The sequence below is a fragment of the Streptomyces sp. NPDC006516 genome, from assembly GCF_040611875.1.
Classification (GTDB): Bacteria; Actinomycetota; Actinomycetes; order Streptomycetales; family Streptomycetaceae; genus Streptomyces.
In genome coordinates this window covers 108,764-165,120 of sequence record NZ_JBEXPD010000011.1, presented here as the reverse complement: position 1 = coordinate 165,120, position 56,357 = coordinate 108,764, and the positions used below count along the sequence as shown (strand labels likewise).

Here is a 56,357-nt window from a genome sequence, read left to right as displayed (position 1 = left end):
TCCCCGGGTCCGGGGAGGGGGAATCCGGGCAGCGGGAGCCTGGGCACTTCGTCCGGGCGCACGATCCTGGGCGGCCGGCGCGTGACGTCCTGCGGCGGCTCTGAGGTGATCACGAGAGGTACTCCGAACACGAAGGAACAGCAACTTAGGGTCACCTTACCTCCCGAGCCCTGAACGAGATGCCCGACATCGCTGAGGTTAGGCTAACCTAAGCAAGCTCGGAGGGCCCAGACCGGCTGATTCACAAGGCCGTTGTCCCGCATGCCCTCCCTCTCACTCTCTTCTCCGTCCGCCAGGAGCAGCACATCATGAACCCTGCCAGACCCTCCCGCACACCCGCGTCCGCCTTCTCCCGGCCCCGGCTGGGACGCATGGCCGCCCTCGCCGCAGGCGCGACGCTCGGCATCGGCGCGCTGGCCGGGGCGCCGGTCGCCGCAGGCTCCGCTGACGCGGACGCGACGGGCACGGTCGCCCTGGTCGCCGACACCGTCTCCCCCACGGTCACCCTGGGCGCCACCGCCGTGAATCCGGGCGGCGATGTGCCGTTCGAGGCCACCGGCTTCCCCGCCGGAGCCACCCTGAGCGTCAAGTTCGACGACAAGACCCTGCTCAAGCAGTTCGCGATCGGTGACGACGGCAGCGTCTCGGGTTCCGTGACCGTCCCGGCCGACGCCACCCCGGGCGGCGAACACTGGCTGCGCTTCCTGGCCCCGCAGACGAGCGTCCGCAGCGAGAACCTGACGGTGACCGGCAGCACCCCGGCTCCCACACCCACCCCCACGCCGACCCCCACCCCCACACCGCCGCCGACGAGCGAGCCGCCGGCGACCGCCGAGCCGGCGGTACGGCTGACGGACTCCGAGGTCGCTGCCGGCGGCAAGGTCACCTTCACGCTGTCCGGCTTCGCGAAGGGCCAGAGCGTCACGGTCAAGCTGGACGACGCCGACATCATCGGGCAGTGGCCCTCGGCCGTGAAGGCCGACGGCACTCTCACAGCGACGGTCACCGTCCCCAAGTCGACCTCGGCCGGGGCCCACTGGCTCCGCTTCCTGGCGCCGAACCCCTCGACGAGCCTGCGGGCGGACATCTCCGTGACGTCGTCGGGCACGGGCGGTTCGGGGACCGGCGGTTCGGGCTCAGGCGGCTCCGGCACCGGCGGCGGCTCGGACCCCTCCGGCACCGGCGGCGGCTCCGGCACCTCCGGCGGGTCTGCGGGCTCCGGCTCCGCCTCCGGCAGCACCTCCGCCACGATCACCGCGGGCTCACAGGTCGCGGCGGGCGGCAAGGTGTCCTTCCGGGTGACGGGCTTCCCCGCGGGGCAGCAGCTCACGGTCAAGCTCGACGACTCCGAGATCATCGGCCAGTGGGCGAACGGCATCGGCGCGGACGGCTCGATGTCCGGCAGCGTCACCGTCCCGGCGGACGCCACGAAGGGCGCCCACTGGCTGCGCTTCCTCGCACCGAACCCGTCGACGAGCCTCCGGGCCGACTTCACCGTCACCTCCGGAGCCTCGGCCGGACAGGCCGCGGGTGGCTCCTCCTCCGACTCCACGGGCACGACCGCCGGCACCGGCGAGGTGCCCGCGGCCACGGGTGCGCCGGCCAGCGCGTCGAACTCCCGGGGGGCGAAGGCCACCATCTCGGCCAGCGAGGTGCAGCCGGGCGGCAAGATCCCCTTCGAGGTCACGAAGTTCCCGGCCGGACAGACCGTCACCATCAAGCTGGACGACGAGGAGATCCTCGGCCAGTGGAAGGCCGACGCCTCGGGCTCGTACAAGGGCGAGGTCACCATCCCCGCCGAAACACCCACGGGAGCCCATTGGCTGCGCTTCCTGGCCCCGAACCCCTCCACCACCCTGAAGGTCGACTTCACGGTCACCGCACCCGGCACGACGGCCGTCGCGGCCGACTCGGCGGCCACCACGTCGGCGACCGCACCGAACACCGTCACAGCGGCTTCGTCGGAGAGCTCCGTCTCGTACCCGACGATCGCCTGGTCGGCCGCGGCGGCAGCCGTCGGCGGCGCCGCGGGCGCGGCGGCCACGACCCTGTTCGTCGTACGCCGCCGTCCGGGTGGAACGGCCGGACCTGCTGGCACCGCCGGACCCGTCGCGCAGGGCTGACGCCGGGCGCGTGACCCAACATGACGCCCTCACAGCGAAGTTGTTGCATGCGTCACACGCCTGAAGGCGCGTTACTTAGGTAAGCCTAAGCTAAGTTGTTCTTGTTCCTACTGAGACCCCAGTCAGGGAGTTGACCCCCGCATGACCACGTCCAACCACAGAAGCCGTCGCACCGCCATCCGCGCCGCCGTCGCCGTCGTGATCGCCGCCGGTACTACCGCCGCGCTGACGAGCACCGCCTCCGCGCACGCCGCGAGCGACGCCGTCACGGTCGCGCCGCTCGTGAAGGGCCTGTACCAGTCCTCGTACTCCGAGCGGAACGACGTCCTGTGGACGACCGTCGCCGTGGGCCGCCCGCCGGTCGTGAGCTCCAGCCTGCTGAAGGTCGACCCGGACACCCTCGAGGTGAAGCAGACCATCACCCCGCCCGTCACCGACGCGGCCACGGGCGCCCTGGAGGCCGTCTACGGCGTAGCCGTGGACGACGAGCACAACACCGTCTGGACGACCAACACCCGTAACAACACGGTCGCCGTCTACAGCCAGCGCACCGGCAAGCACCTCGCCACCCTCCCGAACGTGAACCACGCACGGGAGATCGTGGTCGACGAGCGTCACAACACCGTGTGGGCGAGCGCCTTCACGGACGGAACCATCGTCGCCTTCGACTCGAAGACCTTCGAGGAGAAGCAGCGGATCACCGTCGAGGGGACCGGTCCGACCGGACTCGTCGTGAACGAGCGGACCGGCACCGCCTACGCCGCAGACCTCAACAACGACCAGGTCATCGAGGTCACCACGAGGTCCGCGACCCCGCGGCTCATTCCCGCCGGTGACGGTGCGATCTCGATCGCTCTGTCCAAGAACGGCAAGACCGCCTACACCGCCAACCAGACCAGCGGTGACGTCTCGGTGATCGACCTCAAGAAGGGTCTCGTCACCAAGTCCGTCGCCACCGGAGCGGGCGCCCTCTCGGTCGCCAACGACGACCGCACGGGCAACATCGTGGTCGTCAACCGGACCGCCGCCACCGCGACGGTCGTCGACCCGAAGGCCGGCAAGGTCGTCAGGACCGTCACCACGGGAACCAACCCGAACCACGTCGAGATCACCCGCGGCACCGCGTACGTGGTCGACAAGTCCGGAGCCGGCCTGAACGGCGCCGACCAGATCCACAGCTTCCGCGTCACCCGCTGACCGCCTCTCCACCGCCCCCACGCCTCACGGCCGGTGGCCGCTCCACCGCCCCCACATACTTCACAGCCGGGTGTCCGGCCCACCGCGAGAAGCGGTGGGCCGGACACCCGGCTCGTTGCCGTGGCCCGGAGCGGACGCCCTCACGGCACCCGGAGCCCCCGGGTGCCGCCGCCGGCCGGCTGTGCCGGCCGGTCAGAGCGTGGCGGGAAAGCGCTCCCAGACCCGGTGCCCGCCCAGGAGCTGCCCGATCTGCTCCAGCACCTCGGTGCCGGAGTCGCCGCTCACCACGCCCGGCGCCTCCTGCGGCACGCCCGCCGACGCGAGGACCGCGTCGCCGCCGGCCCAGGCGCCGATCGCCTTGGCGTGCCGGTACGCCTCGTCGAGCAGGAGGAGCAGCCGCGGGTCGGTGGCCCTGCCGCCGGACCCGGCCTTCGCGTCCCGGGCGCCGATGGCGTCGGCGCCCGCCGCGGGGGCGCCTGCGAGGAGGACGGCGTCGAACTCGACCGAGCGGGCGGTGGCGAAGGTGCGCTGGACGGTGATGGGGTCACCCCCCGCGTCGAGGACACCTCCGGCGGGGGCGATGACCAGGGGCACCATGCCTGCTTCCTGCACGGCGTCGCGTACCGCGCGGACACCGTCCAGGTCGGCGTCCTTGTCCGCGACGATGCCGATGATCCGGCCGTCGACCGGCCAGATGCCGCCGACCTGCGACAGAGCGGGGCTCGGGTCCGGGTCGGCGAGGGCCCCCTCCGCCTGCGGGGCGGGCAGTCCCAGGCCGGTGGCGACCTGCTCGCACAGCTGGGTGTCGATCCGCGCCAGCACCTTCAGGGCGCGTTCCTTGATCGCCTGCTCGTAGCACTTGCCGAGCTCGAAGGTGTAGGCGGCGACGATGTGTTCGCGCTCCACGGGCGTCATGCTGAGCCAGAAGAGCCGGGGCTGGCTGAAGTGGTCGTCGAAGGATTCGGGGGCCTCACGCACCTTCCGGCTCGCGGCCACCTCCGCGGGCACCTCGACGAAGGCACCGGTGTCCGCGCCTGCCACGAACGGGCAGCCGCCGTCGAGGGAGTTGGGCCGGTACGGTGCGACGCCACGGTGGACGGCCGTCTGGTGCATGCCGTCCCGCAGCATGTCGTTGACCGGAGCATGGGTCCGGTTGATGGGCAGCTGCGGGAAGTTGGGGCCGCCGAGCCGGGTCAGCTGGGTGTCGACGTAGCTGAACAGCCGCCCCTGGAGCAGCGGGTCGTTCGTGACGTCGATGCCCGGCACCATGTTGCCGACGTGGAAGGCCACCTGCTCCGTCTCGGCGAAGAAGTTCGACGGGTTGGCGTTGAGCGTCATCAGGCCGATCGGCTGCACGGGGGCGAGCTCTTCGGGGACGATCTTCGTCGGGTCCAGCAGATCGATGCCCTGGAACATCTGCTCGGGGGTGTCCGGGAAGGTCTGCACGCCCAGCTCCCACTGGGGGAAGGCACCGGCCTCGATGGCGTCCGCGAGATCGCGGCGGTGGAAGTCCGGGTCGACGCCTCCCGCGATCTGGGCCTCCTCCCAGACCTGGGAGTGGACGCCCAGCTTGGGCTTCCAGTGGAACTTGACCAGGGTGGAGGCGCCTTCGGCGTCGACGAGCCGGAAGGTGTGGACGCCGAAGCCCTCCATCATCCGGTACGAACGCGGGATACCCCGGTCGGACATGTTCCACAGCGTGTGGTGCGTCGCCTCGGAGTGCAGCGTCACGAAGTCCCAGAACGTGTCGTGGGCGCTCTGTGCCTGCGGGATCTCGCGGTCGGGGTGGGGCTTCCCGGCGTGGATGATGTCGGGGAACTTGATGGCGTCCTGGATGAAGAAGACCGGGATGTTGTTCCCGACCAGGTCGAAGACGCCTTCCTCGGTGTAGAACTTCGTCGCGAAGCCGCGCGTGTCGCGTACCGTGTCGGCCGAGCCTCGCGAGCCGAGCACGGTGGAGAACCGTACAAAGACCGGAGTCTCCACGTCCTTGGCCAGGAAGGCGGCCTTGGAGACCTTCGCCGCCGTCCCGTATCCACGGAACACGCCGTGAGCGGCGGCACCGCGCGCGTGGACCACGCGCTCGGGGATGCGCTCGTGGTCGAAGTGGGTGATCTTCTCCCGCAGATGGTGGTCCTGGAGAAGGACGGGCCCGCGCGGCCCCGCCTTCAGGGAGTGATCGGTGTCGTGGAGCCGCGCGCCCTGCGCGGTGGTGAGGTAGGCGCCGCTCTGTGCGGTGCGTGCGGGGTCCGCTCCGGTGGGCTGGCCCGTGGGGCTGACCGTCTCGGGGCCGCTCTGGTCGGGCTTGGGCGGCAGCGGCTCGCGCGGTTCCGTCGGCTCCTCCGCCGACGGGGGAAGGCTTGCGGGTGCGCCCGGGATGGGCTGTTTCCCTTGCTTGTCCGTCACTTCTCGTCCTCCTGGATGTGGAGCCCGTCACCGGACCGGCGTACGGATTCGTCCGAGGCGCCGCTCCGCACGGGCACGGGTAATACCTGCCGCGCCCCGGCTGCCTGCCACGGCGAGTCCCTGGCCGTCACTCGCACGGCGGAATCCGTCGGGGTGCGTGCGCCCGAGGCGGGGCGGGGCGGTCAGACGTTCTCCCGCGGAATGCGTTCGTTCCACGTCCGGGAGAAGACCCGCCGGCCGTCCTCGTATCCGTCGAGCGTCGCGTCCACCTGGAAGGTGTCCTTGTCGGAGCTGAGCACGGTGCGTGTCTCGACCCGGACGTCCCAGTCGGTGCGGCTGAAGCGCATCTCCCAGGCCGACTCGCCGCGTACGGAACCGAAGTCCTCACCGGTCCAGCTGTACGTCTCATGGGCGCGCAGCCCGGTCTCGATCCCCGTGTCCTCGTGCCGCTGCCGGCCCCTGTCCTTCACGATGTCGAGCACCGACCGGTAGTCGACCAGGTCCCTGGCCACGGTCCACGCCTGCTCCGGCTCACTCAGCCGGGTGACCGCGGGCGGCGCACACCCCTCGGGCTCGCCGAAGGGGCGCAGGGCCTTGTCCTCCGGTACGTCGGCGGGCCGTACCGGCAGGGTCAGCGTGCTGCCCTTCTCGTACACGCTGAGCAGGACCGGTTCCGGAGCGGGCCACACGAGCGGCCAGTACGAGGTCGACAGCGAAAGCCGGATCCGGTGTCCGGGCGGGAACGCCTGCGCCACGCTGTGGAGCGGTACGCGCACCCGGTACCGCCGGCCCGGTTCCAGAGCCTGCGGGGACTCCTCGCTGTCGCGGTGCGTGAGGTTGAGCACCCCGTAGGTCACGCGCGTGGAGCGCCCGTCCGGTGCGACGTCGGACAGCCTGGCGTTCACCTGGGCGACCGGCGCGTCCGCGGCCACCTCCACCTCGACGACGGGGGCGCCGAGGATCTCGACGCGCTCGGCCAGGGGCTCGGTCTGGAAGACGAGGGAACCGCCGTCCTCCTCACGCTGGTCGTAGGGCAGGTCCGGCGGGGCGTTGTAGGAGGCCCATTTACCGGCGAACTGCCCGACGGACAGAGGTGACTGCACCGTGTGGACCCGGTCCTCCCGCTCTTCCGCCGGCTCCCCCGGACTCCCCAGGGCCCCCGCGCGCAGCGGGAAGACGGTCTCGGCGATGTCCGGCGAAGGCCAGGACGGCGCGCCGATCCAGCGGCCGGGCCGTTCCTCGTAGGAGGTGGAGGGCGGGACGCTCTCCTGCATCCAGGCACGGAGCATGGGGCCGTCCATGACGCCGTTGTCGACGCCCTTGAGCCAGTGGTCCCACCAGCGCACCACTTCCTGGAGGTATCCGATGGCGGGTCCCGGCTCGCCGAGGTGCGGCAGTTTGTGCGACCAGGGCCCGATGAGGCCCTTGCGCGGCACGTCGACCCGGCTGAGCAGCCTGGCCACGGCGTTGGAGTAGCCGTCCGCCCAGCCGCTGGAGGCGAGCACGGGGCAGCGCAGGGCCGAGTAGTCCTCGCTGAGGCTCGCGTGGCGCCAGTAGTCGTCACGCTGCTGGTGACGCAGCCACTCCAGGACCCACGGGCGTGCCGCCTCCATGCGTTCCCGCCACATCTCACGCCAGCGTTCCCCGACCACCGCCGGGTCGGGCGGACAGGTGGCGTAGGCGAACATGGTCCCCGCCTCGGCCAGGTTGTCGGACAGCATCGCGCCGCCGAGGTAGTGCATGTCGTCCGCGTACCTGTCGTCCGTGAACGAGGCGATGCAGATGGCGCGCAGACTCGGTGGCCTGCGGGCGGCCGTCTGGAGAGCGGCGAAGGCTCCCCAGGAGATGCCCATCATCCCGGTGTTCCCGTCGCACCAGGGCTGTTCGGCGATCCACGCGAGCACCGACTCGGCGTCCGCCTGCTCCTGTTCGAGGTACTCGTCGAGCAGCACGCCCTCCGACTCCCCGGTCCCCCGCAGGTCGACGCGGACGCAGGCGTAGCCGTGCCCGGCCATGTACGGGTGGTGGATGGCGTCGCGGGTGGAGGTGAGGTCGTTCTTGCGGTACGGGATGTACTCCAGAACGGCCGGCACGGGTTCCGCGTCCGACGCGGTGGGACGCCAGATCCGGGCGGAGAGTTTGATCCCGTCCGCCATGGGGATGGTGACGTGCTTCTCTTCCTGGATCGCGCAGGGCAGCTGATCGACGTAGCGCATGCCTGGGCGACCTCCTTTCGTGGTGCTGTGCCGGTTCACCGGGTCTTCGTGCCGCGGCCTCCCGGTTCCGTCTCGTCGAAGGTGAGCCCGAGGGCGGCCACGCACCGGTCGAACTTGCGGCGGAGGTCCTCCTCGTCGTCCCCTCCGGTGAAGATGTGCGCCACCTCGTAGCTGTAGCTGTCCTGCTGGGAGACCGTGGAGAGCTTCTGGCCCTCTTCCGGTACGACGTCGATGCGCACGCCGGGTATCTCGCGTTCGATGGCGGCGATCCGCTCCGGGGTGGGTACCTGGTGGACCTTCCCGTCGCCGAACCAGCGGTAGTACCACTTGGCGGCCATCGCGTAACGGCCCAGGCCGCCGGGCAGCGCGGGGTCGCGTCCCAGGGCGAGGCTGATCATCCGGTGGTGGTTGGGCGCTCCGTCGACGTAGTCGAAGAGCTCTGCGTGGGACTGGGAATGCCGGGGGTTGATCTCCAGCAGGCTGATGTCACCGGTCTTCGGGTCGTAGAAGTACTCGATGCTGAAGGTGGCCGACTCCATGCCGATCTGCCGCATGGTGCGTTCGCTGACCTCGTGCAGCTTGCGGATCACCGGTGCGGGGAGGGTACTCGGGTACTGGTGGCGCAGGAAGCAGGGCGACGCGGGGTAGTTGATCGAGTCCAGCACGCCGTACACATGGGCCTTGCCCTGGTAGACGTAGCCTTCGACGGCCACCTGGATGCCGGTCATCGCCTCCTCGGCGAGACAGACCTGGCCTCCCACGCCCTGCATCTCCGGCGGGAGTTCGAGCAGGTCGAGTATGGAGTCGAAGGGCCTGCCGACCCGGCCGATACCCGCCTTGATCTGGTCGACGGCAGCACGGAACTCGGTCATGTCCGATACCCCGAAGGCCAGTTCGGACGAGTAGGCGAGGGCCGGCTTGAGCCACATGGGGAAGTTCACGCCCTCGGGGGGCTTCGGGTCGTCCGCGTCGAGGTCCACCCTGCCGAAGCGGGGATAGGCATCGATGACCTTGCGCTGTTCGAGCCGGCTCCAGTACTTGTGCTCGCACTTGACGACGGATTCGAGGCTGGTCGTACGGACGCCGTACTCCTTGCCGAGCATCGGGACCAGGGTGCTCACGGGGAAGTCCCAGTAGCCGACGATCGCGTCGATGCCGCCGTCGTGCGCGTCGAGCACGGCCCTGGCGCGGTCCATCAGGGCGGGCACGGACACCTCGCCCTCCTGCAGTTCCTCGACGGTCAGCAGCCGGTGGAACTCGTACGAGCCGGCGTCGGGGACCGCTTCCAGTGTCCGCAGGTTGGCCTCGTCGAGGCCGACGACGAAGATGTTCTTGCGCTGCCCTTGGGGCATGGGGATGTCCCTCCGGTAGGAAGTGTTGCTTGCCACCACACCGCCTGCCCGGAGCCGCTTCCGGCATGCGGGGCCCCGCCGCAAAACGGGGCCCGGACCGGAGAAATCCCTGTTCAGCGCACTCCTCGGGGGCGGAACTGCACGCTGATCCGCGCTCCCCGGGCGTGCGCGGACTTGGGGACTGCGTGCTGCCACGTGCGCTGGCAGGACCCGCCCATGACGATGAGGTCCCCATGGCCGAGCGGCGTGCGCACCGTCTCGCCGCCCCGGCACGGGCGCAGGAGCAGGTCGCGCGGGGCTCCGAGGGAGAGGATCGCCACCATCGTGTCCTCGTAGGAGCTGCGGCCGTGCAGGTCGCCGTGCCAGGCGACGCTGTCGCGGCCGTCCCGGTAGTAGCAGAGCCCTGCCGTGACGAAGGGCTCGCCGAGCTCGTCGCCGTAGTGGGCGGAGAGCGCCTCGCGGGCCTCACGCAGCACGGGGCTGGGCAGGGGGTCCCCTTCGCTGTAGAAGGCGAGCAGCCGGGGCACGTCGACCGTCCGGTCGTACATCTGGCGGCGTTCCGCCCTCCAGGGGACGTCCGCCGCGAGTTCCGCGAAGAGCTCGTCGCCGCCGCCGAGCCAGCCGGGCAGCAGGTCCGTCCACGCGCCGTCGCCGAGGACCGTCCGCCGCAGCCCGGTCAGGGGGCCGAGGCGCGGGCCGTCGGCCTGGTCGAAGAGCGAACCCTGGAGATGAACAGACATGGTGACAAGTCTACCCGGCAATTAGAACAAACGTTCCTTTCGCCGGCAGGAGGGGTCTCCCGGTGTCCCGCACCCGTCCGCACCCCCGGGACGGGACCCCGCGCGCGCCGTCAGCCGGCGTCAGGGTCCTCCGGGTCGTCGTCGCCGCTCAGTTCCGGTTCCAGACCCTCGGCCACCTCGCTGCGGCCCAGTCCCGCGTCCGCGCGCCACGCCTCGAAGGACCAGCCCGTCAGGGCGACCACGGCCAGCCCGAGGGTCCAGCCGCCGACCACGTCGCTGAACCAGTGCACGCCCAGCGCGATGCGGGTGAATCCGACACCCAGCACCGAGATGACGGCGACCGCCCAGAACAGGGGACGCAGCCTGCGGTGCACCATCGGCAACAGGACGAGCAGCAGGATCGCGAACGAGGTCGTGGCAGTCATCGCGTGACCGGAGGGGAACGAGAAGCCGGGAGCGTGCGCCACCGGTTCCGGCAGGGCGGGCCTCGCCCGCTCGACGACGACCTTCACCAGCAGCCCGGTCAGGCCTCCGGCCACGGCGGTGACGGCCGACCATGCGGCGAGCCGCCAGGCGCGGCGGTGCAGCAGCCACAGGGTGAGCACCGCGACCGCGGCGCGCAGGGTCACGGGGTCCCAGACCACGTCCGAGAGGAAGCGCAGGGTGCCGGTCCACGCCGGGTGGTCCAGGGCGGTCCGGTTCAGCCACCGCGCGGCGCCCGCGTCCAGGCGCCGCAGCGGGTGCCATCCGCTCTCCACCAGGACGAGCAGGAGGCCGAAGAGGACGGCGGCCACAGCGGCGACGGCGGCGGAACCGAACAGCCGGATCCCGAATCGCCGGTCGGCGTCACGGCGCCTCGGTCGCAGGGCGGGGGCAGGGGGTCGTGCGGGCATTCAGGCTCCAGGGTCGGGTTGTACGGGTCCGGGCCGCTTGGCCCGCACCGCCTCCAGCTGGGCCGCGAAGGAGAGGGCCAGGAAGAGGGCGATGGAGGTGAGATAGGCCCAGAGCAGCAGGGACATGAAGGCCGTGAGGGGCCCGTAGACGGTGTCGAAGGACCCGCTGACCTGGAGGTAGAGGCTGAGCAGCCAGGTCAGCGCGGTCCAGAGCACGAGGTATACGGCGGCGCCGAAGGCGAGCCAGGTGTAGCCCGGCTGGCGCCGTCGTGGCGAGCGGCGGAATATCGCACTCGCGGAGAGGAGCACGAGGGCGATGCCCACGGGCCAGCGCAGCAGGTCCCAGGCGGAACGGGCATCGGCACCGAGGTCGTACACGTCGACCACCGCCGCCACCAGGTCGCGTCCGGCCACCATGGCGACGAAACCGAGGCCGAGCGGGATGCCGGCGGTCAGCGACATCACCAGCCCTCGCAGGTACTTCAGGTGGAAGACCCGGTCGCGCTCGACCCCGTAAATCCGGTTGGCTCCGCGCTCTATCTGGCACATGGCCGTCGTCGTGTTGGCCAGCGAGAAGACGAGCCCGAACCAGAGCGCCACCTGGGCCCCGTCGTCGGCATTCCGGCGGCTGCGGTCCAGCGCGTCGTCGACCACTTCGGCGCTCGGCCCGGCCGTGATCCGCTGGATCGTCAGTTCCGCGACCCGCCCCAGATTCTCGGTGTGCAGGGCCGTCGACAGCCCGACGAAGGCGATGACGAGCGGCACCACGGCCAGCACGGTCTGCAGGGCGAGGGCGCGGGAGTGGCTGAAGCCGTCGGCGTAGCGGAAGCGCACGAAGGAGTCCCGCAGCAGCGGCCAGCGGCCGTAACGCCTCAGCGTGGCCAGCGCCTCGTCACCGGAGAGCTCGCTGCCGATCATGTCCCGTGTCTGCGGAACGCGAGTAGCGGTTCCCATGTCACTCCCCCCGCACGGGCAGCAGGACCGTCAGCGCGCCGGGGACGACCCGGGCGGTGAACTGCCGACCGGGTGCCACCGGGTCCCCGTCCAGCTCGCGCGGCTGGGGCGCGTCGAAGCGGATGTCCGCGCGGCGGAACGTGAAGTACTCCACGGAACGGGAATCCTCGGCGCCCTTCCTGGCCGTGTCGCGGCGCAGCAGCGAGACGACCGCGCTGAGCCAGCCCGCCGGGCCGCGCGGATCGAGGATGAGCAGGTCCAGCAGGCCGTCGTCAGGCCGGGCCGCCGGTACGAGCGCCGCCCCGCCCTGCACCTTGCCGGTGTTGGCGATGAGCACCATCCGCGCGCTGCGGCGCATGGGCCGCCCACCGTCCAGACTCACTGTCAGGCGCATCCGGGGGGCACGCAGCTCGCGCAGGCCGCCGACCACGTACGCGGGCCAGCCGAGCACGGCCTTGGCGCGGTCGCTGGTGCTCTCCAGCATCGCGGCGTCCAGCCCGGCCCCCGACATCACGGTGAAGTGCGCCGGGGCCATGCCGTCGCCCTCGATCAGGCCGAGGTCGATCCGGCGCGGAGCACCGCCCAGCGCGGCGGCCAGCGCCTCGACGGGCTTGACCGGCAGGCCCAGGTTGCGGGCGAGGAGGTTGCCCGTGCCGCAGGGCACCACCACGAGCGGTACGCCGGTGCCGGCCAGCGCCTCGGAGACCGCCCGGACCGTCCCGTCGCCGCCACAGACGACGACCAGTGAGGCGCCCCCGCGCACCGCGCCGGCCGCCTGGCCCGCGCCCGGGTCGTCGGCCGTGGTCGGGAGGAAGTCCGCGGCCCGGTGACCGTACCGCTCTAGGACCTCGCGCAGGGCGGCGCGGTCGCTCTCGTCGGTGACGGTGGGGTTGAAGACCACCGCGGTGCGGCCGGGCGTCTCGCCCTGCGGCGCTTCGGCTGCGGACCCCGTGAGCGGCGCCTCACCGGACGGAGCGGGCGCGGGCACGTGCGGGCCGGCCAGGAGGGCCCGGCCGACGATCAGCAGGGACAGTCCGCCGTTGACCAGGCCCCCCGCGATGTCCGTCGGGTGGTGCATCCCCCGGTAGGCCCTGGCGATCCCCACCAGGATCGGCACGAGCAGCAGCAGCACGGCCACGGGCCGGCGCCACGGCCCCTTGGCCCGGCGCAGGACCAGGACGGCGAGACCGGCGTAGAGCGCCGTCGCCGCGCCGGTGTGCCCGGAGGTGTAGCTGGAGGTGGGGGGCGAGGCGTCGAGACGCTCGACTTCGGGCCGGGTACGGTCCACGGCCTCGGTGATGAGCAGGAAGACCAGGGACTGGAGCGACACGGCGACGGCGAGGAAGACCGCTTCCCTCCACCGGGGCAACCGCGGCACCACGAGGAGCACGAGACAGCTGAGGAGGGTGCCGGCGACGACGGTGGCCGTGTTGCCCGCCTCGGACACGACGAGGGAGATCGTGTCGAGGGTGCCGGTGCGGGCTCGCTCCAAAGTCCGGGCCACCGCGTCCTCGGCCGTCATGGGCCACATATCGGCGCCGGGGCCGGTGATGAGGAGGCCGAGGCCCACCATCAACGCCGCCTGGCACGTCGCCATCGAGGCGATGATTCCGGCAGCTCGCCCCATGCCCCCGGCTGTCTCGGGGGCGGGGCGGGAGGCTTCAGCTGCGGGACGGGAGGCTTCGGCCTCGTGCGGCTCGGCGGAGCCGCGCGGCAGCACCACGGCGGGTGCGCCGGGGAGGGCTGTGTGTCTTTCCGGTGTGTCGGTGGGCATGGCGTTCCCGTCGGTTCCTGGGCTCTCGGCCGCGAGTAGGACCGGGGCGGCCCGCCCCGGCGTTCGCCGTCTGCCCCCTCTGCGCGCGGGCAGACCTCCCGCTGCGCACTGCCTCCGCGCCCGCTCACCGCGGCGGGCGTCGTCGCCCGGTCGCACCGGCCGGATATCGGTCATAAGCTGCCGAGGCCGACCGGTGGCGGCCCGTACTGGGCTGACCAGGCCATCTGCCCGGCTCCCCACCCGCGGACGACGGAGTGCGCGCGCCGGGCGAGCGGAACGGCCACCGGCGAAATCCGGCCGGTTCGCATCAATGACCCGGGCTCGGGTGGGCAGGAGAGCGGCGACGCCGGACGACCCGGGAGTACGGGCGACGGCGGATGCGGCATACCTCAACGGAAGGAGCAGCCGGTGTCGGACGCAGGACGCGGTGACGACGTCTACCAGCCGGAAGGATCGGACGCGGACAACCGGCCGACGGACGAGCTCGATCCGGAGAACGTGATCGACGAGCCCGATCTCGACGACATGCTGGACACGGGGTACTCCCCGCCGGAGAAGCCCCTGGGCGTGTCCAAGTACGGCACGACCGCCGAGGAGCAGAGGGAGGGCGAGTCCCTCGACCAGCGCATCGCGCAGGAGCAGCCCGAGGAGGATCCCTTCCTCGCGGCGAACCGGACCGAGGACGAGACCGAGGAAGAGCCCGAGGACAACGGCCCGGAGGAGGGCGACGCGGGGGCCGAACGCGCCGGACGCGTAGCGGTGGCCGAGGACTCTCTCGCCGCGCGCAACAACAGGGTCCTGGGCCGTGACGTGGGCATCGACGGGGGCGCGGCCTCCGCCGAGGAGGCCGCGGTGCACATCCAGGAGGACGGGACCGGGACCTGAGCCCGGGCCCGGCCCGGCGGCGAGCTCCGAGAGCCCCCTGACCTGCGCGTCCGGTGCGCCGGATGCATACACCCGCTGATCAGGGGAACGTCACGGACGCGGGCCACGACCCGGTGGCCCCCGGAGGAAAGGTGACAGGCGATGACCGACAACGACGTGAAGAACCGGAAGGTGCTGGCCGTGGTCACCAACTACGGCGTGGAGCAGGACGAGCTGGTGGTGCCTGTCGAACACCTCCGCGGGGCGGGAGCCCAGGTGGACGTGGCGGCGGTGTCGATGGACGACATCGTCACGCTGGTCGGTGACAAGGATCCCGGCAAGACGGTCCGCCCCGACCTCACCCTGACCGACGCCGTCCCCGGCGACTACGACCTGCTGCTCGTCCCGGGCGGCACCCTGAACGCCGACACCCTGCGTCTCCAGGACGGTACGAGCGGGATCATCCGTTCCTTCACGGAGTCCGGACGCCCGGTGGCGGCCATCTGCCACGGTCCCTGGGCCCTGGTCGAAGCGGGTGTCGTCTCGGGCAAGCGGCTGACCTCGTACGCCTCGCTGCGGACCGACATCCGCAACGCGGGAGGCGAATGGACCGACGCGCCCGTGGTGACAGACGACTCCGACGGCTGGACGCTGATCACCTCGCGCAACCCCGGTGATCTGGAACCCTTCCTGGGAGAGATCGACAAGGCCCTCGCGGCGTGCGCCTGACTGAGTACGGCAGGCCCCGGCTCCGGCCCGCCGACCGTCCGCACGGGACGGTCGGCGGGCCGGTTCGCGGCCGGCCCTCCACTGCACTCGCCGGGGTGCGTACGGCGGGCAATCGACTGACAACGGCGCCCGGCCGTTTCCTGCCGCGCCAGATGGATACCCGCCCTCTATGAACGAAATGTCTGAAGCAGACCACCGCGCCTCCCCCGCCGGTCCGGCCCTGCGCGCGGTGAAGAACCTGATGCCGTCGCCGCTGGGCCCCGGACGGGTCCTGAAGGCCATGGACCGCCTCGAACACACCACCGTGCTCGACGGCGCCATCGACGTCGTGCAGAAGAGCGTCCAGGCGCTCCCCCTGGGGCCGTGGCGCGACGCGTTGCACGGCCGCTGGCTGGGCCATCCCGTTCACCCCCTGCTGGTGCAGGTCCCGATCGGCACCTGGCTCTCCGCGGCCGTGCTCGACCTCCTTCCCGGGCAGCGCCGCGCGGCGTGCGCCCTGGTCGGCGTGGGACTGAGCACCGCGGGCCCGGCAGCCGTGGCGGGCTGGGTCGACTGGGCGGAGCTGCAGTACCGCCAGCGTCGCGTCGGTTTCGTGCACGCGGCGGCGAACATCACCGGCGTGGCTCTGTACGCCGGCTCGTTCACTGCCCGCCTGCGGGGGCGCGCCCGGCTCGGGAAGGTCCTGGGCTTCGCCGGTCTGTCCGTCGTGGGAGTCGGCGGGGCCATCGGCGGTCATCTGGCGTACCGGCAGGCGTCGGGGGCCAACCATGCCGAAGCGGTGCCCGATCTGGTGAAGCCCGGGTGGCACGAGATCGGAGCCGTCGTGGACTTCCCCGTCGGAGAGCCCGTCCGCCGGCACATCGACGAGGTGCCCGTCGTGGTGGTGCGTGAGAGCGGTGGCCAGGTGCACGTGCTGGCTGACGCGTGCAGCCATCTGGGCGGCCCGCTCTCCGAGGGAGAGGTCACCGACGGGTGTGTTCGCTGCCCATGGCACGGCAGCGTCTTCCGGCTGTCCGACGGCTGGAACGTCCAGGGCCCGGCGACCGCGGCGCAGCCCGCCTTCGACACCCGGGTCACCGACGGCCGTGTGGAGGCGCGGCTGCGTGAGCGAGGACTCTCCGCGAACGCCTCTCACGGCGCGGCGTGACGTGACGGCGGCGTGCGCCCTGATGTGAGCGCAGGACGGAGCGCCGCCCGCTTCGTCGCCTCCTGCCCCCCCGGGCCGCGCGTCCCGTATCCCGCGGCGGCCGTGCCTGCCGGCCTCTGTACCCCAGCGCGTACGGGGGTACAGAGGCTTCCGGCCCGCCGGACACCCCAGGCGCTGGGCGCACCCCGTCCGGCGGTGACAGCATGGGAGGCAGGGAGGGACGAACGGCACGAGGAGCAGCCATGCGTACCCACACGTCCGGCGCCGGACCGAGGACGGTCGTGGGCGTGGACGGTTCGGAGCACGCCAGGGCCGCCGCACTGTGGGGTGCGGACGAGGCCACCCTCCATGGCCAGGGCCTGTGGCTCGTACACGCCGCGAACCTGGACCGCCTCGACCGGTTCGCCTCGTTCGAGACGTCCGAGCACGCCCGGACCAACGGCAACGCGGTACTGGCGGCAGCGGAGGAGGAGGTACGGGGACGATTTCCCGAGCTCGACCTCACGGTGAAGCTCAGCAGGAGGAACCCGGTCACCGCGCTCCACTCGGCTGTCGGGCCGCGCGGCACGATCGTCGTCGGCAGCAGGGGCAGCGGCGGATTCGGTCCCCTCCTGCTCGGTTCGGTCGGTCTCGAAGCGGTGGTGGGCAGCCCCGCGCCCGTCGTCGTCGTGCGTGGGGAGACCGGGCGGGGGGACGGCGCGCCGGTCACAGCGGCGGTGCGGGACGAGCACGACGCGGTGTGGCTGGACCGGGCCGCGCGGGAGGCGGAGGTACGGAAGTGTCCCCTGCGACTCCTGAACATCCGGAGCATGTTCGTCCGGCGCGACGACCGTCAGGCCGCGCCCGAGGTCACGGAACAGCGGGAAAGCCCTCGCGAGCGGCTGCTGACGGACCTCGCCGCCCGGGTCCGCGAGGCGCGGCCCGGTCTCACGGTGCAGGCGGAGACGGGCACGGCACGGTCTGCGGCGTCCGCCCTGGTCGAGGCGAGCCGTAAGGCGGGGCTCCTGGTCGTCGGGAGCCATGAGCGGCGCAGCGTCTCGGCTTTGGGGCTCGGCCATGTCGTCCACGCTCTGCTGCACCACGCGCACTGTCCTGTGCAGATCGTGCCCTACACCCGTGACGACAGGGGAGTCGCCGAGGAGACGCTCGGGGACGACTTCGTCTGACGTGCGGGCCGCCCGTGGCCCGTGCTCCCGGCAGCCGCCGTCCCTGGCGCGCCGAAACGCGAACGTGTCCGGCCCGGCAGTGGACGGAGCCTGACGCCGGACGGTCCGGTGGCCGTCGGCACCGAGGGCAGGTTCACTCCGTCCGTGAACACCGAACGCACGGTCCGCCCGTACGTAGACTGCGGGCATGGCATGCCGCATCAGTGAACTGGTCCTCGACGCCGCAGACCCGGACCGGCTCGCCGCGTTCTGGAGCGAGGTCCTCGGTTACGTCGAACTCGGCCGCGAGGCGGACGGAAGCATCGAGATCGGGCCGCCCGACGCCGGCTTCGGCGGCCCGCAGCCCACCCTCGTCCTCAGCCCGAGCAGCGACGCACGGCCCGGGAAGCTCCCGCTGCACATCGACGTCAACGCCACCGACCGCGACCAGGACGACGAGCTGGAGCGGCTGCTCGCCCTCGGCGCGCGGCCCGCCGACGTCGGCCAGACCGGAACCGAGGGCTGGCACGTCCTTGCCGATCCCGAAGGCAACGAGTTCTGTCTTCTGCGCACGCGGCTCCAGCCGCTCTGACCACACCACGCGCCGTCGTTCTCCTCGCAGCGCTCCCGTACGGCTTCGAGAAGCGCGTCCTTGGCCCTGAAGTGGTGCAGGAGCCGGCCGTGCGCGTGCCGATGGCCTCTGCGCCGGGCGCCCTCCCCCGGTCAGCGGCACCCGCCGCCACGCGGGTGCCACCACCACGCTCGTGGCACCCGCTCCGTCCGGCTCAGCGGGCGATCCCCACGGCCGGGTCCCCCGAGGCGGACGACGTCTGCGCCGGGGCCGGCTCCCGTTTCCGCCACAGTGTGCTGTGCAGGTCGGAACCGCGGACGAGCTGGATTCGCCACGGAACGATCCGCAGCACGTGGTAGCCGGGGTCGCCGGGACCGCCACGCCAGTAGCGGGCCGGGTCGTAGCCGAGGCCCGACGGCCCGCCCCGCTCGTACAGGTCCCACGCATGCACCTTGGACTCCTCGTCGTCGGCCCAGGTGGAGACGCTGTCCACGAAGACCGCGTTCTGACGGGGGCTCCAGTACGCGTACGTCGTATGGGGGTTGTCCGCGAGGTGCGCGCTCTTGACAGGTGTCCGGTAGGCGGCGAGCCAGCCGGCCGGCTCGCCGTCGACGACCTCCCACACGGGCATCAGCACCCGGGCACGCGGCCGGTGCCGGCGGTCGACCGTGACCATGGTGGCGTACTTGATGTCGCGGACGTAGGCGAGGAAGGTCTCCTGGATCTCGGAGAACCCGTTGACGGTGTCGGTCACGAGCCTGTCCTTTCGGGGATTCAGCGGGAGGCGGGGAGGTCGGCCCGCTCGGAGGTGTCCGGCACGTCCTCCAGCGGGGCGGGCGGTACCGCGCCTCGCCGGGAACGAAGGCCGAGGGCGCTGATCGCGGCGGCGGCCACCGCCGCCGTGAACGGCACGAGCAGGCCGGCCCGGTAACCCTCCAGCAGGGCGCCGGGGGTCTGCGCGTGCGTGGCGGCCACACTGACGGAGGTGACGGCGGAGAGCCCGAGGGCTGCACCGAACTGGAAAGCCGTGTAGAGGAGACCGCCCGCGAGCCCTTGCTCCTCCTCGGCGATTCCTTCCGTGGCCACGATGGTGAGCGGGCCGTAGGCCAGGGAGAAGGCGAGGCCGAGGATGATCAGACCGGGGAACATCGCCGCGTAGCTCCAGTCCGCTCCCAGCGGGAGGAAGAGGCCGTAGGAGAGCACCGCCAGCAGGAGTCCCCCGAAGATCACCCTGGCGTTGCCGAAGCGCTCGACCAGCCGTGGGGTGAGGGTCGGAGAGAGGATCGCGTCGATCCCGATGACCAGCATCGCGAAGCTCGTCTCCAGCGTCGACCAGCCCCGCAGCTCCTGGAGATACAGCACCACCAGGAACTGGAAGCCGAAGAACCCGGCGGCGAACAGCATCGCCGAGAGGTTCGCCCGCACCAGGGAACCACTGCGGAGGATGCCCAGGCGTACGAGGGGATCGGCGGAGCGCCGTTCGATGACGAGGAAGGCGAAGAGGAAGGCCAGCCCGGCGAGGAGGGTGGCGGCGCTCGCCGCGATCCCGGCGTGGGCCGCACGCTCGACGCCCAGCACGACCAGCACGAGGGCGGTGGTGATCGTGAACGCACCGGCGGCGTCGACCGGCTTGCCGGATCTGTCCGGGCGTTCCGACGCGGGCACGAAGGCGAGGGCGGCGATCAGGATGAGGAAGGAGAGCGCGACCGGCGCGAAGAAGACCCAGCGCCAGCTGATGGCGGTGAGCAGCCCACCTGCGACCAGTCCGACCGTGAAGCCTCCCGCGGCGGTGCCCGAGTAGAGAAGCAACGCCTTGTTCCGCTCCGGGCCCTCGGCGAAGCCCGTCGTGATGATGGACAGTCCGGCCGGGGTCATGAAGGCCGCGGCCACGCCCGTGACGAAGCGCGCGACGATCAGCATCCATCCCTCGGTGGCGAATCCGCCGAGCCCGGAGAACAGCAGGAAGACGGTGAGCCAGAGGACGAACATCTGGCGGCGCCCGAACAGGTCGGCCGCCCTCCCGCCGAGAAGCATGAAGCCGCCGTAGCCGAGTACGTAGGCGCTCATGACCCACTGCAGGTCACCGGTGGAGAGTCCGAGATCGGCGCGGATCGACGGCAGCGCCACATTGAGCATCGCGACATCGATGCCTTCGAGGAAGATCGCGCCGCACAGCACGAGCAGCACGCCCCACTTGCGCGAGTCCAGGCCGTCGGACCTGCTCAAGGTACTCATGACAAGGAACCCCTTCCGGGATTGCGGGTGTTGGTGATGCCTCAAGCCTTCTCCACAGCCCGGAGGGGAACAACAGCGATGATCGCAACGTTCGTACAGCCAGGCTTACCGATCCGTGCCTCACGCGATCCCGGAGACGTACATGGACCAGAACGAACTCGAGTGTTTTCTCGTGCTCTCCGAGGAACTGCACTTCGGCCGGACCGCCGACCGCCTGCGCCTTTCGCGCGCCCGGGTGAGTCAGCTCATCCAGAAACTCGAACGCCGTGTGGGTGCGCCCCTGTTCACGCGCACGAGCCGCAGTGTGACTCCGACCGTTCTGGGCAGCCGCCTCCGTGACGACCTCGAACCTCACTACCGCGGCATCGAGAGCGCCCTGGCGCGTGCGGTCGCCGCGGCGCGCGGCATCGAGGGGGTGCTGCACGTGGGCTTCTCGACGCCTCTGGCCGGTGAGATGGTGATGAAGGCGACCGAGAGGCTGCGCGCCACGCATCCCGAACTCGCCGTCGAGGTGTGCGAAGTGCCGCTCGCCGATCCGTACGGAATGCTACGGAGGGGCGATTTCGACCTCCAGCTGACGGATTTCCCGGTGCACGAGGCCGACTTGACCAGCGGACCGACGCTCCTGGCGGAGGACAGGGTGCTGGCGGTCGCCACCGGACACACCCTTGCGAGCCGGGACGCGGTGACGCTGGAGGACCTGGCGGGTGTGGCGCTGCTGACGATCGCGGGAGACATTCCGGCGTACTGGCTGGAGCACCGACTGCCGACGCGCACGCCCAGCGGCAGGCCGATCGAGCAGGGCCCGTCCGTGACCAATTTCCAGGAGGCACTGACGCTCGTCGCCGGGGGCGACGGGGCCCTGCTGGCAGGCGCGCACGTCGCCCTGTACCACGGCCGGCCCGGTATCTCCTACGTCCCCGTGGTCGGGGACAAGCCTCTCGGCTACGGCCTGATGTGGCGGTCCGGCGGCAGCAACCGCGCGATAGAGCTCTTCGGGCGCACGGCCCACGAGATCGCCCGGGACATGGCACCGGCCGACCCGAGGAGAGCGGTGCCCGGCTGAGCCCGGTGAGGCGTCCGCCCGGAACGCTGCTGGTGCCCCCTCGCTCGGTGGCGAAGGGGCGCCAACACGTCCTCGCCGGGAGTCGGGACGCCCGGCGGGGGGAACCGCGCGGTCACCCGGCCGCGTTGCCCGCCGGCTGCAGGTAGCGGCTCAGGAGGGCGTCCAGGCTCACGATGCCCGTGAGTCGGCCGTCGCCGTCGCGGACCACGGCGAGCGAGGAGCGACGCCGGCGCAGCAGGTCCAGTGCGGCAGCGACCGTCGTGTCCTCGGTGACCTCCGGAACCGGCCGGGCCAGGGCCCGGGCATCGGCGGCCCGGTCCCGGGCGCGGCCCACCAGGACGTCGCGGGCGTACACCGCCGCCCCTGGCGGAACAAGACGCTCTTTGGCTCTCACTACCCTCGACACCAAACCGAGAGATCGCACCTTGATTCCTCACGCCTCGTCAAAGGCCTCGAGCAGGCGCTCGTACGCCGGCTTCGGCCGCAGGGCCGCGTCCCACGGCAGGGAATCGGCCGTGCGCGGAGGATAGATCTTGGTGTCGGCGGTGGAACCGTACCGGTCGGTGAATCCCCATGTGGAGAACGATGTGCAGTTCGGCTCCTCCAGGCAGACCCGCAGCTTGCCCGCCATCTCATCAGCCTGGGTCTGCCGCCCGTCCTCCTCGTCCTCACCGATGGGGACGTCCATCTCCGACACCCGGGCCTGCACCCCGAGCTCCGCCAGATCCCGCACATGGCTGCGGAAGGTCTCCGGGTCGATGCGGTCGCCGGGTGCGTACTCATGGTTCTGGAAACCCACGCCGTCGATCGGTACGCCGCGTTTCTTGAGCCGCTTGACCAGATCGTAGAGGGCGTCCCACCGCTCGCCGTCCTCCTCGACCCCGTACTCGTTGAGGAACAGCCGCGCCTTCGGATCGGCCCGGTGGGCGGCCCTGAACGCCTCGTCGATGTACTCCTCGCCCATGGCCTCGAACCACGGGCTCTGCTCGGAGCGCAGGCCGAGATCCCCGTTGGTGTAGCTCTTCTCGTCGTCGGACATGGGCTCGTTGACCACATCCCATTCCGCGGCTTCTCCCTTGAAGTGCCCCGCGACCATGGCGATGTGCCTGAGCATGGTCCGGCGCACCTCCTCGGGGTCGTCGTTCTCCCGCATCCAGTTGGGCAGAGCCTCGTGCCAGACGAGGGTGTGCGCGTGCACCTTCATGTCGTTTGCGCGGGCGAAGCGTACGAGTAGGTCCGCGTCGCGGAAGTCGTAGACGCCCCGGCGTGGGTGGAGGAACTGTGGCTTGAACGCGTTCTCCGGAGTGAGCATGGAGAACTGGCTCCCCGCGAGCGCCCGGTAGCGTGAGTCGGTGAGCAGCGGGTTCTCGGCCAGGGCGGCGCCGACGTCGAACGGCCGCCCCACGTCTGCGGCCCGCGCACGCAGCGAGTCGTCGGACTGCTCCTGCCGTAGCTGCGGCGCCTTGATCACGCGGAGCGAGTCACCGCTCTCTGCCCGCGCGATCAGCTGCGTCAGACTCCATCCCCCGCGGCGCTCGTCTTCGCCCGCGTCCGCCTCCAGACCGAACCAGACAGTGCCCTCGGCGAACACCCCGGGGTCCGGCACGGTTCCCAGCCGCCGCCCGTCGGCTTTTACGCGGAATGTGTCACCGATGCTCGACACGGCGAGCGTCACCGTCCCGGAGCAGCCGCAGTCGAAATCCATGGAGGTGGCCGGCTCATCGCCCTCGCCGTCCCATATCTGTACCTTCACTTGTCCGTCGGCGGTCACGCCGACGCGGAGTGAGGGCCGCTCCTGGCGCCACTCGTCGTAGATGACCGGTACCCGTCCGTACAGCCGCAGCCATGAGTCGCCGTCATCGTCACCCACACCGGACATGCGCGCGGTGACCGTGAAGTCGCCCTCGGACCTGAGATGCGGGCCGGCCAGGTTCAGCGGGGGGTTGGGCTGGCCGCCGGAGGAGTCCTGCTCCACGATGCGCCGATCCGATGCGCTGACCCGCAGGATGTCGTTCCGCGCGGTGGTGCCCGGCATCTGCGTCCAGTCGTGGTTCCGCAGCAGGTCTTCGCCGTTTCCGCCGCCCGCGCCTTCGCCGTGCCCCGTACACCCGGCCGCCACCGCCATGACGAGCGCCACGGCGGTCAGTCGCTGCCACGTCCCCCCACCAAGGTCCACGGTCCCTCCCACTCTCTTGTTCGAGACGAGATCAACGTCTCGAAGCCGGGCCACAGTTCATCACGCATGAGGGACGGCGGCCTTGTGCGGCACGCCCCAGCTCGTGTGGCGGAGCGGGCCAGGATCGTTGCGGCCTGCGCGGAACCCACAAGGCGTTCTCCATACCAGCATTGAATTCCACGTGCCACCCTCTCGAGCGACCGTGACCTACTCGACTTCGCCGCCTTATCAAACGCCCCTGGCGGAACAAAACGCTCTTTTAGTGCGCTCGGGGGAAAAGCCGCTCGACAGCGGTCACCACCGCGGCGCGGCGGGCGGCGATGGCGGGGTCCACGGCGTGTGTGGCGGCGGCCTCGCTGAGTTCGGGCTGCGCGGCCCAGGTCATGGCGATCTGGTTGACCAGGGCCAGGACGTCGGCCGGGTCCCAGGCGCGGTCGAGCTGCCCGGCCTGCTGCACCTGGCGGAGCAGGTCGATCTTGCGGGCGATCAATACCTGGGCGTGATCGTCGGCAGCGGCCGTGGTGCCCGGCAGTTCGAGGCGGCCCCAGGTGATCAGGCGGTGGTGGTCCGGACGGGCGACGAAGTAGTCGAACAGCCGGCCCGCGTAGCCAGGGAGGTCGGACGGGTCCAGCTGGGTGGCCTCGGCGATGACGACGTGCTCCCGTGCAGCGACGGCGGCATAGAGCGCATCTTTGCCGCGGAAGTAGGCGTAGACGCGTTCCTTGCTCGTCCTGGCGAGTTTGGCGATGCGGTCCACGCGGGCGCCGGCGATGCCGTGGCGGGCGAACTCCTCCATGGCGGCGGTAAGGATGCGCTCGCGTGTGGTGTCGCCACCGGGGGCGGGCGCTGCAGTCTGGTGTGAGTCGCGGGAGGGGGACATAACCCGAGGATAAGGCACCAAACCGTTCGGTTTGGCATCCCAGCGATCGACGCGTAGAGTCAAACAGAACAGTTCGGTTTGACCCCTGCGGGTGAAGCCGGCGAACACTGAGGAGTGAACTCTCATGCAGCACCGCAATCTGGGCTCTCAGGGTCTGCGCGTCTCGGCGCTCGGCCTGGGCACCATGGGCATGTCCATGGCCTACGGTGCCTCGAACGACGACGAGGGCATCGCGACCATCCGCCGCGCCCACGACGTCGGGATCGACTTCTTCGACACCGCTGAGCTGTACGGCGCCGGCACCGGCAGCAACGAGATCCTCCTGGGCGAGGCGGTCAAGGGTTTCCGCGCCGAGGTGGTCCTCGCCACCAAGTTCGGCTTCGACATGACCGCCCCGCCGCACAGCCCGGGCTTCGACAGCCGACCGGAGAACATCCGCAAGGTCGCCGAGAACAGCCTGCGCTACCTGCAGAGCGACCACATCGACCTCTTCTACCAGCACATCTCCGACCCCGCCGTTCCGGTCGAGGAGGTCGCCGGTGTGGTCGGTGAACTGATCACCGAGGGCAAGGTGAAGTACTTCGGCCTGAGCAACGTCGGCCCCCAGTACATCCGCCGCGCCCACGCCGTCACCCCGGTCTCCGCGCTCCAGTACGAGTACTCGCTCTTCGAGCGGGAGGTGGAGGAGGAGATCCTTCCCGTTCTGCGGGAGCTCGGCATCGGCCTGGTGCCCTACTCCCCGCTCGGCCGCGGCTTCCTTGCCGGCCAGGTCAAACCCGCCAGCGAGTACCCCGCGGACGACATGCGCAGCTGGGACGAGCGCTGGCAGGGCGAGAACTACACGTACAACGCGCACGCCATCGACCAGCTCAAGATCCTGGCCGACACCAAAGGCATCACCACCGCCCAGCTCGCGCTGGCATGGCTGCTCGCCCAGGGCGAGGACATCGCGCCCATTCCCGGCACCCGCAGCACCAAGCGCCTCGAGGAGAACGCCGACGCCGCCGACGTCCAGCTCTCCGCCGCCGATCTGGCCCGCATCGCCGAGATCCTTCCCCACGGCTCGGCAGGCAGCCGCTACCCCGCTGCGCTGCTGTCCAGTTTCACCACGGACTGACCGCGCCGGGAGTCCTCGCCTCCTGACGGGCAAGGGGCCTGCGCTGCGTTTCCGTCACGTGTTTCGGTCCTCACTGCGCGGGCCGAGGCGGCCGGGGTGAGGCCGGTGCGGTCGCGGAAGAAGCGGCCGAAGTTCGCGGGGTCGGTGAAGCCGAGGTGGGCGGCCACGGACCGGGCATCCCATCGGGCGCTGCCCAGCAGGCGCCGGGCTTCGAGCAGGCGTCGCTCGTCGATGAGCTCACGCACTCCCTTGCCGGTGGCTTCCCGGGCGGCGCGGCTGAGGGTGCGGACCGAGCAGCCGAGCAACTCTGCGTAGTCCGCGGCCCGGTGCAGTTCGCGGAAGTGCAGCTCCAGGGCGTCCGTGAACCGTCCGTAGGCGTCACCACGGCTCCTGCCCGGCACTGGTGCCGGCGGGGGTGATCCCGGGGGCGTTGGCCAGGCGCAGCAGCAGCGATTCGAGCAGGCTGCGCCGCAGGGCGTGGTGGATGTCGAGGGGGCGGCGCCCGAGTGCGCGGTGTTCGTCCAGAAGCTGGAGTGCCGTCTGCTGGAGCCAGGCGGCGTCGTCGGGGTGCGGGCTCAGCACGGCAGGAGCCTCGTGTGTGGTGAGAGGGGCCAGCAGGCGGGCGATGTCGGGCCGCAGTACATCCGGTTCGAACAGGATGAACGGGCCGCGGGCGGCGCCGGGCGGATGCCAGCACTGCGCATGCCCCGGGCGTACCCACAGCCACTGGCCGGGGGCGACTGCCCGCGTGAGGTGGTCGACGTCGTGCCGCAACTCGCCCTCGGTGACGGCGATGAGGTAGTGGAAGGTGGCGCGGCCCGGACGGGGCGGGTTCCAAGATCTCCAAGCCCGAACAGCAACGCCTGATCGACGACGCCCTCGGCAAGGTCGACATGCTGCACCTGCGCGACCGCTACCCCCACCAGCTCTCCGGAGGCCAAAAGCAGCGCGTCGTCCTGGCACGCGGCATCGTCCACTCCCCCGGTGTACTGCTCCTGGACGAGCCACTGCCCAACCTCGACGCGAGGAGGCGGGACCAGGCCCGCCTGTGGCTCAAGGACCTGCAGCGCGAGGTCGGCATCACCACGGTCTACGTCACCCACGACCAGGTCGAAGCCATGTCGCTGTCCGACCGCATCGCCGTATTCATGCACGGACGGCTCCAGCAGGTCGGCACCCCCACCGAGATCTACGAGACCCCGGCCACCCCGGAAGTCGCCGGCTTCATCGGCCGCTGCAATCTCCTTGAGGGCGTCGTCGACCTTGACACAGCTGCGGGCCACGGGAATGTGCGCGTTCAACTCGGCTCTGCGGGGCAGCATTTGGCTGTCACCACCCACAGGGCGGCCGCCCATGGAACGGCGGTTACCGTCGGTCTGCGCTCAGAACGCATCACCCTCACCAGCCACGCAGACATCAGGCCCGAGGACGCCAGGCCCCAACTGGTCCCCAGAAATGATCAAGGGCCGGTCTCGGATTTCTCCGAAACCGGCCCTGATCTGCGACTCTCACGAGTCGGGACGACAGGATTTGAACCTGCGACCCCTTGACCCCCAGTCAAGTGCGCTACCAAGCTGCGCCACGTCCCGATGCGTTTCCTCCCGGTGTCACCGGGTGGCCGCGCAGGACAAACATTACCTCACTCGGAGGACCGGATCGACGCCCGGACCTGCTGGGCGCGGGTCGCCAGCCCTTCCGCCCCGCAGGCGGTGGCCAGCTTCTGGGCGCGGGCGACCTCCCGATGGGAGCGGATCGCGGTGCCGTACTCGAAGCGGGCCAAGGCGTGCTCGTAGGCGGACGAGGAGGCCTCCAGGTGGCGCACGGCCTCGGCCAGCAGGTGGACGGCCTCCTCCTCCGGCGCGAAGAGGGAGACGCAGCGCAGGGCCTCGCCGATGGCCGTGCCGGTGCCGAGGCGCTCCGCGTGGACGCGGGCACGGGTGGCCAGCTCGGCGGCGCGGACCGGGTCGGTGTCGGCAAGGGCACGGGCGAGGTCGCAGGCCCAGGGCGCCCAGACCCCGTTGAAGCGGCCCCGGGGCTCCAGTGCGGCTCCCGCCGACTCCAGCTCCGCCACGGCTTCCGCTACGCGGCCTTCGGCCAGGAGCAGTCGTCCGCGTACGCACGGGGCGTCCGGCAGGACCATGGCGCTGGGGTACGGCGGACCGAAGTCGTACCGGTCGGCGACCAGCCGGGCCTCCGCCGTCCGGCCGCGGGCGAGCAGAGTGTCGACGAGCAGGCAGGTGGCGTCCCAGTGGACCGGGAGTCCGCTGCCGGCCCGGTCTGCGAGCCTCAGCCCTTCGCGCAGGAAGCCCTCCGCTTCGGCGAGACGGCCACGCCTGCGGTGCACAAGCCCCAGGAGGGTGTGTGCGAAGGCGAGGTGCGCTCCGCTCCAGCCGGAGATCTCGAAGGCGCGGACGGCCTCGCTGAAGAGTGCTTCGGCCCGGTCGAGACGGTCGGTGAAGGCATAGGTGATGCCGACCATGGCGGGAAGCTCGAAGCCCCATTCGGTGTCGGTCCAGCCGAGCCCGCGTGCGGGGCGGCCGTCCACGAGCGCGCGTTCGCAGAAGTCCGCGATGATCTGGGCGTCCTCCCCGCGAAGCATCGCGTCGAAGGCCCGCAGGGTGAGCAGCGCGCGCTCGGCGTTGTCGCGGCCCTTGAGGTGGTCGGCGTTGCGAGCGAGCCGGGCCGACCGTCCGGGGCCGTCGTCCTCGGATGCCTGCATGCCCTCCCACAGGAAGTGCGCGGCCTGGAGACGCATCAGGCCGGGGCCGGGTTCGGTGCGCGCCGCCTCCGCCGCCAGGGAGAGCGCCGCGTCCTTGAGCTGGTTGTTGTGGGACAGGGCCGAGGCGAGGCGGAAGGTGGCGTCGATCCTCAGCGCCGCGTCGAGCCCGGGTGTGTCGAGGGCGGCCCGCAGGTGCTGGACAGTGGTGGCCGGCGAGGAGAGCAGTGTGGCGCAGCCCAGTTCGTACAGGAGGGCGGCACGGTCGTGGGGGCGCGGCGGTTCTTCCAGAGCCCGTTCGAGACAGCGCCTCGCGGCTTCCGGGGCACCGACCGCCAGATGCTGGCGTGCTGCCTCGCGGAGCTGGGCGACCAGTTCCTGGTCGTCGTCCGGGTGGACCTCGAGCAGATGGCGGGAGGCGGCAGCGGCGCCGAGCCCTGCCTGAGTGATCGCCCAGGCCGCGCGTCCGTGCATCGCGGTGCGGGTCGCCGGCGGGATGGACCGGTAGACGGCACTCGCGATGAGCGGGTGCACGAATTCCAGCGGGTCGAAGCCGCTGACGATACGGGCGTCGCGGAGCCTCGCCGTGCAGTCGGCGGCCTCCGCCGAGCTCATCCCGGCCAGGTTGGCGGCGAGTTCCTGGGAGATCTCGGTACCGAGCACGGCCGCCGCCCAGGCGAAGCGGTTGGCGTTCGTGCCCAGGCGTTCGAGGCGGGCGACGAGTCCGCTGCCCCGGGCCGAGGCGCCGAGTTCGCGCAGCAGGCCCGCGGACTCCTCGACCGGCGCGAGTTCGCGGTCCTGTGCCTTGGCGACGAGCTCCACCGCCTCGTAGGGATTTCCGCCGGTGACGGCCCAGACCTCGCGGCAGAACGGGTCGTCGGCGTGGTCGCCCAGGCCGGCCCGCACGAGCTCGGCCGTGGCATCGGGGGTGAGCGCGCGCAGGGCGACGCGGACCAGGGCCGGGTGTCCTGCGGCACCGCCGCTCGCCGGGCTCCGGGTCATGGCCCAGTCGGCGTTGCGGTCGGCGAGTTCCTGAGGACGGTGGGCCTGGACGACCAGCACGGGGAGTTCGGACAGCCGCGCGGTGAACCCGGCGAGCCAGGCGAGGGACTCGCCGTCCGCCCAGTGCGCGTCGTCCACTATGAGGAGCAGCGGCCGGTGACTGAGGCGGGAGGCGAGCCGGGACACGACGAAGTCCAAGCCGTCCCGCACGCCTTGCGGATCGGGCTGCGGGCCGCTGGGCTCGGCGAGGCCGAGGGCCGGCGCGGTGATCTCGAACCAGTCGCCGAACAGGGCGCGGGTCTCGTCGGCCGGGAACCGGTCCAGGGCGGGCTGGAGGAGCTGGCGTACGACGTGGAACGGCACCGAGGTCACCGTCTCGCCGCCGCGCGCCGACCAGATGGTGCAGCGGTCGGCGGCCATGGCCTGGATCTCGGCCAGCAGGGCGGTCTTCCCGATGCCGGCTTCGCCGCTGAAGACCAGCAGCCCTCCGGCTGCCTGCCCGCCGCAGAGGGCGTCCACCGCCTTTGCGGCGGCGGCGAGTTCCGGTTCGCGCTCGTACAACGGCCGGGACGGCTTCATGCCTCCCCTTCCCAGGGTGGTTGCGGAGGATTCCGAGCCTAGCCGCGCGCGGGTGCCCAGGGACAGAGTTCCCAGGGTTCGTCGCAGGTGCGAGGCACAATCGGAGGGTGGACGAATCTCGCAGGGACCGTGACGAGGAAGGACGGGCGCGCAATGCGCGCCCCCGGGACGGGCTCGGGCGCCCCCTGCCTTACGGGGCTGAGGGGGTGGAGCGGCAGCCGGAGGGCGTGGTCCGCTCCCCCGAGGAGACGGTCCGCGAGGCACAGCGACTGCTCGACGCGGGGATGCCGTTCCACGCCCACGAGGTGTTCGAGGACGCGTGGAAGTCGGGGCCGGAGGAGGAACGCGAGCTGTGGCGCGGTCTGGCGCAGATGGCGGTGGGGCTGACGCACGCGGCCCGGGGGAACGCGGCAGGCGGGGCACGGCTGTTGAGGCGGGGCGCCGCCGCTGTCGCAGGGTTCCGCGACGTCGATCCGTACGGGGTCGGGGTGGGCGGACTGATCGTCTGGGCCGAGGAGTTGGCCGGGCGCGTGGACCCGTCGGGCCACGAGGGCACCGATGCCGGGCGCCGGGCGGCGGCGGCCGGTCCTTCCGGCGTGCGCGTCGGGCGGGAAGGTGCTCCCGTCCCTGACGCGGCGGCGGAGGCCCCCCGGTTGCTGCGAGGGGACCGGCCCGAGGGGTAAGGCCGTGCGTGCGATAGGTTTTGCTCCTTCTTGACGGCGTGTCGATCGCGTTCGTCGATGCACGTTCCCCTTTTCCGAACCACTCGCTCAGGAGACGGACGCCCCGATGACCGACATCATCAACGGCCTCGGCCGTGCCACCGCATACGGGGCCCTCGGCGTCGTACTGCTCGTTCTCGGCATATTTCTGATCGACGCCCTGACGCCGGGCAAGCTCGGCCGGCAGATATGGGAGGAGCGCAACCGCAACGCCGCGCTCCTCCTGAGCTCGGCCCTGGTGGGCATCGGCGGCATCGTGTTCACCTCGATCTGGACGACGTACGAGGACTTCGGCAAGGGGCTCGCCTCGACGGCCGCCTTCGGGCTGCTCGGTCTGATCATGATGGCCGTCGCCTTCCTCGTCGTGGACCTGGTCACGCCCGGAAAGCTGGGTGCCACGCTGGTGGAGCGGGAACCGCACCCGGCGGTGTGGGTGACGGCGTCCTGCAATCTGGCGGTCGCCGCCATCGTGTCCGCGTCGATCGCCTGATCTCTCACGGCAGATCCCTCGCGCCCGATCACGGTGGCCGATCCCTAGGTCCGGCGAACAAGGCCCTGCGCAGCCATTACGATCCGGCGTCATGAGCACTTCGGACCAGGACCAGGACCAAAAGCGGGACCAAGAGCGGGACGCACAGCGGGACCCTGCGGCGCCGGACGCACAGCGGGGCCCCGCAGCACGGGACACACCGGGTCCCGCGCCGGAGGACCGGGAACAGGAAGAGGATCTGAGGGCGGCGGAGATACCCGAGCCCGCCGCGCGGGTCGGGAGACTCACACCGCGTCAGGCGCGGCGGCTGCGGATCCTGCTCTCGTCGGTGGGCATGGCGGCGATGGCCGTGGTCCTCGCCCTCCGGATAGCGAGCCGTTCCTCGGTCCTCGTCGTCGGGGTGTACGGCCTCGCGCTCATCCTCTGCGGGCTGGTGATCGAACTCAGCAGGAACGGCCGGACCCGGCTCGGCAGCTGGCTGCTCGGCGTGGGCCTGGTAGCGGCGGTCGGGGCGGACTGGCTGCTCATCCCCTGAACGACGGCCGACGGCCGGCAGGAGCGCACCCCGCGCCTGTCACAACGCGGTGATCCGCACGGGCGGGCCCTCCGGGTCGACCCCGTCGAGCCAGCCTGCCGCCAGATGGATCGGCCTGCCGGGTATCGCGGGCAACAGCAGCCGCTGGCGGTGGAGTTCACGTCGGCCCTGGGTGACGACCAGCAGCGGCCGGGAAAGCCTGCGCGTGGTGCGCAGCACGAACCTGTCGCCCTGTGGCCGCGCGCCGTCCGGGCCCGTCACGTTGGGGGCGATCCACCGCAGGGGCGCGTCGACGAGCAGTGGCTTCCGGCTCCCGGCGGGTTCCGCCGTGCCGGCCAGGTGGTGCAGTACGGGCACGGCCACGGCCCTGCCCTCCTCGGCCGCGACGCCCGCGCGCTCCACGGCGTGCAGCAGGTTCCCGACGGCGAAGACGCCTGGCCGGGACGTACGGTACGCGGCGTCGTAGGCGGGCCCCCGGGTACCGGGGTCGAGCTGGATCCCGCCGCGTCTGGCGAGTTCGTGGTCGGGGACGTAGTCACCGGTGAGGACCACGGTGTCGCAGCGCAGCGTGGTGGTCCGGCCGTCGTCGTGCCGCAGGCCCACCCCGGTCAGCCGGGTTCCGCCGGTCAGGCCGGTGACCGTGGCCCCGGTCAGCAGGGGGATCCGGCGGCTGCGGACGGGCTTCGGGCGGGACGGCTGATCGGTGACCACGGCGACCACCTGGACGCCCGCGGCCAGCAGGGTGGCGACGGCGGCGTGGCCGACGGGATCGTTGCCGACGACGACCGCCCTGGTGCCGATCCACTGCCCGTAGAGGTGGACGGCCTGCTGGAGTTCACCGGTGGTGTAGACGCCGGCGGGGCGGCTTCCCGGGATCAGCCGGGCGCTGCGCGGCCGTTCGCGTGCGCCGGTGGCGAGGACGACGGCGCGGGCCGTGATGCGTTCGAGCCCGCCGGGTCCGGTGGTCTCGACGGTACGGGGTCCCGCCCAGCCGGTGACGGTGATCCCCGTGCGCAGTGCGGCTCCCGCGCGCAGGGCCGCCTCGATGTGCCGGCGCGCGAATGCGGGACCGCTCGGCCCTCCCGGAACCCACCTCGTCCGGACGCCGGTGGGAGCGCTCCCCTCGGACCGGGCGTACGGCGGACCGCTCACCGCGGACCGGAGGTGCGCGGGGTGGTTCATCGCGGCCCAGGCGTACACCGACCGGGTGACGGGGCCACCGAATCCGCCGTGGTGGCAGTGCCGGGGTATCCCGCCCGCCTCCTGTTCGCGCTCCAGGATCTCCACCCGGCCCGCACCCGCCGCGGCGAGTTCGGCTCCGGCCGCGAGACCGGCGGGGCCCGCCCCGACGATCAGGACGTCGACCTCCCGTACGGTCGCGGTCATGGTCGTGCCTCCTCGAAGAGGGCGCGTACGGCCGCGCCGCAGTAGAAACCCTGGCACCGGCCCCCACGGGCACGTGTCCGGCGCCGCAGGCCGTCGAGGGACCGCGGCGGGACGGTCGCGGAGAGGGCGTCCCGGATCTCGCCGAGGGTGACCCGCTCGCAGTGGCAGACGAGGGTGCCGTAGGCCGGGTCCCGGGCGATGAGACCGGCGTCGCGGTAGGGCCGGGTGGAAGCCTCGCCGATGCCGGGCATCGTGAGCGGCGGGAGCTCGTGGGGGTCGCCGAGTTCCAGGCCCGCGGCGGCGAGCAGCCCGCCGACGTGCCGGGCGATCGCCATGGAGGCGGTGAGGCCGGTGGACCGGATGCCGCCCACCGCGACGTACCGCAGGTCCGGGTACTCCTGGATGCGGTAGTCCTCCTGCCCGGTGGCGGCGCGCAGGCCCGCGTAGACGGCGGTGACTTCCTCGTCCAGGAGCGCGGGCACGATCCGGCGGCCCTTCTCCCGCAGCATCCGCAGACCTTCGGCCGTGGACCCGGAGGCGCTCTTGTCGTCGAGTTCCTCTGCCGTGGGGCCGAGGAGGACGTTGCCGAAGACGGTCGGTGCGACCAGGACGCCCTTGCCGGCGGGGCCCGGGACCGGCAGCAGGATGTGGCTGACGAGGTCGCGGGCGAGCTTGTCGAAGACGATGAGCTGACCGCGGCGCGGGGTCACGGTGAAGACGTCGTGGCCGAGGAGCCGGTCGATCTCGTCGGCGTACAGGCCGGCGGCGTTGACCAGATAGCGGGTGCGCAGCGGGCCGCGCGAGGTCGTGAGCGTATGACCGTGCCCGTCGCCGGCGATGTCCCGCACCCGGCAGTTCAGGTGCAGGTGGACACCCGCCCGGACGGCCTGGGTGGCGAAGGCGAGCGGAGTGGTCCAGGGGCAGATGATGCTCTCGTCCGGGACTTCCAGGGCCCCCAGTGCGCCGGGCCCCAGATGTGGTTCGCGGACCCGCAGTTCGCCGGGGCCCACGAGGCGGGCGGCGTGGTAGCCGTTGCGGACCGCCTTGTCCAGAAGCCTTGGCAGGGCGGCCAGTTGCTCCTCGTCCCAGGCGACGAGGAGGGCGCCGACGCGCTCCACGGGGATGCCGGTCTCGGCCGCGTAGGCGGTGAGCAGTTCCTTTCCCTCGCGTACGAGCCGGGCCTCCAGCGAGCCGGGTACGGCGTCGAAACCGGTGTGCAGGATCGCGGTGTTGGCCTTCGACGTGCCGCTGCCGATGTCGTCGGCGGCCTCGACCAGGGCGGTCCGCAGCCGGTGGCACGCCAGTTCGCGGGCGATGGCCGCGCCGACCACGCCCGCGCCGACCACGGTGACGTCGTACCGGCCCTCCGGACCGTCGTGCCGGTGCACAGGCCCCTCGGTGGTGACGGTCTCGGTCATGAACGCTCCAGGAGGGCGTCCACGGCGGCCCGGAAGCCGTCGAGGCGCTCCGCCGCCTCGTCGGGGCCGATCCGTGGTTCGTACACGGCGGAGGGCCGCCAGTTGGGTGTCGCCTGCCGCGTCGGGAGCTTCGGGTCGAGTCCGAGGCGGGCCAGCGCACCGGCGCCGAGCGCGGTCACGTCGGGCAGTGCCGAGACCTCGACCGGCCGTTGCAACAGGTCCGCCTGTGTCTGCATGAGCAGGGCCGAGCGGGTCAGACCGCCGTCCACCCGCAGTGCGGTCAGTGGCGCGCCCAGCTCACACGTGACGGCGTCGGCCAGCGCGACGACCTGTGCGGCGATGCCCTCGCACAGCGCGCGGACCAGGTGACCCGCGGTGGTGTCGAGCCCGAGACCGGTCACGGAACCCCGCAGGTCGCTGCGCCACCAGGGGGCGGCGAGGCCGGCGAGCGCCGGAACGAAGGTGACGCCCCCGGTGCCGGGCACCGTCGCGCCGACGGTGTCGAGGTCCGCGGCTGCGGAGATCACCCCGAGGTCGGTGAGCCAGCGCACGGCCGACGCCGCCGTGTAGACCTGTCCGTCCAGGCAGTAGTCGGTCCGCCCGCCGAGCCGCCAGGCCACGCAGCTGACCAGGCCGGTGGCCCCCGCGCTGGGCCGGCTCCCGGTCTGGGCGAGGAGGAACGCGCCTGTTCCGTACGTGCACTTGGCGTTTCCGGGTTCCAGGGCGTTCTGCGCCAGGAGGGCGGCCTGCTGGTCCACGATGAGGCCCGTCAGGGGGATCTCGCCGCCGAAGGCGGTGGTGGTGCCCACCGGACCGGCGCAGTCGACGACCGTGGGGAGCTGTTCACCGGACAGGCCGAAGATCTCCAGCGCGGCAGGCGACCAGCCGACGTCATGGAGCCCGAGCAGCTGGGTACGCCCCGCGGTGGCCGCGTCGGTGACGAAGGCTCCTGTCAGCTGGTGGACCAGCCAGGAGTCGCTGGTGGTCACGACTCCCTTCCGGGTCAGCTCACGGCGTATCCACGCCATCTTGGGCGCGGCGAAGTACGGATCGAGCGGCAGTCCGGTGAGCTCCTTCAACTCCTCGGCGTGGGCGCCCAACTCCGCGCACAGCGCCTCCGCGCGCCGGTCCTGCCAGACGACGGCGCGCGTGAGGGGCCGGCCTGTCGCCGGGTCCCAGGCCAGCACCGTCTCGCCCTGGTTGGCCAGACCGACCGCCGCCACGGGCTCGCCCGCTTCCGCGACCGCCCGCCGCCCGGCGTCGAGGACCGAGCCGAGCAGCTCCGCGGGGTCCGTCTCCACCAGTCCGCCCGCGCCGTGATGCGGGCGCACGGGCGCCGTCGCGGAGCCGATCACCCCACGCTCCGGGCAGATCACCAGGGCCTTGGTTCCGGACGTCCCCTGGTCGACGGCGAGTACCGGTCCGGTCAATCCACGCTCCAGTCCTGCGGCCGCCCGGTCGGGGGCGGATCCGTGATCATCTGGTCCTGGCGACCACAGTCGTGCAGTCGACCCCCCGCGTCAAGCCTCGCCCGGACATCCTGCACCGACCCCCCGGACAGGCCAATGTCCGTCATACGGACACTAGTTGAGTAAGATCCGCAAAGTTGCCGGATGACAGGTGCGCAGCGCCCTACACTCACCGCGCAGTGAACAACCGGAGTTCCGGCGAGGGCTGTTCGCGATCCTTGTGCCCAACCCCCCACGTTCTTGAGGATTCATGTCGAGAAGAACCAGCGCCGCGCCGCCGCGCCCGGCCCACCGCCCCGCCCCCACCGCGTGTCCAGGGCCGGGGCTCGTCCATGGCTACCGGTGATTTCAGGCCTGTCTACCATCCCGCCGGGCCCGATCACGCGTTACGGGTGGCCCTGCAGGATCTGCGCACCGGCCGCTGGCTCGCGATGCGGAATCTCCTGGAGAGCACCCCGGACTGGGCCCTGTGGACCCAGCGCACCCAGGTCCTCGCGGCCGTGGCGGCGGGGTCGGACACCGTTCACGCCTGGCTGGCCGAGGAACCGCGGAGTGTGGCCGCGACCGTGATGCACGCCCGGGTGGCGGTGGAACGGGCGGTGCGCGCCGGTCGTGAACGGCACCCGCGAGCACAGGAGTTGTGGCAGCTGGCCTGGGAGGGGTGCCGCTCCGCCGCCCATGCCTCCCCGGAGGACCCGGTGCCCTGGATCTGCCTGCTCGCGCTCTCCCAGCTCGACGAGGGTCAGCGTCTGGAGGAGCACCGGCTCCTGCCGCCCGGCCCGATGCTGTTCCCGGGCCCCTGGGGCCTGCTGGCGGAGGCGGACAAACGCGATCCCTTCAATCGCGAGGCCTATCACCGGATGTTGCAGTTCGTCTACGCGAGACAGAAGGGCGGCACCCTCTCCGAGGCCGTCAACTTCGTGCAGTGGGCCGCGTCTTCGGCACCGGGAGGCTCCCCCCTGCACGTACTCCCCTTGTACGTGCGGGTGGAGCGCTACCGGCGTGAGCGCGGCAATGAGCGGGCACTGGACCTGCACTGGGTGACGGAGGACGGCGAACGAGACGCCCGGCGGGCCCTGCACATCTGGTTCGACGCCGCCGATCCCGCCGCCCGCTCCCTGCTCGATCTCAACCATCTGGCGCATGCGTTGTGGGGAGCGCTCAGGTTCGCGGACGCCGCGCCGGTGTTCCGGGCGATGGGCCCGTACTACACCTCGGTGCCCTGGTCCTACCGCACACGGCCGCCACAGGACACGGCCGGGGCCGAGGACGTCTTCCTCCGTGCCCGCACCCGCTGTCTTGCTTCCGGGCAAGAGCCCGGCACAGGGCCGCACGGCTGATCCGCCGGCGCCCGCGCCCCCTACGTTTCCCCGTCTCCCCACCTGGAGGTCAACCCCATGTCCATATCCGCCTCGATCCCGTCGAGTACGGAAGCCACACCGCACGACGACGAGGAGCAGCGCCTGCGCGAGCTCGGCTACCAGCCGGTGCTGGCCCGTCGCATGGGCGGCTTCGGGAACTTCGCGATCAGCTTCTCCGTCATCTCCATCCTCTCCGGCTGCATGACGCTGTACGGCTTCGGCATGTCGACCGGCGGCCCGTCCGTCATGCTCTGGGGCTGGGCCGGTGTCGGTCTGTTCGTGCTCTGTGTGGGCATGGCCCTGGCGGAGGTCACCAGCGCGTACCCGACGTCGGGGGCCTTGTACTACATGGCCGACCGGCTCGGTGGCCGTAAGTGGGGCTGGTACACCGGGTGGCTAAATTTGCTGGGCCTCCTGGGGGCGATCGCGGGCATCGACTACGGCGCCGCGCTGTTCACGGGCGCGCTGCTCAACCTGCAGTGGGGGTTCGACCCGACCCCCGGCTCCACCATGCTGATCTTCCTCTGCATCCTGCTGCTGCACGCCGTGCTGAACCTGTTCGGTGTGCGCCTGGTCAGTGTCCTGAACTCGATCAGCGTTTGGTGGCACCTGGGCGGTGTGGCCGTGATCGTGACGGTCCTGGCGATCGTGCCGTCGAACCACCAGTCGCCGTCGTTCGTCTTCACCGAGTTCGTGAACGGCACGGGCTGGGAGAACCCGATCTACGTGGCGGCGATCGGGCTGCTGCTGGCGCAGTACACGTTCTGCGGTTACGACGCCTCCGCCCATCTCTCCGAGGAGACGTCGAACGCCTCGGTGACGGCGGCCAAGGGCATCGTCCGGGCGATCTGGGTCTCCTGGATCGCCGGTTTCGTGCTGCTGGCGGGCCTGACCTTCGCCATCCAGGACTACGCGGGCACCCAGAACAGCGCCACCGGAGTGCCTCCGGCCCAGATCCTGATCGACGCGCTGGGCACGGCCGGCGCCACCGCCATGCTGCTGATCGTCATCGCCGCTCAGCTCTTCTGCGGCAACGCCGAGGTAGCGGCGGCGAGCCGGATGGTCTTCGCCTTCAGCCGTGACAACGCGCTGCCAGGCTCCGCCCTGTGGCGCAAGGTCAGCTCGCGTACCCAGACCCCGGTGCCCGCCGTGTGGCTGTCGGTCGGTGTCGCCGCGCTGCTGGCGGTGCCGTCGCTGTACTCCGCGACGGCGTACGGGGCGGTGACGGCCATCAACGTCATCGGGATCACCCCGGCGTACGCGATTCCGATCTACCTCAAGCTGCGCGCCGGCGACCGCTTCCAGCGCGGTCCCTGGCATCTGGGCCGCTGGTCGAAGCCGATCGGCTGGATCGCCGTGGTGTGGGTCGCCATCGTCACGGTGCTGTTCCTGCTCCCGCAGTCGTCGCCCGTGACGATCGACTCGATGAACTACGCGTCGATCGCCCTGGTCGCCGTGCTGGTTCTGGCGACGGTGTGGTGGTTCGTCGCGCGCCGTTCGTACAGCACCCCGGCCGCGTACGGCAACGCCCGTGAGCAGGCCGAGATCGCCGAGGGCATCGTCTGACCGCCCCTTCCCGGGCGGTCTTCAGCTCAGCAGCAGCTGGAGGCCGCCCAGGACGGTGGCCGCGATCACGATCCGGTCGAAGACCTTCTGGTTGATCCGGCCGACGCAGGCGCGGCCGAGGTACGCCCCGGGGATGACGAACAGCACGAGGGCGGCGTCCAGCAGCAGCGACCGGGCGTCGATGAGGCCGAGCCCGACACTGAAGGGCACCTTCGAGGTGTTGACGATCAGGAAGAACCACGCGGACGTCCCGAGGAAGCCCAGCTTCCGGAAGCCCGCGGACAGCAGGTAGAGCGACATCACGGGGCCACCCGCGTTGGCGACCATGGTGGTGAACCCGCCGAGCACTCCGTACGAACGGGCCTTGAGCCGAGCGCCGCGCGAGGGCTCGTCCGCGCTCTCCTCCTCCGGTGGCGGCGGGGAGCCGGCCCGCCGTTGCCAGAGGGTGACTCCGGCCATGAACAGCAGAATCGCGCCGATCGAGGTGCGTACCGCGTCGTCCCCGGCCCACATCATGAAGAGGGTGCCGGCCAGCACGCCCACCGCCACGGCGGGGAAGAGCCGCAGCAGGGTCGGCCAGTGGGCGTGGCGACGATAGACCAGCACGGCGAGGATGTCGCCCGCGATCAGGATCGGGAGCAGCACTCCGGTGGATTCGCGGGCCGGGAGCACGGCCGCGAAGACCGCGAGGCTGATCGTATTGGCCCCGCTGACCGCCGTCTTCGAGAAGCCGACGAGCGTGGATGCCGCCGCGAGTGCGGCCAGTTGCCAGAGTGTGATGGTGTCCATTGCGGATCAGATGCTAGACACATCTTGCTCTCGGCGGATCATCGTTCCATCCGTAGCCGCTTGGCACGCCGTCCGCTCGCTATGCTGCGATCGCTCGCGGAAACGTTCAAACGAACACGGCACAGCGGCAGGCAAGGGGGCCATCATGCGGGAGCCGGTCGAGTCGAGGCGCAACCGCATCCTCGCGGTGGTGCACGCGCGCGGCGCCGTCAAGGTGAGCTCGCTCGCCGAGGAGCTGGACGTCTCGGCGGTCACCCTGCGGCGGGACGTGGAGGAGCTTGCCAGGGCGGGGATGCTGCGGCGCGGCCACGGGGTGGTCCGTCCGATGGGGGGCGTCGAGCGCCCCGCGGCCGTACCGGCCCCCCGGAGCGGTGAACCGGCCGGGGAGGGAGGCGCGATCGCCCTCGTCGTCCCGGAGCGCCATTCCTATCTGTACGAGACCCTGCACGGTGCCCGGACGGCACTGGAAGCGGCCGGCGCGCACATCACCCTGCGCATCGCGCCCCAGGCGGCGGGTGCCGAACGGCCGCAGGTGGAGCGGGCGCTGGCGGCCGGGGTGCGCGGGCTGCTCATCGCGCCCCGGTGGCGCAGCAGGGAGGGCGAGGAGGCCGATTACGGCTGGCTCGCCGAGGTGGGGGTGCCGACCGTCCTGATGGAGCGGCGGCCCCGGCCGGGCAGCGTGCTGCACGCCCTGGACTCGGTGTGCTCCGACCACTGGTACGGGATCCATCTGGCCGTGGACCACCTGGTCTCGCTCGGCCACCGCCGGCTCGTGCTGGCGGCGAGGAACGACAGCCCGACCGCTCGTTCGATCAGGGCCGCGTTCGCCGAGATCGCGGCGGCGCGGCCCGAGGTGGAGGAGTGGGCCGTGGTGCTCAGCTCCCCGACAGCGGGACCCGGGGAGCCCGGCAGCCGGGAGGAGGCTCCGGATCTCGCGGCACTGATGCGCCGGCGGGGCTTCACCGGCGCGGTCCTGCACGGCGACGAGGACGCCCTGATGCTCGTCCAGAAGCTCGCGGAGAACGGGATCCAGGTGCCGCGGGACTGCTCCGTGGTGGCGTACGACGATGTCGTGGCCGCGCTGGGCAGCACCTCCCTCACCGCGGTGGCCCCGCCGCGGGGCGAGATCGGCCGGGCGGCGGCCGAGCTCCTGATGCACCGGCTGGAACGGCCGGCCGGCGCGAGCGGCCCGGTGCGCCGGGTGGAACTCCTGCCCGGCCTCGAAGTGCGCGGATCGACCCGGGCGGTACCCCGCTCACCCGAATGATCGTTTGAACACTTCAAGCTTCTTTTGATCGATCTATTGACCGCTATCGATCAGCCGATCAGTATTCCCGTGTCTCGAATCAGGAGCCGCGGGAGGCGCACATGCCTGGTCGACAGAGCCGTCGATCCGTGCTCGCCACGATCACCGCACTTCCTCTGGCAGGCGCGCTCAGCGCCTGCGGAGGGGGTGGCGGAGACACACGATCGGGCGGTACGAGCAGTACCGGAAGCACCGTCAGAAGCGGGAAAGGCGGGAAGACCCGCATCACCTTCTGGTCCGCCCTGCGGGGCAGCCAGGAGGTCGTGGACGCGTTCAACCGCGGTCACGACACCATTCAGGTCGACTTCCAGCAGGTCCCCGGAGGGATGCAGGGGGGTTACGCGAAGCTCAGCAACGCGGCCCGGGCCGGCAATGCCCCGGACATCGCCACCATCGAGTACCCCCAGGTCCCGGGCTTCGCCATCGACGGAGTCTGCCGCGACATCACGGACCTGGTGGGCGAAGGGCTCCGCGCCAAGTTGCTGCCGCAGTCGCTGGGCCTGACCACGTTCGAGAAGAGGGTGTTCAGCGTCCCTCTGGACATAGAGCCGATGGTGCTGCACTACCGCACCGACCTCTTCGAGCGGTACGGCCTGACCGTCCCGCGCACCTGGGAGGACTTCGAGGACGCGGCGAGGACCGTACGCCGCGCGAGTGGTGACCGCCGGATGGCGCTCTTCCCCACGGACGGTGACACCCACCTCGCCGCGTACGCCTGGCAGGCCGGTGCCCAGTGGTTCGCCACGTCGGGTGGAGCATGGAACGTCTCGCTCGCCGACGCCCCGACCCGCCGCGTGGCCGCGTACTGGCAGCGGCTCACCGATCAGGACCTGGTCTTCATGAACGCGGTGGAGAGCCGCCACAGCGATGTCCAGATCGGCGAGGGCCTGGTGCTCAGCAGGCTCAGCGGCGCGTGGGACGCCGGGGCTCAGATGAAGGCCCGGCCGGGCCAGAAGGGGCAGTGGGCGCTGGCGCCGCTTCCTCAGTGGGATCCGGCCGACCCCGCTGTCGGCACCCACGGCGGCTCGACCTTCGCGATCACCAAGGACAGCGCGCACCCCGAGGCCGCGATGGAGTTCATCGAATGGCAGGTCTCGCATCCGGACGCCCTGCGCGCCCGCCTCTCCAGCGGCGCCAGCAGCCAGTACCCCGCCGCGCCCGGCCTGGTGGCCGTGGGCCGCAAGGCCTTCGACCGGGCCTACTACGGCGGCCAGGACATCTACACCCTGTTCGAGCAGGAGGCCGACAAGATCCGCCCCGGCTGGGTCTGGGGCCCTCGGATGACGGCGACCGGCAAGATCATGAGGGATGGACTGGCCCGGGCGAGCGGCGGCCAGGGATCCGTTCTCGGAGCCGTGAGGGCGGCGCAGGAGGGCACGATGCCCGACCTCAAGGCGCTCGGTCTGAGCACTACCGAGCGCTCCACCTGACCGGCGGTCCGCCGTCGGTTCTCAGCAGCAGAGAGGCAGGTGACACCCATGACCAGCACCACCCCCGTGTCCGTAGCGGCGGACGCCACCGCTACGCCCACACCGCAGAGCCCGGCCGCCACCGCGCCGGCGCAGAAGGGCCGCAGGTCCGCCCGACGGCGTGAACTCGGCGCCTGCGGCGTCCTGATGACACCGTTCTTCGCCCTTCTGGTGACCGTCTTCCTGATCCCGGTCGCCACCGCCGTCCACCTGAGCTTCTTCAGCGACGACCAGCCCGGGCTCGGCTTCGGCCCCGAGCGGACGGTCTTCGCCGGACTCCGCAACTACACCGCCGTCCTGGCGGACCCGACCTTCCTCGGCGGCCTCGGCGTCGTCGCCCTGTACTGCCTGGTCTACATCCCGCTGATGGTGATCGGCGCCCTCGCACTGGCGCTGCTGCTGGACTCCGGCGTGGTCCGCCTGCGGGGCACCGTACAGCTCGCGCTGTTCCTGCCGCACGCCGTTCCGGGCATCATCGCGGCCCTGATCTGGCTGTATCTGTACACCCCCGGCATCAGCCCGGTGATCGACCTGCTCGGCAGGGCGGACCTCACCATCGACTTCCTCGGGGTGCACATGGTGCTCCCGTCCATCGTGAACATCGCGTTGTGGAGCAACCTCGGCTACAACATGGTCGTGTTCTACGCCGCCCTCCAGGCGGTCCCCCGCGAGGTGATCGAGGCCTCGGTCGTCGACGGCGCGGGCCCGGTCCGCACGGCCCTTCAGGTCAAGGCCCCACTGGTGCGCTCATCGATCGTGATGGTCGCGATGTTCACCCTCATCTTCGCGCTCCAGCTCTTCACCGAGCCGATGCTGCTCAGCCAGTCGACCCCGATGATCAACTCCCGCTTCTCGCCCAGCATGTACATCTACGACGCCGCCTTCACCCGCAACAACTACGGTCTCGCGGCAGCCGCCTCGGTCATCCTGCTGCTGTGCACGATCGCCCTCTCCTACGGCGTCACTCGCTGGACCAACCGGGCCGATGCAGCCGAGGAGGCCGCCCGATGAGTGCGCCGACCGCTTCCCGCACCGCTTCGCCCCTGCGACCCCGGCTCCTCGGACGCGCGGTCGTCAACCTGGTGGTCCTCGTCTCGGTGCTCTACACCCTGCTGCCGGTGCTGTGGCTGGTGCTCGCCTCGACGAAGGACAGGGACGCCCTCTTCAGCAGCGACATCCTCTCGCTGAGCGGCTTCTCCTTCGTGCAGAACCTGAAGGACCTCTTCGCCATGGACGGCGGACTGTTCGGCCGCTGGTACGGCAACAGCCTGCTGTACGCGGTGCTCGGCGCGGCACTCGGCGCCCTGATCAGCATCGCGTGCGGCTACGCCTTCGACAAGTACCGCTTCGCGCACAAGGAGAAGCTGTTCGGTCTGGTGCTGGCCGCGGTGATGGTGCCGCAGACGGTGCTGGCCCTGCCGCTCTATCTGATGGCCTCCGGCACCGGGCTCGTCAACACCTTCTGGGCGGTCTTCATCCCTGTCCTGTTCAATCCGTTCGGGGTCTATCTCGGCCGGATCTTCAGCCAGGGGTACGTGCCCGACGAGGTGCTCGAGGCCGCGCGGATGGACGGCGCGGGCGAACTGGCCGCCTACTTCAGGGTGGCGCTGCGCATGCTGGGGCCGGGTCTTGTCACCATCTTCCTCTTCCAGCTCACCGCCATCTGGAACAACTTCTTCCTGCCGATGGTGATGCTCTCCGACCAGGACCTGTATCCGGTCAGCCTCGGCCTGTACTCCTGGAACAGCTCCGCGTCCGTGTCACCGGAGTACTACCCCGTCGTCATCATGGGCTCGCTGCTCGCCGTGGTGCCCCTGATCCTCGCCTTCGCCCTGCTCCAGCGTTTCTGGCGGTCCGGTCTGACGGCCGGCGCCGTCAAGTGACCGTGCCGCCCCGCCCGGACCACCGCACAGGAGAACCATGCTCAGCACTCCCCCCGCCCACCGACTGCCGCGCGCCGCGCTCGCCATGGGAGCGGACGCCGCCTCGGCGGTGCTCTCCCCCGCCTCCCTGGCGGCGCTGGGAGAGGTCTGCACACTCGCGCCCCTGCCCGCCATCGACGACTTCACGACCCCCGCGGCCCGCGCCGCGCTCGCGGACACGGAGATCCTGATCACCGGCTGGGGCTGCCCGCCGATCCACGCGGGCGTGCTGGCCGCCGCCCCCTCGCTGCGGGCCGTCGTGCACACGGCGGGCTCCGTACGGGGCCATGTCACCGAGGCGTGCTGGGAAAGGGGCATCGAGGTGTCGTCCGCGGCGGCGGCCAACGCCCTGCCGGTCGCGGAGTACACCGTCGCGATGATCCTGCTGTCGGGCAAGCGCGTCCTGGAGCGGGCCCGCGACTTCCGTGCCACGCGCCATCGCGGCGCGTGGCTGGCCACCCCTCCCGACGTGGGCAACTACCGCCGCACGGTGGGCATCCTGTCCGCCTCCCTGATCGGACGGCGGGTGATCGAGCTGCTGCGCCCCTACGACCTGCGGGTGCTGCTCCACGACCCGTACGTCACGGACGCCGAGGCCGCCGCGCTCGGGGTCCGGCCGGTCTCCCTGCCCGCGCTGTTCGCCGAGAGCGACGTGGTCAGTGTGCACACACCGCTGCTGCCGGCGACGACGGGCCTGGTGAGCCGCGAACTCCTCACCTCGATGCGGCCCGACGCGGTCCTCCTCAACACGTCCCGGGGCGCCGTCGTCGACCAGGACGCCCTCGTCGACGTACTGCGGTCCGAGCGCATCCGGGCGGTGCTCGACGTCACCGATCCCGATCCGCTGCCGGTGGACCATCCGCTCTGGGACTGTCACAACGCGACCCTCACCCCGCACCTCGCCGGTTCGCAGGGCAACGAACTGCGGCGGCTGGCCGACCTGGCGATCGGTGAGGTCGCCCGCTGGGCCGAGGGCGGCAGCTTCGCCCACCCCGTACGACGCGAAAGGCTGGCATTCCTCGCATGACCCTCATCCCCTTTCAGCTCCCCCCTGACGATCACCGGTCGAGCCCCTTCACCGGCTACACCCGGGACCACTGGGAGGCGGTTGCCGACGGGCTGCTCGGCGCGGCCTGGAAGTGGTCGACCCCGGGCCGGGCCCTGCTCGACCTGCCGGGCCGCCCTTCCCGTTCGGGCGTACGCTCCGACGGTCTGGAGGGCTACGCCCGGACGTTCCTCACCGCGGCCTTCCGCGTCGCGGGCGCGGGTGGCGAGGACCCGCACAACTGGCTGGAGCGGTACGCCGACGGGCTCGACGCCGGTACGCGCACGGCGGGGCGGGACGACGCCGAGTCCTGGCCGCTCATCCTGGACCACACCGTCTTCGGCCAGCCGATGGTGGAGTCCGCCTCGGTCGCCATCGGACTCAGGCTGACCCGGCCCTGGCTGTGGGACGCCCTCGACGGGCACACCCAGGACCGCGCGGAGGAGTGGCTGCGCGGCTCCTTGCGGCACTCGCCCGCCCCCAACAACTGGTACCTCTTCCCGTTCTCCGTCGCGGGTTTCCTGGAGTCCGTGGGCCGGGGCGACGCCGAGACGGCGCGGGCCCGGCAGCGCGCGCTCGACCTGATGGAGCTCTGGTACCGGGGAGAGGGCTGGTACTCCGACGGGGACGGGCGGGCCTTCGACCACTACAACGGCTGGGCCCTGCACCTGTACCCCGTGCTGGACGCCTTTCTGTCGGGCGACGAACAACTGGCCGCACATCACGGCGGCCGGCTGCGGGAGCACCTGGAGAGCTTCTCGCTGATGTTCGGCGGGGACGGTGCGCCGATGCACTTCGGACGCTCCCTCACCTACCGGTTCGCGGCGGGAGCCGCGGTCGGGATGGGCGCGGTGTCCGGGCACACGCCCTTGGCGCCGGGCGTATCGCGCCGGCTGATCAGCGGCTCGCTGCGGTATTTCCTGGAGCGTGGTGCGGCCGGGGAGGACGGCCTGCTGAGCCTCGGCTACCACGGCCCGCACGACGCGACGCTCCAGGTGTACTCAGGGCCGTCCTCGCCGTACTGGGCGTCCAAGGCCTTCGTGGCGCTGCTCGCCCCGCCGGAGCATCCGCTGTGGACGGCTGACGAGGAACCGGGGCCGAGCGAGGGCCCGGACCAGGTGCTGGCCCTGCCGTCACCCGGGCTGCTCGTCCAGTCGACGCGCGCGGACGGCATCGTACGGCTGCACAACCACGGCAGCGACCATGTCCGCCCCCATGAGGCGGAGACGGCGGACGTGTCGGACCCGCTCTACGCGCGGCTGGCGTATTCGACGGCCACGGGCCCCACGGCGGCGACGAACACCGCGGACAACCACTTCTCGCTACGGGTCTCGGGCTCACGCAGCAGCAGGGTCCGCATCCATCCGCTCGGGGCGGGGCACGGCGACGGCTGGGGCTGGGCCGCGTCCTGGCACGTTCCGGTCTTCCCCGAGGGACCGCCGACCTGGCCGGGGCTGCGGGTGGAGAGCGTCACCGTGGTCCGGGGCCGGTACGAGCTTCGGGTGCACCGAGTCCTGGGCGCCCCGGCCGGAGCGCGGGCGGAGCAGACGGGCTGGGCGACGGAGCCCGGGGGCACGCTGCGGTCCTCGTTGCACGGGCTGCACGGCTGGACGGAGCTGGAGGAGGTGCGGGCTCCGCAGGGCACGGCGTTCACCCGCTGGGCGGTGCTGCCCCGGGTGAGCACCGACGTCGAGGGTACCGAGGTGCTGGTGGCACTGGCCGCACTCACGGGGGAGCCGGGGGCCGGGCGGCTCGCCGATGCCGTGAGCGGGGTGGAGGTGGCCGGGGAGACGGTCGCGGTGCGCTGGGCGGACGACGGCTCGACGACCCGCATCGATTTCACTCCGCTGGAGGTCATCCACGGCTGACGTCCGGCCGCCGGCGCGTTGTGCTCACGCGCCGGCGGCCACGCCGGAATTCGAACGGAGAGTATCGCTCGCCTTAACGGAGAACTGCGGAACCAATAATGCGGCACGACTGCCTTCGAATTGACCGGAAAAGCCGTCGAAATCATCGTCGGAGATCACGAACGGCCGTTACTGTGAGGCCGATTCGCCAAGTGGCGCAGCAGTTCCCGGGGGGTGCACATGGGTCCGGAGACGGCTTTGGCATGCAAGGAGAACGTTCGCCGACGCACGGAAGAATTCCGTCGCGGCCCGATGTGCCGCCGCCTCCGGAATTCTTCCGACGATTCGTGAGGATGACCCGTGCGACGCATCACGTCCGTATTCCTGTCCCTGAGCGCTCTGCTCGCCACCTCCGCGCTGGCCGCGCCCATGGCCGGAGCGGCGCCGGCGGACGCCGGACCGGCCGCCGTCCCCAGTGGCTGGGAAACGGTGGACGGCACCGAACTGGCCCGCGTCGCGGGGCAGGCAGAGACTCCGAAGGCCACCACGCGTGACGGCGTCTCGGCCACCGCCGAGGAGCCCGAGCTCCTCGCCCTGCAGTCCGCCCGCAACGGCCGGTTCACCGCGACCGAGGTGAACTACGCGGCGCCCAACGCCGGTGCGCTGCGGGCCCGTTCCACCGAGGTCGGCGGCTCCTGGGAGGGCTTCGCCTTCGAGTGGGACGAGGCCTCCGCGACGTACGCCCTGAGGTCCCTGGCGAACGACCAGTACGTCGCGGTGGAGAAGAACTACACCGGCAGCGCCCAGAACGTGCTGCGCGCGCGTTCCGCGAGCGTGGGCGGCTGGGAGCGCTTCTACCTGTACTACAACGAGGACCTGGACCGCTACGCGCTCCAGTCCACGCTGAACGGGCTGTTCGTCGCCATGGAGAACGGCTACACCGGCTCGCTCCAGTACGCGCTGCGCGCCCGTTCGACGGCGATCACCGGTTCGTGGGAGGAGTTCTCCCTCTACGACATCAGCGCCTGACCTGAGTGCCGGCCCCGGTACCCGTACGTACGGGTACCGGGGCCGGAGCAGGAGGCGGCGGGGCGCTCGCCGGGCCCGCGAGCAGGTGGGACCGGCCCTCCGCCCCTCACACATCCGTGCGGATCACCACGGCGAGGGTGCGGGGGCCGTGGACGCCCTCGACCCGCTCCAGTTCGATGTCGGAGGTGGCCGACGGCCCGCTGATCAGCGTCGTGGGCCTCTCCGGAACCAGCCGGGCGACCGCCTCCGGGACCCCGGCCACGACCGAGGACAGGTCGACGACACAGACGTGCAGGTCGGGCACGAGGGACAGGGCGCGCCGGCCCTGGTCCGGCGATCCGTCGAGGAAGATCGTGCCGGTCTCGGCGCAGGTGACTGTCGAGGCGGTCACCACACCGTCCAGGGCGTCGAGGCTCGGGGCCGGAATGTCCGCCGAGTCCCGCAGTACCTCGCCGTCGTAGGCGGTGAGCCACTGCTCCTCCAGCCCTGACGGTACGCCGATGCGCCGGGCGCCGTTCTCGCGGAGTACCCCGGCGATCACTTCGGCGGTCCGGTCGGCCGTACAGGGGTGGACGCGGGCCTTGTAGTCGACGAGCCGGTGGGTGAGGAGCGCCAGGCGTTCGCCGTCCGGGAGGGTGCGGCCGACACGGTAGGCCCGGGGGATCTCGGCGCCGAGGGCAGGCGCGAGGGCCAGCGCGTCCCTGATCCGGCCGAGCACAGTGTCGCGTGCGGTGGCGCCGGGCGCTGTCACTGGTCCTCCTCGGGAGCTTCGGCCGCCCGGCGGGCGCCCTCTTCGGCCGCTGCGCGCATCGTCTCGGCGCCCTCGGCCGATGCCAGCCAGGAGCGGAAGGACTGTTTGGGCGGAGCGGCGGTGTCACGGCTGTCGCTCCAGCCGCTGAGCGGGGCGGGGAGACGCGAGATCGTACCGTCGCGTCCCCCGGCGACCCTGCCGAGGGAGGCGGCCTTCTGGACGGCGGTGAAGAGTTTCGGCTGCTTCATCAGCCCGGCCGCCGCCTTCATGGCCAGCTTCTCGGCCGTGGTGCCGGACTGTTCGGTGTGCTGATGGCGCAGTTCCACCAGCATCGAGGGAATGTCGATCTTGACCGGGCAGGCGTCGAAGCACGCCCCGCAGAGACTGGAGGCGTAGGGCAGGGAGCTGTTGGGATCGTCCTTCGCGGCGTGCATCCCGGCGAGCTGGGGAGTGAGCACCGCGCCGATCGGACCGGGGTACGTCGATCCGTAGGCGTGGCCCCCGGCGCGTTCGTACACCGGGCAGACGTTGAGACAGGCCGAACAGCGGATGCAGTTGAGAGCTTCGCGGCCGATCGCGTCGGCGAGGGCGGCGGTGCGCCCGTTGTCGAGCAGGACGAGGTGGAAGTCCTGCGGACCGTCGCCCGGGGTCACGCCGGTCCACATCGAGGTGTACGGGTTCATCCGCTCGCCGGTCGATGAGCGCGGCAGCAGCTGGAGGAAGACCTCCAGATCCTGATGGCGGGGCAGCACCTTCTCGATACCCATGACGGTGATGAGCGTGTCGGGCAGGGTGAGGCACATCCGCCCGTTGCCCTCCGACTCGACCACGGCGAGGGTGCCGGTCTCCGCGATGCCGAAGTTGGCGCCCGACACGGCCACCTTCGTCGTCATGAACTTCTCGCGCAGATAGGCGCGGGCGGCGGCGGCGAGGTGGGCGGGCACGTTGTCGAGGTCCGGGTCGACGCCGGGGATCTCGTCGAGGAAGATCTGCCGGATCTCGTCACGGTTGCGGTGGATGGCGGGCACCAGGATGTGCGAGGGCTTGTCGTCGGCGAGCTGCACGATGAGCTCGGCGAGGTCCGTCTCGTACGGGGTGATGCCGGCCGCTTCGAGGTGCTCGTTGAGGCCGATCTCCTGGGTGGCCATCGACTTGACCTTGATGACGTCACGGCTGCCGGTCTCTCTGATCAGCCGCGTGACGATCTCGTTGGCCTCCACCCCGTCCCGCGCCCAGTGGACGGTGCCGCCGTGCTCGGTGACCTTCCGCTCCAGCTGTTCCAGGAGTTCGGGAAGCCGGTTCATGGTGTCGGTCTTGATCGCCGATCCGGCGTCACGCAGCTGCTCCCAGTCGGGGAGTTCGCCGGTGACGTCGAGGCGCTTGGTGCGGATGGTGCGGGTGGCTCTGCCGAGGTTGCGGCGGAGCTGGTCGTTGCGCAGTTCGTCGTGCGCGGCTTCGGGGAACTTCCGGTCCCCCCGCAGGTTTCCCGTCCCGTACGGGGAGCGGGGCGGCGCCGCCGGCATGCCGAGGAACGTGCTCATCGGGCGGCCTCCGTCAGGGCGTACGGCGCGGTACGGGTGGAGCCCAGGATCTGGGCGAGGTGCAGGGTGCGTGTACCGGACCTGATGCGGGAGAGCCCGCCGCCGATGTGCATCAGGCAGGAGGAGTCCCCCGCGGTGCACACATCGGCCTCGGTGCCGGCGATGTGGCGCATCTTGTCCTGGAGCATGGCGGTGGAGGTCTCGGCGTTCTTGACCGCGAAGGTACCGCCGAAGCCGCAACAGGAGTCCGCCTCGGGAAGCTCGACCAGGTCGATGCCCTCGACGGCCCTCAGAAGCTTGAGCGGCTTGTCGCCGACCCGGAGCATGCGCAGGGAGTGGCAGGTGGGGTGATAGGTGACGCGATGCGGGAACCAGGCCCCGACCTGGGTGACACCGAGGACGTCGACGAGTAGCTCGGAGAGCTCGTACGTCTTGGACTTGACGGTGGCGACACCCGCGCGCAGCGCCGCGTCCCCGTACCGCTCGGCGACGATCTCGTGCTGATGCCGTACGGAGCCGGCGCACGAGCCGGACGGCATGACGACCGCCTCGATCGAGGAGTCCCCGAACTGCTCGGCGAAGTTACGCACGAGCGGGACGGGTTCGCGCTGGTAGCCGGTGTTGACGTGCATCTGTCCGCAGCAGGTCTGTCCGGGCGGGAACACCACGTCGTGGCCCAGGCGGGCGAGCAGCACCGCTGTGGATCTCACCGCCTCCGGGAAGAGCGTGTCTCCCAGACAGGTGGCGAAGAGTCCGATGCGCATGGGGCCTCCCCGGCTCGATTTATGGTCCGACCATACTAGCCTCGGTCCGCATAGGGAAGCATGCCGCCGCTCCCGGTTTCCGGCATGGGGCCCACGGCCTCCCGGACCTTCGGCGTCCTGCGGGACGGAGCGGTCAGTACGGCGAGGCAGCCGACGATCAGGACGCATCCGACGAACATCGGCACCAGCGCCATGTGGACGCCGACTGCCGCGTCGGACCAGGAGTGGGGTGCCCCCCCGCCCGCCACGGACTTGGCAACCCGAGTCACAGAGGCCCGACGACCTTCTTGTGCGTGTGACTGTAGATCACCGACGTCCGTACGTCGGCGAGTTCCGGGCGCTTCGTCAGTTTGTCCAGGACCACCGCGTGCAGGTGGTCGGTGTCCCGGACGGCGACGTGCACCAGGAAGTCGTCCGTCCCCGTGAGGACGAAGACCGAGATCACCTCGGGCATCCGCCCAAGGAACGCCTGGAACGCCTCGATCACCGCACGGGTGGGCGGGCGGACCCGCACGGCGATCATGGCCTGGAGTCCGCGGCCGATGGCCGTGAGGTCGGCCTCCGCGTGGAAACCCGTCAGGATGCCCCGCTGCCGCAGCGACCTGATCCGCTCCAGGCACGTGGAGGGGGCGATGCCGAGCACCTGGGCCATGTCCCGGTTCGTTCGCCGACCGTCTTCCTGGAGCATCCGCACCAATGCCGAATCTAGTTCGTCCACGCTCGTCCCGCTCTGCTCGAATCCGAAGGTAATTCGGATTCTAAGCGAGGAGCTCGACAAGTTGTTAGCCTCCTCGCGATTTAGCTGATCTTTGTTCGGCCATGAGACGACGACGGCGTGCCCGACACGGCATGGAGAGGGCGACTTCGGATGAGAGAACGAGGACCCGGCGCGTGGGCGGTGTGCGCTGTCGTGGCCGCGGCGCTGTTCTGGAGCAGTTCGTACGCGGTGACCAAGCGGGTGCTTGAGGACGTCGGCCCGCTCAGCATCGGCGCCATCAGGTTCACCCTCGCGGCGCTGAGCCTGGGCGTGATGGTGCGGATTCGGCGGCACCGGCCGGCCCGGCCGGACACACGGCAGCGACGGCAGCTCTGTCTGAGCGGATTTCTCGGCATCACCGTCTACTTCATCCTGGAGAACGTCGGCGTCGATCTGTCCACCGCGTCCGACGCCTCGCTGATCGTGGCCACCTACCCGCTGATGACGATGCTGCTGGAACTGGCTGTCTTCCGCACGCGGCTGCCGACGACGCGAGTGGCGGGGGTACTGCTGGCCACCCTCGGCGCCTTCCTCGTCGTACGCAACGGAGCGCAGGTGGGCGGGAGTTCACGCTGGCTGGGTGACATCCTGCTGCTGCTCGGCGGGGTGGCGTGGGCCGGCTACAACGTACTCGGCAAGCGCGCGAGCGCGGGACAGGACGCAATGGGCGTCACTTACTACCAGACCCTGGCGGGCGCGGCCGGTTTCCTGCTGGCGTCGTTGCTGGAGGCCGGCGACCTGCGATTGCCGGACGCGACGGCGTCGGCGCTGCTCGTCCATCTGGCCGTCGCGTGCTCGGTCGGCGGCTTCCTGCTCTACAACTACGGCCTGCGCAGGATGGAGTCGAGCGTCGCCGTGAACATCCTCAACCTCGTCCCGGTCTTCGGCGTCATAGGCGCCGTCGTGATCAACGGGGAGTCGGTCCGGGTGGCCCAGGCCGCGGGCGGAGTCATCATCATCGCCGGTGTGGCGCTGGGAATGATCGAGCGGGGACGCGAGGCCGCGGCGCCACGGGGATTGCCGCCGCGGAACGCGGTGGAGGCCGACAGCCCGGGCGCGGTCGGCACACCGTGACGGGAGGTACGCGCCACGGAACGTGCGTGCCACGGCAGGTACGTGCCCCTCACGAGGCGTCGTTGTCGTCGACCAGCGTGCCGTGGAGGCCCCGGATGTGCTCCTCGACCAGGTCGGCGGCCTCGCCGCCCCGTCCGTCGCGCACCAGCAGCAGCAGTCGCTCGTGCTGGGCGTTGAGCGCAGTCGCCGTCGCGGGCCAGTCTCCGGCCTCCTCCAGCGCCCGCAGGATCAAGGGGCGGACGGACTCACGTACCGCGGAAGTGAGCGTGGAGGTCAGCGCGTTGCCCGAGCTGCCGGCGATCAGTACGTGGAAGCGGGTGTCCAGGTCGTTGAACTCCGCCACGCCCACGTCCGGCTCCCCCATCCGCCGGACGAGCTGCCCCGCCGCGTCGAGGTCCTCCGGTGAGGCGTGCCGGGCGGCGGCCTCCCAGCTCGACCGCTCCAGGACGACACGCGCCTCCAGTACGTCGTGGAGGCTGTAGCTGCCGAGCGCGAAGTGCAGGCGCAGCAGTCGGCCGAGCGCGTCGTCCGGGTTGCGCACGATCCGCGCGCCGGAGTCCGGGCCACGGCCGGGCTGCGCGACGAGGACACCGATGGTCTCCAGCACCCGGAGCGCCTCGCGCAGCGCGGACCGGCTGACGCCGAGCACCGGCGCGAGCTCCCGCTCCGGCGGGAGACGGTCGCCCGCTCTGAGCTCCCCGGCGAAGACCTGCTCCTCGATGCTCTGGAGCACCAGCTCATGGGTGCGGGACTGCCGTACGGGCTGCCACTCGACGGGCATCCGCTACTCCCTGGTCCGGGCGATACGCATGGACCGACTATGTCACACAGGGGCTGTGGTCGGACCAAATCCGGGGTGACTCAGCGGGGGCGCGGCACCCCGGCCCGGCGGCCTGACCGCCGGCGCGGTTCGAGGAGCTGCCCTGCCATCCCCGCCACCACCAGACCGGCCGCGATGAGCAGCCCGTGCCCGATCACGATGCCGGCCACCAGGCCCACGATGCCGACCACCAGCCACAGCCAGACCTGGCGGGGACGCGACTCGCGCGGAGCGTCCCCGCGCGGAGCGCCGCCGGACACGCCGCCGTCGTGATCGCTGCCCTCTTGTGCGCCGCCCTCGTGCGGGGGCCGGTACTCGATGCCGCTCAGCCGCTGGTCGTGGTGGGCCATGGTGACTTCCCTCCCGGATCGGAACCCGTTGGGCCGGATTCCATCGTCGGCGCCGAGGGGGGCGGGTGGCCATCGGGGATGACACCCATCTTCGCGGGGGCCGGCCATGCAGACGCGGCCGTGCGGGCAGGGCGAGGCCTCGCGGCGTGCCGGACCGGCGATAGTGGAGGCAATCGTCCCGACCTCGTCCCCGTCCGAAGGAGGCCGTGCGGTCTTGTCCCTGTTCTGGCGTATCTTCCTGCTCAACGCCGCGGTCCTGGTGGCGGCCGGCGCCCTGCTGCTGCTCGGCCCCATCACCGTGTCCGCGCCGGTCGTGCTGACCGAGGCCCTGATCCTGGCCGGCGGGATGACGCTGATGCTGGGCGCGAACGCGCTGCTCCTGCGGCTGGGCCTCGCCCCTCTGCAGCGGGTCAGCCGGGCGATGAAGACCATCGATCTGCTGAGTCCCCGGCCGCGGCCCGAAGTTGCGGGGCAGGGGGAGGTGGCGGCCCTGATCGAGACGTTCAACAGCATGCTGGACCGTCTGGAGGCGGAACGTGCCACCAGCAGCGCGCGGGCCCTGTGGGCCCAGGAGGCCGAGCGCCGGCGGGTCGCGCAGGAACTGCACGACGAGGTGGGCCAGACCCTGACCGCGGTCCTGCTCGAACTGAAGCGGGTCACCAACCACGCCCCGGACCCGCTGCGCCAGGAGCTCGCCCAGGTCCAGGAGATCACCCGGGGCAGCCTCGACGAGATCCGCCGCATCGCGAGGCGGCTGCGCCCGGGCGTGCTGGAGGAGCTGGGGCTCGTCAGCGCCCTGACCGCCCTGACGACCGAGACGCCGACACCGAGAGGGCTGACGGTCAGGAGGCGGATGGAGAAGGATCTGCCGCCCCTCGGCGAGGAGGCGGAGCTCGTCGTCTACCGCATCGCCCAGGAGGCGTTCACGAACACCGTCCGGCACGCCGGGGCGAGTCTGCTCGAACTCTCCCTGCGCCGCAGCCGTGACGGAGTGCAGCTGCGTGTCCATGACGACGGCCGAGGCATCGGGGACGCCCAAGAGGGCGCCGGCCTGCGCGGCATGCGCGAGCGCGCCCTGCTCATCGGCGCCACGCTCACCGTCGGCACCGGCGCGACGGGCGGAACGGACGTTCGCCTCGATGTACCCGTACGGAACGGAAGGTCCTGACCATGCCCCACTCCCCCGCCGGCTCCGCGAGGACCCGCATCCTGCTGGCCGACGATCACGCACTGGTCCGCAGGGGCGTGCGGCTGATCCTGGACGGCGAACCCGATCTCCAGGTCGTCGCCGAGGCGGGCGACGGCGCCGAGGCGATCGAGCTGGCCCGCGCGGAGCGCCCGGACCTCGCCGTCCTCGACATCGCCATGCCACGCCTGACGGGGCTACAGGCGGCCCGGGAACTGTCCCGGGTCATGCCGGAACTGCGCATCCTGATGCTCACCATGTACGACAACGAGCAATACTTCTTCGAGGCGTTGAAAGCCGGCGCCTCGGGCTTCGTGCTGAAGTCGGTCGCCGACCGGGATCTCGTCGAGGCGTGCCGGGCGGCCATGCGTGACGAGCCGTTCCTGTACCCGGGCGCGGTCACCGCCCTCATCCGGAACTACCTGGACCGGGTCAGGGAGGGCGGCGACGTACCGGACCGGGCGATCACCGAGCGCGAGGAGGAGATTCTCAAGCTGGTCGCCGAGGGCCATTCGTCGAAGGAGATCGCCGGCCTGCTCGTGATCAGCGTCAAGACGGTGGAGCGGCACCGGGCGAATCTGCTGCAGAAGCTGGGGCTCCGCGACCGTCTGGAGCTCACCCGGTACGCGATCAGGGCCGGGCTGATCGAACCGTAGGGCCGCTCGGCCGCCGCACGGCCCCGTCGTCCTGCCCGACGAGGTGTCCCCGGTGAGCGACGAACTGGTCCGGCTCCGCCCGGACTTGTCCACCGGCCGGTGAGGTGCGCACGTACACCTGGGACGTGACTACGACCACGCTGTGCGTTTCATACGTTTCTCACCCAGTGCGCCTACGGTGCTCTCGTGACCCAGATGACCCCGCCCGGCTGGCATCCAGAC

50 protein-coding genes, 1 tRNA gene and 3 pseudogenes (2 of these 54 running past the window's edge) are annotated in these 56,357 nt (G+C 71.2%); 26 read left to right on the top strand and 28 right to left on the bottom strand.

Annotation, left to right across the window (positions count from 1 at the left end; all coding sequences use genetic code 11):
- On the bottom strand, positions 1–113 hold the 5' end (the start) of the coding sequence (gene fes / locus ABZY45_RS26275) for an enterochelin esterase (protein WP_356743581.1). The gene continues 1,159 nt to the left of window position 1, outside the view; only the first 113 of its 1,272 coding nucleotides appear in the window; the start codon lies at positions 111–113; its stop codon lies off the left edge, out of view.
- Between the two features lie 195 nt (positions 114–308).
- Here fes and ABZY45_RS26270 point away from each other — a divergent pair, with 195 nt between their 5' ends.
- A complete protein-coding gene (locus tag ABZY45_RS26270) occupies positions 309–2,123 on the top strand; it encodes a hypothetical protein (RefSeq protein WP_356743579.1) in 1,815 nt (604 codons plus the stop codon).
- Between the two features lie 141 nt (positions 2,124–2,264).
- On the top strand, positions 2,265–3,320 hold the full coding sequence (locus tag ABZY45_RS26265; protein WP_356743577.1) for a YncE family protein: 1,056 nt from the start codon (positions 2,265–2,267) through the stop codon (positions 3,318–3,320).
- Positions 3,321–3,512: 192 nt separating this feature from the next.
- Here ABZY45_RS26265 and ABZY45_RS26260 read toward each other — a convergent pair whose 3' ends face one another.
- The 7 genes from ABZY45_RS26260 to ABZY45_RS26230 all read right to left on the bottom strand — a co-directional run bounded on the left by ABZY45_RS26260 (position 3,513) and on the right by ABZY45_RS26230 (position 13,508).
- Positions 3,513–5,726: a catalase gene (locus tag ABZY45_RS26260; protein ID WP_356743575.1), complete on the bottom strand. Its 2,214-nt coding sequence runs from the start codon at positions 5,724–5,726 to the stop codon at positions 3,513–3,515.
- A gap of 182 nt (positions 5,727–5,908) precedes the next feature.
- On the bottom strand, positions 5,909–7,942 hold the full coding sequence (locus ABZY45_RS26255) for a CocE/NonD family hydrolase (protein ID WP_356743573.1): 2,034 nt from the start codon (positions 7,940–7,942) through the stop codon (positions 5,909–5,911).
- Positions 7,943–7,977: 35 nt separating this feature from the next.
- Entirely contained in the window at positions 7,978–9,294 is a 1,317-nt protein-coding gene (locus ABZY45_RS26250; RefSeq protein WP_356743571.1) for an ATP-grasp domain-containing protein, read from the bottom strand.
- 113 nt (positions 9,295–9,407) lie between these two features.
- Entirely contained in the window at positions 9,408–10,034 is a 627-nt protein-coding gene (locus tag ABZY45_RS26245; protein WP_356743569.1) for an alpha-ketoglutarate-dependent dioxygenase AlkB, read from the bottom strand.
- A 110-nt stretch (positions 10,035–10,144) separates the two neighbouring features.
- On the bottom strand, positions 10,145–10,927 hold the full coding sequence (locus tag ABZY45_RS26240) for a phosphatase PAP2 family protein (protein ID WP_356743568.1): 783 nt from the start codon (positions 10,925–10,927) through the stop codon (positions 10,145–10,147).
- Complete coding sequence (locus tag ABZY45_RS26235; protein ID WP_356743566.1) at positions 10,928–11,881, bottom strand: YihY/virulence factor BrkB family protein; 954 nt, start codon at positions 11,879–11,881, stop codon at positions 10,928–10,930.
- A gap of 1 nt (position 11,882) precedes the next feature.
- Positions 11,883–13,508, bottom strand: a complete 1,626-nt coding sequence (locus ABZY45_RS26230; RefSeq protein ID WP_356743809.1) for a diacylglycerol kinase family protein — start codon at positions 13,506–13,508, stop codon at positions 11,883–11,885.
- 555 nt (positions 13,509–14,063) lie between these two features.
- Between ABZY45_RS26230 and ABZY45_RS26225 the strand changes: the two genes are divergently transcribed.
- The 5 genes from ABZY45_RS26225 (at position 14,064) to ABZY45_RS26205 (ending at position 18,132) form a co-directional block, all read left to right on the top strand.
- The gene (locus ABZY45_RS26225) at positions 14,064–14,540 is read left to right on the top strand and encodes a DUF5709 domain-containing protein (RefSeq protein ID WP_356743565.1); all 477 of its coding nucleotides are present in this window, start codon (positions 14,064–14,066) and stop codon (positions 14,538–14,540) included.
- A gap of 141 nt (positions 14,541–14,681) precedes the next feature.
- The gene (locus ABZY45_RS26220; RefSeq protein WP_356743564.1) at positions 14,682–15,248 is read left to right on the top strand and encodes a type 1 glutamine amidotransferase domain-containing protein; all 567 of its coding nucleotides are present in this window, start codon (positions 14,682–14,684) and stop codon (positions 15,246–15,248) included.
- 241 nt (positions 15,249–15,489) lie between these two features.
- Entirely contained in the window at positions 15,490–16,395 is a 906-nt protein-coding gene (locus ABZY45_RS26215; protein WP_356743807.1) for a Rieske (2Fe-2S) protein, read from the top strand.
- Between the two features lie 242 nt (positions 16,396–16,637).
- Entirely contained in the window at positions 16,638–17,561 is a 924-nt protein-coding gene (locus tag ABZY45_RS26210; RefSeq protein WP_356743562.1) for a universal stress protein, read from the top strand.
- A 187-nt stretch (positions 17,562–17,748) separates the two neighbouring features.
- Positions 17,749–18,132, top strand: coding sequence for a VOC family protein (locus ABZY45_RS26205; protein ID WP_356743561.1), 384 nt, complete (start codon positions 17,749–17,751; stop codon positions 18,130–18,132).
- 193 nt (positions 18,133–18,325) lie between these two features.
- Here ABZY45_RS26205 and ABZY45_RS26200 read toward each other — a convergent pair whose 3' ends face one another.
- Both ABZY45_RS26200 and ABZY45_RS26195 read right to left on the bottom strand, forming a co-directional pair.
- Complete coding sequence (locus ABZY45_RS26200) at positions 18,326–18,865, bottom strand: pyridoxamine 5'-phosphate oxidase family protein (RefSeq protein WP_356743559.1); 540 nt, start codon at positions 18,863–18,865, stop codon at positions 18,326–18,328.
- A gap of 20 nt (positions 18,866–18,885) precedes the next feature.
- Positions 18,886–20,346, bottom strand: a complete 1,461-nt coding sequence (locus tag ABZY45_RS26195) for an MFS transporter (protein WP_356743557.1) — start codon at positions 20,344–20,346, stop codon at positions 18,886–18,888.
- A gap of 142 nt (positions 20,347–20,488) precedes the next feature.
- Here ABZY45_RS26195 and ABZY45_RS26190 point away from each other — a divergent pair, with 142 nt between their 5' ends.
- On the top strand, positions 20,489–21,412 hold the full coding sequence (locus ABZY45_RS26190; protein ID WP_356743556.1) for a LysR family transcriptional regulator: 924 nt from the start codon (positions 20,489–20,491) through the stop codon (positions 21,410–21,412).
- 112 nt (positions 21,413–21,524) lie between these two features.
- Here the strand turns inward: ABZY45_RS26190 and ABZY45_RS26185 are convergent.
- From ABZY45_RS26185 to ABZY45_RS26175, 3 genes and pseudogenes are all read right to left on the bottom strand, one after another.
- Positions 21,525–21,770 (bottom strand): annotated as a pseudogene (locus ABZY45_RS26185) (CBS domain-containing protein); the annotation flags it as partial.
- Between the two features lie 75 nt (positions 21,771–21,845).
- Complete coding sequence (locus ABZY45_RS26180; RefSeq protein WP_356743555.1) at positions 21,846–23,588, bottom strand: endo-1,4-beta-xylanase; 1,743 nt, start codon at positions 23,586–23,588, stop codon at positions 21,846–21,848.
- 259 nt (positions 23,589–23,847) lie between these two features.
- Entirely contained in the window at positions 23,848–24,468 is a 621-nt protein-coding gene (locus ABZY45_RS26175) for a TetR family transcriptional regulator (protein ID WP_356743554.1), read from the bottom strand.
- Between the two features lie 124 nt (positions 24,469–24,592).
- On the opposite strand from ABZY45_RS26175, the gene ABZY45_RS26170 reads away from it, so the two are divergent.
- Positions 24,593–25,585 carry an aldo/keto reductase gene (locus ABZY45_RS26170; RefSeq protein WP_356743552.1) on the top strand — a complete coding sequence of 331 codons (993 nt, stop codon included), beginning with the start codon at positions 24,593–24,595 and terminating at the stop codon, positions 25,583–25,585.
- 74 nt (positions 25,586–25,659) lie between these two features.
- Here ABZY45_RS26170 and ABZY45_RS26165 read toward each other — a convergent pair.
- Positions 25,660–26,422: pseudogene (locus ABZY45_RS26165) on the bottom strand (AraC family transcriptional regulator); the annotation flags it as partial.
- Between ABZY45_RS26165 and ABZY45_RS26160 the strand changes: the two are divergent.
- Positions 26,422–27,000 (top strand): annotated as a pseudogene (locus tag ABZY45_RS26160) (ABC transporter ATP-binding protein); the annotation flags it as partial. The pseudogenes ABZY45_RS26165 and ABZY45_RS26160 sit on opposite strands and share 1 nt — an antisense overlap.
- 100 nt (positions 27,001–27,100) lie before the next feature.
- On the opposite strand, the gene ABZY45_RS26155 reads toward ABZY45_RS26160, so the two are convergent.
- Positions 27,101–27,174: transfer RNA gene (locus ABZY45_RS26155), tRNA-Pro, on the bottom strand.
- A gap of 50 nt (positions 27,175–27,224) precedes the next feature.
- Complete coding sequence (locus ABZY45_RS26150) at positions 27,225–29,882, bottom strand: AAA family ATPase (RefSeq protein ID WP_356743551.1); 2,658 nt, start codon at positions 29,880–29,882, stop codon at positions 27,225–27,227.
- A gap of 107 nt (positions 29,883–29,989) precedes the next feature.
- Here ABZY45_RS26150 and ABZY45_RS26145 point away from each other — a divergent pair, with 107 nt between their 5' ends.
- The 3 genes from ABZY45_RS26145 (at position 29,990) to ABZY45_RS26135 (ending at position 31,629) form a co-directional block, all read left to right on the top strand.
- Positions 29,990–30,565 carry a DUF309 domain-containing protein gene (locus ABZY45_RS26145; RefSeq protein WP_356743549.1) on the top strand — a complete coding sequence of 192 codons (576 nt, stop codon included), beginning with the start codon at positions 29,990–29,992 and terminating at the stop codon, positions 30,563–30,565.
- Positions 30,566–30,671: 106 nt separating this feature from the next.
- The gene (locus ABZY45_RS26140; RefSeq protein ID WP_356743547.1) at positions 30,672–31,094 is read left to right on the top strand and encodes a DUF350 domain-containing protein; all 423 of its coding nucleotides are present in this window, start codon (positions 30,672–30,674) and stop codon (positions 31,092–31,094) included.
- Positions 31,095–31,185: 91 nt separating this feature from the next.
- Positions 31,186–31,629: a hypothetical protein gene (locus ABZY45_RS26135; protein WP_356743545.1), complete on the top strand. Its 444-nt coding sequence runs from the start codon at positions 31,186–31,188 to the stop codon at positions 31,627–31,629.
- 39 nt (positions 31,630–31,668) lie between these two features.
- Here ABZY45_RS26135 and ABZY45_RS26130 read toward each other — a convergent pair whose 3' ends face one another.
- From ABZY45_RS26130 to ABZY45_RS26120, 3 genes are read right to left on the bottom strand one after another with little or no spacing between them, the layout of a single operon-like run.
- Positions 31,669–33,015, bottom strand: coding sequence for an FAD-dependent oxidoreductase (locus tag ABZY45_RS26130; protein ID WP_356743543.1), 1,347 nt, complete (start codon positions 33,013–33,015; stop codon positions 31,669–31,671).
- Positions 33,012–34,433 (bottom strand): FAD-dependent oxidoreductase, encoded by a 1,422-nt coding sequence (locus tag ABZY45_RS26125; protein ID WP_356743541.1) that lies wholly within the window; start codon positions 34,431–34,433, stop codon positions 33,012–33,014. Before ABZY45_RS26125 ends, ABZY45_RS26130 begins: the two co-directional genes overlap by 4 nt.
- Complete coding sequence (locus ABZY45_RS26120; protein WP_356743539.1) at positions 34,430–35,863, bottom strand: FGGY family carbohydrate kinase; 1,434 nt, start codon at positions 35,861–35,863, stop codon at positions 34,430–34,432. The genes ABZY45_RS26125 and ABZY45_RS26120 overlap by 4 nt, the downstream gene beginning before the upstream one ends.
- Before the next feature lie 371 nt (positions 35,864–36,234).
- Here ABZY45_RS26120 and ABZY45_RS26115 point away from each other — a divergent pair, with 371 nt between their 5' ends.
- Positions 36,235–37,242: a hypothetical protein gene (locus tag ABZY45_RS26115; protein ID WP_356743537.1), complete on the top strand. Its 1,008-nt coding sequence runs from the start codon at positions 36,235–36,237 to the stop codon at positions 37,240–37,242.
- 57 nt (positions 37,243–37,299) lie between these two features.
- Positions 37,300–38,829, top strand: a complete 1,530-nt coding sequence (locus tag ABZY45_RS26110) for an amino acid permease (protein WP_356743535.1) — start codon at positions 37,300–37,302, stop codon at positions 38,827–38,829.
- A 21-nt stretch (positions 38,830–38,850) separates the two neighbouring features.
- Here the strand turns inward: ABZY45_RS26110 and ABZY45_RS26105 are convergent, their stop codons facing one another.
- On the bottom strand, positions 38,851–39,618 hold the full coding sequence (locus tag ABZY45_RS26105; protein WP_356743533.1) for a sulfite exporter TauE/SafE family protein: 768 nt from the start codon (positions 39,616–39,618) through the stop codon (positions 38,851–38,853).
- 145 nt (positions 39,619–39,763) lie between these two features.
- On the opposite strand from ABZY45_RS26105, the gene ABZY45_RS26100 reads away from it, so the two are divergent.
- From ABZY45_RS26100 to ABZY45_RS26075, 6 genes are all read left to right on the top strand, one after another.
- Positions 39,764–40,885: a substrate-binding domain-containing protein gene (locus ABZY45_RS26100; RefSeq protein WP_356743531.1), complete on the top strand. Its 1,122-nt coding sequence runs from the start codon at positions 39,764–39,766 to the stop codon at positions 40,883–40,885.
- A 101-nt stretch (positions 40,886–40,986) separates the two neighbouring features.
- Complete coding sequence (locus ABZY45_RS26095; protein ID WP_356743529.1) at positions 40,987–42,354, top strand: extracellular solute-binding protein; 1,368 nt, start codon at positions 40,987–40,989, stop codon at positions 42,352–42,354.
- 48 nt (positions 42,355–42,402) lie between these two features.
- Positions 42,403–43,404: a sugar ABC transporter permease gene (locus tag ABZY45_RS26090; RefSeq protein ID WP_356743527.1), complete on the top strand. Its 1,002-nt coding sequence runs from the start codon at positions 42,403–42,405 to the stop codon at positions 43,402–43,404.
- Positions 43,401–44,276, top strand: coding sequence for a carbohydrate ABC transporter permease (locus ABZY45_RS26085; RefSeq protein ID WP_356743525.1), 876 nt, complete (start codon positions 43,401–43,403; stop codon positions 44,274–44,276). The genes ABZY45_RS26090 and ABZY45_RS26085 overlap by 4 nt, the downstream gene beginning before the upstream one ends.
- Before the next feature lie 37 nt (positions 44,277–44,313).
- Positions 44,314–45,342 carry a hydroxyacid dehydrogenase gene (locus ABZY45_RS26080; RefSeq protein WP_356743523.1) on the top strand — a complete coding sequence of 343 codons (1,029 nt, stop codon included), beginning with the start codon at positions 44,314–44,316 and terminating at the stop codon, positions 45,340–45,342.
- Entirely contained in the window at positions 45,339–47,228 is a 1,890-nt protein-coding gene (locus tag ABZY45_RS26075; RefSeq protein WP_356743521.1) for a DUF2264 domain-containing protein, read from the top strand. Before ABZY45_RS26080 ends, ABZY45_RS26075 begins: the two co-directional genes overlap by 4 nt.
- A gap of 24 nt (positions 47,229–47,252) precedes the next feature.
- Here ABZY45_RS26075 and ABZY45_RS26070 read toward each other — a convergent pair whose 3' ends face one another.
- The gene (locus ABZY45_RS26070; protein WP_356743519.1) at positions 47,253–47,387 is read right to left on the bottom strand and encodes a hypothetical protein; all 135 of its coding nucleotides are present in this window, start codon (positions 47,385–47,387) and stop codon (positions 47,253–47,255) included.
- Positions 47,388–47,576: 189 nt separating this feature from the next.
- Here ABZY45_RS26070 and ABZY45_RS26065 point away from each other — a divergent pair, with 189 nt between their 5' ends.
- Positions 47,577–48,236: a hypothetical protein gene (locus ABZY45_RS26065; protein WP_356743806.1), complete on the top strand. Its 660-nt coding sequence runs from the start codon at positions 47,577–47,579 to the stop codon at positions 48,234–48,236.
- Positions 48,237–48,342: 106 nt separating this feature from the next.
- On the opposite strand, the gene ABZY45_RS26060 is transcribed toward ABZY45_RS26065, so the two are convergent.
- From ABZY45_RS26060 to ABZY45_RS26040, 5 genes are read right to left on the bottom strand one after another with little or no spacing between them, the layout of a single operon-like run.
- Complete coding sequence (locus tag ABZY45_RS26060; RefSeq protein WP_356743517.1) at positions 48,343–48,987, bottom strand: LUD domain-containing protein; 645 nt, start codon at positions 48,985–48,987, stop codon at positions 48,343–48,345.
- Positions 48,984–50,528, bottom strand: coding sequence for a lactate utilization protein B (locus tag ABZY45_RS26055; RefSeq protein WP_356743515.1), 1,545 nt, complete (start codon positions 50,526–50,528; stop codon positions 48,984–48,986). The genes ABZY45_RS26060 and ABZY45_RS26055 overlap by 4 nt, the downstream gene beginning before the upstream one ends.
- Positions 50,525–51,292, bottom strand: coding sequence for a (Fe-S)-binding protein (locus ABZY45_RS26050; RefSeq protein ID WP_356743514.1), 768 nt, complete (start codon positions 51,290–51,292; stop codon positions 50,525–50,527). The genes ABZY45_RS26055 and ABZY45_RS26050 overlap by 4 nt, the downstream gene beginning before the upstream one ends.
- Before the next feature lie 35 nt (positions 51,293–51,327).
- Positions 51,328–51,561 (bottom strand): hypothetical protein, encoded by a 234-nt coding sequence (locus ABZY45_RS26045; RefSeq protein WP_356743512.1) that lies wholly within the window; start codon positions 51,559–51,561, stop codon positions 51,328–51,330.
- Complete coding sequence (locus ABZY45_RS26040; protein ID WP_356743510.1) at positions 51,558–52,010, bottom strand: Lrp/AsnC family transcriptional regulator; 453 nt, start codon at positions 52,008–52,010, stop codon at positions 51,558–51,560. Before ABZY45_RS26040 ends, ABZY45_RS26045 begins: the two co-directional genes overlap by 4 nt.
- 150 nt (positions 52,011–52,160) lie before the next feature.
- Here ABZY45_RS26040 and ABZY45_RS26035 point away from each other — a divergent pair, with 150 nt between their 5' ends.
- On the top strand, positions 52,161–53,123 hold the full coding sequence (locus tag ABZY45_RS26035; RefSeq protein WP_356743508.1) for a DMT family transporter: 963 nt from the start codon (positions 52,161–52,163) through the stop codon (positions 53,121–53,123).
- Positions 53,124–53,172: 49 nt separating this feature from the next.
- On the opposite strand, the gene ABZY45_RS26030 is transcribed toward ABZY45_RS26035, so the two are convergent.
- Both ABZY45_RS26030 and ABZY45_RS26025 read right to left on the bottom strand, forming a co-directional pair.
- Positions 53,173–53,904 carry an FCD domain-containing protein gene (locus tag ABZY45_RS26030; protein WP_356743507.1) on the bottom strand — a complete coding sequence of 244 codons (732 nt, stop codon included), beginning with the start codon at positions 53,902–53,904 and terminating at the stop codon, positions 53,173–53,175.
- Positions 53,905–53,984: 80 nt separating this feature from the next.
- Positions 53,985–54,293: a hypothetical protein gene (locus ABZY45_RS26025; RefSeq protein ID WP_356743506.1), complete on the bottom strand. Its 309-nt coding sequence runs from the start codon at positions 54,291–54,293 to the stop codon at positions 53,985–53,987.
- Positions 54,294–54,507: 214 nt separating this feature from the next.
- On the opposite strand from ABZY45_RS26025, the gene ABZY45_RS26020 reads away from it, so the two are divergent.
- From ABZY45_RS26020 to ABZY45_RS26010, 3 genes are all read left to right on the top strand, one after another.
- Positions 54,508–55,461, top strand: coding sequence for a HAMP domain-containing sensor histidine kinase (locus ABZY45_RS26020; RefSeq protein WP_356743505.1), 954 nt, complete (start codon positions 54,508–54,510; stop codon positions 55,459–55,461).
- A 2-nt stretch (positions 55,462–55,463) separates the two neighbouring features.
- Positions 55,464–56,135: a response regulator transcription factor gene (locus ABZY45_RS26015; protein WP_356743504.1), complete on the top strand. Its 672-nt coding sequence runs from the start codon at positions 55,464–55,466 to the stop codon at positions 56,133–56,135.
- 195 nt (positions 56,136–56,330) lie between these two features.
- A protein-coding gene (locus tag ABZY45_RS26010) for a DUF2510 domain-containing protein (protein WP_356743804.1) crosses the window boundary here: on the top strand, positions 56,331–56,357 show its 5' portion. It continues 873 nt past the right edge of the window; 27 of the gene's 900 nt are visible here — the first part of the coding sequence; the start codon lies at positions 56,331–56,333; the stop codon falls past the right edge of the window.

Bases quoted from the DNA above. Each gene is read 5' to 3' on its own strand.
- ABZY45_RS26270 (WP_356743579.1), top strand. From the start codon at position 309: ATGAACCCTGCCAGACCCTCCCGCACACCCGCGTCCGCCTTCTCCCGG.
- ABZY45_RS26265 (WP_356743577.1), top strand. From the start codon at position 2,265: ATGACCACGTCCAACCACAGAAGCCGTCGCACCGCCATCCGCGCCGCC.
- ABZY45_RS26255 (WP_356743573.1), bottom strand. From the start codon at position 7,942: ATGCGCTACGTCGATCAGCTGCCCTGCGCGATCCAGGAAGAGAAGCAC.
- ABZY45_RS26250 (WP_356743571.1), bottom strand. From the start codon at position 9,294: ATGCCCCAAGGGCAGCGCAAGAACATCTTCGTCGTCGGCCTCGACGAG.
- ABZY45_RS26245 (WP_356743569.1), bottom strand. From the start codon at position 10,034: ATGTCTGTTCATCTCCAGGGTTCGCTCTTCGACCAGGCCGACGGCCCG.
- ABZY45_RS26240 (WP_356743568.1), bottom strand. From the start codon at position 10,927: ATGCCCGCACGACCCCCTGCCCCCGCCCTGCGACCGAGGCGCCGTGAC.
- ABZY45_RS26235 (WP_356743566.1), bottom strand. From the start codon at position 11,881: ATGGGAACCGCTACTCGCGTTCCGCAGACACGGGACATGATCGGCAGC.
- ABZY45_RS26230 (WP_356743809.1), bottom strand. From the start codon at position 13,508: ATGGGGCGAGCTGCCGGAATCATCGCCTCGATGGCGACGTGCCAGGCG.
- ABZY45_RS26220 (WP_356743564.1), top strand. From the start codon at position 14,682: ATGACCGACAACGACGTGAAGAACCGGAAGGTGCTGGCCGTGGTCACC.
- ABZY45_RS26215 (WP_356743807.1), top strand. From the start codon at position 15,490: ATGCCGTCGCCGCTGGGCCCCGGACGGGTCCTGAAGGCCATGGACCGC.
- ABZY45_RS26210 (WP_356743562.1), top strand. From the start codon at position 16,638: ATGCGTACCCACACGTCCGGCGCCGGACCGAGGACGGTCGTGGGCGTG.
- ABZY45_RS26205 (WP_356743561.1), top strand. From the start codon at position 17,749: ATGGCATGCCGCATCAGTGAACTGGTCCTCGACGCCGCAGACCCGGAC.
- ABZY45_RS26195 (WP_356743557.1), bottom strand. From the start codon at position 20,346: ATGAGTACCTTGAGCAGGTCCGACGGCCTGGACTCGCGCAAGTGGGGC.
- ABZY45_RS26190 (WP_356743556.1), top strand. From the start codon at position 20,489: ATGGACCAGAACGAACTCGAGTGTTTTCTCGTGCTCTCCGAGGAACTG.
- ABZY45_RS26175 (WP_356743554.1), bottom strand. From the start codon at position 24,468: ATGTCCCCCTCCCGCGACTCACACCAGACTGCAGCGCCCGCCCCCGGT.
- ABZY45_RS26170 (WP_356743552.1), top strand. From the start codon at position 24,593: ATGCAGCACCGCAATCTGGGCTCTCAGGGTCTGCGCGTCTCGGCGCTC.
- ABZY45_RS26150 (WP_356743551.1), bottom strand. From the start codon at position 29,882: ATGAAGCCGTCCCGGCCGTTGTACGAGCGCGAACCGGAACTCGCCGCC.
- ABZY45_RS26140 (WP_356743547.1), top strand. From the start codon at position 30,672: ATGACCGACATCATCAACGGCCTCGGCCGTGCCACCGCATACGGGGCC.
- ABZY45_RS26135 (WP_356743545.1), top strand. From the start codon at position 31,186: ATGAGCACTTCGGACCAGGACCAGGACCAAAAGCGGGACCAAGAGCGG.
- ABZY45_RS26130 (WP_356743543.1), bottom strand. From the start codon at position 33,015: ATGACCGCGACCGTACGGGAGGTCGACGTCCTGATCGTCGGGGCGGGC.
- ABZY45_RS26125 (WP_356743541.1), bottom strand. From the start codon at position 34,433: ATGACCGAGACCGTCACCACCGAGGGGCCTGTGCACCGGCACGACGGT.
- ABZY45_RS26115 (WP_356743537.1), top strand. From the start codon at position 36,235: ATGGCTACCGGTGATTTCAGGCCTGTCTACCATCCCGCCGGGCCCGAT.
- ABZY45_RS26110 (WP_356743535.1), top strand. From the start codon at position 37,300: ATGTCCATATCCGCCTCGATCCCGTCGAGTACGGAAGCCACACCGCAC.
- ABZY45_RS26105 (WP_356743533.1), bottom strand. From the start codon at position 39,618: ATGGACACCATCACACTCTGGCAACTGGCCGCACTCGCGGCGGCATCC.
- ABZY45_RS26100 (WP_356743531.1), top strand. From the start codon at position 39,764: ATGCGGGAGCCGGTCGAGTCGAGGCGCAACCGCATCCTCGCGGTGGTG.
- ABZY45_RS26095 (WP_356743529.1), top strand. From the start codon at position 40,987: ATGCCTGGTCGACAGAGCCGTCGATCCGTGCTCGCCACGATCACCGCA.
- ABZY45_RS26090 (WP_356743527.1), top strand. From the start codon at position 42,403: ATGACCAGCACCACCCCCGTGTCCGTAGCGGCGGACGCCACCGCTACG.
- ABZY45_RS26085 (WP_356743525.1), top strand. From the start codon at position 43,401: ATGAGTGCGCCGACCGCTTCCCGCACCGCTTCGCCCCTGCGACCCCGG.
- ABZY45_RS26080 (WP_356743523.1), top strand. From the start codon at position 44,314: ATGCTCAGCACTCCCCCCGCCCACCGACTGCCGCGCGCCGCGCTCGCC.
- ABZY45_RS26075 (WP_356743521.1), top strand. From the start codon at position 45,339: ATGACCCTCATCCCCTTTCAGCTCCCCCCTGACGATCACCGGTCGAGC.
- ABZY45_RS26055 (WP_356743515.1), bottom strand. From the start codon at position 50,528: ATGAGCACGTTCCTCGGCATGCCGGCGGCGCCGCCCCGCTCCCCGTAC.
- ABZY45_RS26050 (WP_356743514.1), bottom strand. From the start codon at position 51,292: ATGCGCATCGGACTCTTCGCCACCTGTCTGGGAGACACGCTCTTCCCG.
- ABZY45_RS26035 (WP_356743508.1), top strand. From the start codon at position 52,161: ATGAGAGAACGAGGACCCGGCGCGTGGGCGGTGTGCGCTGTCGTGGCC.
- ABZY45_RS26030 (WP_356743507.1), bottom strand. From the start codon at position 53,904: ATGCCCGTCGAGTGGCAGCCCGTACGGCAGTCCCGCACCCATGAGCTG.
- ABZY45_RS26025 (WP_356743506.1), bottom strand. From the start codon at position 54,293: ATGGCCCACCACGACCAGCGGCTGAGCGGCATCGAGTACCGGCCCCCG.
- ABZY45_RS26015 (WP_356743504.1), top strand. From the start codon at position 55,464: ATGCCCCACTCCCCCGCCGGCTCCGCGAGGACCCGCATCCTGCTGGCC.